Source organism: Plantactinospora sp. A48 (assembly GCF_055793945.1).
This window is the reverse complement of record NZ_JBTIXF010000034.1, coordinates 1-57457: the sequence shown is the minus strand read 5'-3', so window position 1 is coordinate 57457 and position 57457 is coordinate 1. Positions and strand designations below refer to the sequence as shown.

Sequence of the window (57457 nt, the reverse complement as noted above, 5' to 3'; positions counted from 1 at the left end):
GGTGGCCGAGGCCGCCTCGGTGGCCAACCGGAACTGAGCACCTCCCGGGTCGCCTGGCTACCGGGTCAAGTTACTCACGGGTTAACGTTGGTTCATGCCGACCGACCCGTCCCGGACCGCCGTCATCGTCGCCACCGCCCGCTCGCCCATCGGCCGGGCCCACAAGGGCTCGCTGCGCGAACTGCGGCCGGATGATCTCGCCGCCACCATCGTGCGCGCCGCGCTCGACAAGGTGCCGCAGCTGGACCCGACCACGATCGACGATCTCTACCTGGGTTGCGGGCTGCCCGGCGGCGAGCAGGGCTTCAACCAGGCCCGCGTCGTCGCCACGCTGCTCGGGCTGGACGGGGTGCCGGGCGCGACGCTGACCCGCTACTGCGCCTCCTCGTTGCAGACCACCCGGATGGCGTTCCACGCCATCGCCGCCGGTGAGGGTGACGTCTTCGTCTCGGCCGGGGTCGAGATGGTTTCCCGGTACGCGCGCGGCAGCTCCGACGGTCTGCCCGCGGAGGCTCAGGAACTGGTCGGCGGCGGGTGGGAGAACCCGAGGTTCGCCGAGGCCCGCGAACGGTCGGCCAGCCGGGCCGCCGGAGGCGCGCGGACCTGGACGGACCCGCGCGCCGGAGGGAACCTGCCGGACATCTATCTCGCGATGGGACAGACCGCCGAGAACCTGGCCCAGGTCTGCGACGTCAGCCGGGCCGAGATGGACGAGTTCGGCGTACGCAGCCAGAACCTCGCCGAGAAGGCCATCGTCGACGGCTTCTGGGCCCGGGAGATCACCCCGGTCAGCACCCCGTCGGGCGAGGTGGTGAGCGCCGACGACGGCCCCCGTCCCGGCGTCACCCTGGAGGGGGTGGCCGGGCTGAAGCCGGTGTTCCGGCCCGACGGCCGGGTCACCGCCGGCAACTGCTGCCCGCTGAACGACGGTGCCGCGGCCGTGATCGTGATGAGCGAGCAGCGGGCCCGTGACCTGGGCATCACCCCGCTGGCCCGGATCGTCTCCACCGGGGTCACCGCGCTGTCACCCGAGATCATGGGACTGGGCCCGGTCGAGGCGTCCCGGCAGGCCCTCGCCCGAGCCGGCATGACCATCGACGACGTGGACCTGGTCGAGATCAACGAGGCGTTCGCCGCGCAGGTCATCCCGTCGTACCGGCAACTCGGTGTCCCGCTGGAGAAGCTGAACGTGATGGGCGGCGCGATCGCCGTCGGCCACCCGTTCGGGATGACCGGCGCCCGGATCACCGGCACCCTGCTCAACGCCCTGGACTGGCACGATCGGACCATCGGCCTGGAGACCATGTGCGTGGGCGGCGGTCAGGGCATGGCGATGGTGCTGGAGCGGTTGAGCTGACCCGGCAGCCGGCTGGAACCCTCGGTGGCCGGGTTCAGAGCGCGGCGCGGGTGGCCTGTACCTCGGCGGCGGCCTCGGTGAGGACCGCCGCCGAGGGCCCGGCGGCGACCAGGTCGGCCGCGACCACCCGGAGCTGATCGGGCAGCGCCAGGTCGTTGTCCAACCGGGGCACGCTCCGGCGGGGCTCGCCGGCCGCGTCTGCCGCCAGGTTCGCGACCCGCTGCACAAGCCGGTGTACGAGGTCGGACCGGGCCACGTTGCCCCGATCGGTGGTGGCGGCCCAGCGGCGGGCCTCCCAGTGACCGACCTGGCGGACCAGCAGACCCACCGCCCGGTGCAGTACCTCGGCCGCCTCGACCACCTCGGCCAGCGGCCCGGCGATCCCACTCGCCGCCCCGACTCCCAGCCCGGCGGTCCCGTTCGCCGCCTCGTTCCCTGCCCCGATCCCCGGGCCGGTGGGCGGTTCGGCTTCCCGGTCCGGCTGCGCTGCCCTCATTCGCGGCAGCTTAGTCGAGCCGCACGCCCCCGCCGGCAGACCGACCGGGCCAACCGGGCCGGGCACCACGCGCGAGCAGACCGACCGGGCCAACCGGCTCGGGAACGGGCGCCGGCGCGAGGCTTGGGACGGTCTTCGTGCGGGTCAGTCGTCGCCCTGGAAGTAGCTGAGCAGCCGCAGCACCTCAAGGTAGAGCCAGACCAGCCCGACGAGGATGCCGAAGGCGGCGGTCCACGAGTACCGCTCGGGCAGCCCCATCCGGACGCCCTCCTCGATCTCCGCGAAGTTGAGCACGAAGCTCAGCGCGGCGACCACGATGCAGACCAGGCTGAACCCGATCGCCACCGGTCCGCCGCTGCGCAGGCCGGTGTCCACGCCGAACAGGGCCAGCACGAAGTTGATCAGCATCGCCGCGAACAGCCCGGCCATCACCGCGATCAGGGTGCGGGTGAAACGGGGGGTGGCCCGGATGACCCGGGTCTTGTAGAGGATCGCCATGGTGAAGAAGACGGCGAAGGTCGCCACCACCGCCTGGAGCACGATGCCGTCGTAACCGGCGATCGAGGTGAAGAACTTGCTCACCATGCCGACGAAGACGCCCTCGACCACCGCGTACGCGACGACCAGCGCCGGGTTGGCCACCCGGGAGAACGAGATGATCAGGCCGAGCACCAGCCCGACCACCGCCGCCCCGATCCAGGCGGCCCCGAGCAGGGCATCGGGAATGACCATCCAGGCTGCCGCGGCGGACGCGGCAAGCACGCCGAGCAGGATGACGGTCTTGACCACGACGTCGTCGATCGACATCGCCCGGGTGGCGACGGGCGACGGCTGGAAGGCGGCCGGACCCGGATACGTCGGGCCGCCGGGGTAACCGCCCGACGGGTAGCCGGCCGACGGACCGCCGGGCGGCGGATAGGCCGGCCCGTATCCAGGCTGCTGGTAGCCGGGGCCCGGGGCGTACCCGGTGCCTCGCTCCCGGACGGCCGCCTGACCGAGCCGGGCGAGGACCGGGTTGGTGGTCTTCACTTCAAGGCCTCCCTCGGGGGGTCGATGCACGACGACGTGCCCCTCAAGGGTAGTGGGCAGATGCCACCACCGGCGAGAACAGCAGTTCCGCCGAGGTGGGGGGTGCCGTGAGGTGGGGTGCCCGGGGCGGGGATCGAACCCGCACGCCTCGCGGCAGCCGCTTTTAAGGCGGCCGTGTCTGCCATTCCACCACCCGGGCCGGTGCCCGGACCGCACGGGTCCGGTCCTGTCACCGTAGCGGGTCGGGACCCACCCGGCTCACCCCGCCAGCCCTTCGGCACTAGGGTCGAGGCCGTGACCAGCAGAGCCCGCGCGGCGCACAACGTCGGCTCCGGTACGGCCCCACCGGGCACACCCGCCCCCACCGCTCGACACCGTACGCAATGGATCGTGATGATTCGTAAGCACCGCTCCGACCTCGTGATCGGACTGTTCTTCCTGCTGGCGGCCGGCTGGGTGACGCACGGCCTGTGGCCGGATCCGGACGGGCACGTCCTGGCGCTGAACCCGGCCGACCAGACCCTCTACGAATGGTTCCTGGCCAGCGACGCACGCCTGTTGCTCGGCGACTTCAGCCTGCTCAGCGACAAGCTGAACGTGCCGGACGGGGTCAACCTGATGGCCAACACCACGGTCATCGCGCTGGGTGCGTTGTTCGCCCCGGTCACCCTGCTGCTCGGCGCGGCCACCACGTTCGCGCTGATCGCCGCCGGCAACCTCGCGGTCACCGCCATCGCCTGGTACCTGTTGTTCTCCCGCGTCCTCGGGGCGAGCCGGCTGGCCGCCGCGCTCGGGGCGACCCTCTGCGGCTTCGGCCCGGGCCTGGTGTCGCAGAGCAACAGCCACCTGCACATGACCGCCCAGTGGCTGGTCCCGGTGATGGTGTGGTTGGTGGTGCGGATGGTCCGGGCCGCCGACCCGGCGGGCCGGCCTGACACGCCGGGTCGGGACCGGCGGCGCATCGTCACCTCGGCGGTGGGGCTCGCGGCCGCGGTGACCGTACAGGCGTTCATCGGCGAGGAGGTGCTGTTCCTCACGGCGGTCACGCTGACCCTGGTGACCCTCGGGTACGCGCTCGCTTCGCCCCGGCTGGCCTGGCGGGCCCTGCCGGGCTGCGTTGTCGGGCTGGTCCTGGCCGCCGCCCTGGCCGCCATCGCGCTGGCGTATCCGCTGTGGTTCCAGTTCAAGGGGCCGCAGGGCATCCACAACGGGATATTCAGTCCGCACTACTTCTCGGCCGACCTGGCCAGTTTCCCCGCTTTCTCGCCGCTGTCGCTGGCCGGCAACGAGCACACCGCCCGGTTGAGCACCGGAGCCTCCGAGTACAACACCTTCCTCGGCTGGCCGCTGCTGGTGTGCGGGGCGCTGGCCGCCCTCTGGCTGATCCGCCGTCCCATTGTGCTGGCCTGTGCCACCTCCGCGCTGGTGATGGCGGCGTTGTCCCTCGGTCCCGACGTGGTGATCAACGGACAACGCACCAGCACCCAGGGGCCGTTCACGCTGCTGCTGGAGATGCCGCTGGTGGACGGGGCGCTACCCATGCGGTTCGCCCTCGCCCTCGTACCGCTGATCGCCACCATTCTGGTCGTGGCGGTCGACCGGGCCCAGGAACACCGGTGGGAGTGGGTGCAGGTCATGGTGCCCGCGGCGGTGGCCTCCGCGCTGATCCCGATGCTGCCCAGGCCGCTGCCGGCGACCGACCGGCCGCCGGTGCCCCAGTTCTTCTCGGCCGGCCACTGGCGCGACTGTGTCAAGCCGACCGGTGTGCTGGTACCGGTGCCGCTGCCCACCCCGAGTGAGCCCTGGGTGATGCGCTGGGCGGCCTCGCAGAACGCCGGCTTCGCCGTGCCGGAAGGCTTCTTCATCGGCCCGTACGGTGACCAGCACGGCGCCTCGATGGGCACCTACAAGCAGCCCACCTCGGCGCTGCTCGCCGAGGTGGCCAAGACCGGCGGCGTCCCGCCGATCGGTCCGGAACAGCGCGATCAGGCCCGGCGGGACGTGGACTTCTGGAACGCCTCCTGCATGGTGCTGGCCGACGACGCGCCAAATCCGTTGCCACTGCGTACCACGATGGAGGCCCTGTACGGCCCGGGCACCCGGGACCTCGACGTCTGGGTCTGGAAGGTCCGCTGACCGGCCGGTGGCGGACCAGCCACCGGCGGACCGTCGGCCCGTCGGTGCCGGACCTGGCGGTGCCGGACCTGGCGATGCCGGACCTGGCGGTGCCGGACCTGGCGGTGCCGGACCTGGCGGTGCCGGACCTGGCGGTGCCGGACCGTCGGTGGCGGATCTAGCGGCGGCGGACCAGCCAGCCCAGTAGTCCGGCCAGCGCGACGGTGACCGCCATGCCGGCCAGGGTCACGGCCAGGCCGGTACCCGTGCCGCTCCGGCCGGCCACGACCAGCAGCCCCACCCCCAGCACGGCCGAACCGAGCAGCACCACCGCCGCCCGGCCGAGCCAGCGGGCGACCACGGCCGGGTCGACCACCGCGTCGTACGGCAACAGCACCGCGAGCGTGGCCAGGCTGTGCGCCAGATAGAGCGCCCCGGCCAGGCCGAGCAGTCGCCACAGTTCGATCGGCCGGTCGTACGCCGTCGTGGTCGTCAGCCAGGCGCCCACCGCGACCAGCACGCCCGCCGTGGTCCAGAACCGCCCCGGTCCGAGCGCCGGCAGCAGGGCGATGGCCACGAGCGGGCCGAGCGGCCGGCCGACAACGTACCCGGCCGGTACGGCCAGCACGAGCGCCACCAGCATGCTGAGGAAGACGCCGGCCCGGACCAGCAACGGGGTACCGGTGACCCGCCCGGCGGCCCGCTGGACCGACCGCAGCCAGTCCACGACAGCGCCGATCACCGGGCCACCCGGGGCGCGACGGCTAGCCGGGCGACGTCCCGGAGCACCAGATCGAGGCTGCCCGACCCGGCCCAGCTCACCACCGGTACGCCGTGCTCCCGCAACTGCCCGAGGGTGTTCTCCCGCTCCAGCCGCCACAGCCGGTGGGGCACTCCGGCGGCGGCGGCCCGGCGCGGGATGGCCACGGCGGGCAGCGTGTCGACGGCCACCACGAACCGGCCGGCTCGGACGAGCCGGGCGAGCATCTCGGCCGACCGGTCCTTCAACAGCGGGGTGAGCACCACGACGAGCGCGTCGGCGGAGAGCAGGTGCGGCCCGAAGACCTGATCGAACGGTTCGCCCTCGTACTCGTCGGGTTCGACGTCGAGCAGCCACTCCAGCACCGTGAGGTACTGCCGTCGGCCGCTCGCGGGCCGCAGCCGACGACCGTTGGGGCCGTACTCCAGCAGCGAAACCCGGTCGCCCCGGTGCAGGTAGTGCTCGGCGATGGCGGCGGCGGCCCGGACGGTGGTGTCCAGCACCGAGGCCGAGCCGCCGACCCCGCCGGACCTGCCGGCCTCGGCGAGCACATCGAGCAGCAGCACGACCTCGGCGTCCCGGTCGGACAGGGTCGCCGCGACGTGCAGTTGCCGGGCCCGCAGCGACACCCGCCAGTCCACCCGGCGCAGCCGGTCACCCGGCGCGAAGACCCGCACCCCGGCCAGTTCGCCGCCCTCACCGGGCCGTCGGGACCGGTGGCCGCCGACCAGTCCCGCCGCCCGTGGCATCGCCTCGACCGCCTCGAACGGATCCGTGGCCGGGTACACCCGGACCTTCCCCCCGGTCACGAACACGGGACGGCTCACCAGCAGCCCGTCGCAGGCGGCGGCGCGGGCGCCGGCCGGGCCGATCAGGTGCCGGCCCCAGCGGCGGGTCCGGCCGACCAACTCCAGGTCCACGGCGCTGCCCGCCGGCACGGTCGTCACGAAGGGCCGGTCGTCCGGGCCGGTCGGCGGTTCCGCCCCGGCCACGGCGAATCCGATCCGCTCGATGCGCAGCCACGGCGACACCCGGGTGCGTACCACCGCGACGTCGTAACCCACCGGGTCCGGGGCGGACAGCGTGATCGTGCCGGTGACCGGGCCGCCCTCGACCAGGTGACCGTCGGGCGCGGCGGTCGACAGCCGCGGTGCCGTCGCCGGCCGGCGGCCCAACGCGTACGCGGTGCCGACCGCGAACGGGACGGCGAGGACCACCAGGTCGATCCGGCCGAGCAGCACGGCGCCGAGCAGCAGCAGCCCGCTGACGAGTACGGCCCGGCCGAGTGCCCGGGTCGGCGACCAGGCGACCTCCGCCCCGGGCCCCACGGCCGGCTCGGTGGCCGTGGTCAACGCGCGGACCCGCCGGCGTGGCTGGGCAGCGCGCCGCTGGCCGGCGCCGGCGTGGCGTCCAGCACCTCGCCCACCACGAAGGCCGGGTCCACCCGGCGCAGCCACATCTCCGGCCTCAACGTGATCCGGTGCGCCAGCGCGGGAGCCGCGACCTCCTTGACGTCCTCCGGCACCACGAAGTCCCGACCGGCCAGCGCGGCCCGGGCGCGGGACAGCAACAGCAGCGCCAGCGACCCCCGCGGCGAGGCACCCACCAGCACCGACGGATGCTCCCGGGTGGCGGCGGTCAACGCCACCATGTACCGGCCCACCGAATCCTCGACCTCGACGTCCTCCAGGGCGGCCTGCATGGCCCGCAGCGTGGCCGGGTCCACCACGGCCGGCAGCTCGACCTCCTCCTGCCGCCGCGACATGCGACGGCGCAGTACCTCCCACTCCTCGTCCGGCAGCGGGTAGCCGAACGACACCCGGAGCAGGAACCGGTCGAGTTGTGCCTCGGGTAGTGGATAGGTGCCCTCGTACTCGATCGGGTTGGCCGTGGCCAGCACGTGGAACGGCGGGTCCAGCCGGTAGGTCACGCCCTCCACCGAAACCTGCTTCTCCTGCATCGCCTCCAGCAGGGCGGCCTGGGTCTTCGGTGGCGTCCGGTTGATCTCGTCCGCCAGCAGCAGGTTCGTGAACAACGGGCCCGCCCGGAAGCTGAAGTCGCCGCTGCGCTGGTCGTACAGGAATGATCCGGTGACGTCCGCCGGCAGCAGGTCGGGAGTGAACTGGAGGCGACGGAAGTCCAGCCCCAGCGCCTGGGCGAACGATCGCGCGGTGAGCGTCTTGCCCAGCCCCGGCAGGTCTTCCAGCAGCACGTGCCCGCCGGCCAGGATCCCGGCCAGCACCAGTTCCAGGGCGTCCCGCTTGCCGACCACCACCGAGCCGACCGCGTCGAGCACCCCGCGGGCCAGCCGGCTCACGTCCGCGACGCCCACCCGGTCCAGGTCGTTCATATCTTCTCCAGTTCGGCGACGATCGCCGCGAGCTTTCGCGGCGAAGGGGGACGGCGGGCCGGGCCGGTCAGGGCGGCCCAGGCGACCTCGCCGAACAGCTCCCGGGCCCGGTCCGGGTCGGTCTCCCGGGTGATGCCGTGGCGCTGCCGCAGCCGCTCGTCGGCGAGCCCCAGCAGCCTCGGCCGGATCAACTCCTCGTACCGCTCCGGGTCACTGTCGGCCCAAGTCAGCGCGCGGTCCCACCGGCCGACGGCCTGATCGAGCCCGTCCAGCGGCCGGTCCGACCCGGCCGGGCCACCCGGACCCGGGTATCCGGCCGGCGGCGCTTTCGGCGGGGCCGCCCCGGCCGCCACCCGGCGGACCAGCAGCAGCGTGAGCGCGGCGCCAGCCGCCACGTACGGCGAGATCGTCAGGCCCAGTACGCGCAACCCGGCGAGCAGCACCGCGGCGAGGGCACCGGCGGTCAGCGCCGTCCGCACCCACCGGAGGGCGGGACGCCGGCGCCGGGCGGCGGGTGGCTCCTCCTCGTAACCGAGCAGGTCCTCGATGCCGGTGCTCATCGCGGCCCACCGACCGGGGTGGCGACGAGTTCGGCTCGCAGCCGGCCCAGTGCCGCCCGCGCCTGGTCCCGCATCCGCCCGTCGACCACGTGCGCGGCGTACCGGGCCTCGCGGTACACGGCGGCGAACTCGGCCAGTACATCGACGCTGGCCACCGCCGGAATGCCGGCGGTCGGGTCGCCGCGCAGCAGCCGCACCACCAGGTCGGTGGGGGTGTCACCGACCCGCCGCAGCACACCGGCGGCCCCGGCGGCCTCCTCCAGCCGCACCCAGCAGGCGATCACCGCGGTACGCGGGTCGGTGGCCGAGTCGTCCAACTGGACCAGGCCGGCGTCGACGGCGGCCACCACGTCCCGGGTGGTGTCGCCGGTCGGGCGGGCGGTCCGCTCCGCCGGCCGGGTCCGGGTGGCGCGGCGCAGCACGTTGCCGAGCACCGCCCACAGGACCACCCCGACGACCACCAGGACGAGGAGCCCGACCAGCACGGCGAGCAGCGTGCCGACCCAGCCGTGCAGGTGGACCGGCTCGGCCTGCGCGGCACCGGACGGCAGCGGCGCGGGCGGCGACGGGGTGGGTACGCCCGTCGGATAGTCCGGGATGAACGGCACGTCCTCGTCGGGCGGCGGGATCCGGCGCATGCCGAGGGACGAGTGTCCGGCCGCCACGGCGGCGAGGGCGAGCAACGCGGCCACGGCGGCAAGCGGCCACCAGTGGCGCAGCGGGTTGCGGTCCATGCCTACGGCCGCCCTCCGGGTCCGCCTCCCACGCCGGCCGCGCGACGCGAAGCGGGGGTGACCCCCGGTCGGTGACCGGCCCGCCGCTCGCGCACCAGCACCGCCTCCGCCGCGTCAGTCCACTCCGGCCATCCGTCTGACCTCGCCGAGCACCTCGTCCAGCATGGCCGGGGTGAGCCGGCCGGTGAAGGTGTTCTGCTGGCTGACGTGGTAGCAACCCACCAACGTCGGCCCGGTCCCGCCGGACCAGTGTGCCCCATGCCCGAATTTGGGTCGCGGGCTGGGCGGGCGGATGCCGTAGACGGCACGCAGCACCGGCCACCACGCCGCCCAGGCGAACGAGCCGAGCGCCAGCACCACCCGCAGGGTTGGCCTGATCAGCGCCACCTCGCGGTGCAGCCAGGGTGCGCAGGTGTCCCGCTCCTGCGGGGTGGGCTTGTTGTCCGGCGGCGCGCACCGGACGGCGGCGAAGATCCGGGTGTGCCGCAACTCCAGCCCGTCGTCGGCGGCCACGCTGGTCGGCTGGTTGGCCAGCCCGGCCCGGTGCAGCGCGGCGAACAGCACATCACCGGAGCGGTCCCCGGTGAACACCCGCCCGGTCCGGTTGCCACCGTGCGCGGCCGGCGCCAGGCCGAGGATCCCGATCCGGGCGTCCGGCACCCCGAACCCGGGTACCGGCCGGCCCCAGTAACGCTGCTCCCGGAACGCGGCCCGGCGTACCCGGGCCACCTCCTCACGCCAGTCCACCAGGCGCGGGCAGGCGAAGCAGTCCGACACCGCGCGGTCCAGGTCGGTGAGGTCGGCCGCCCGCCCTGCGCGCTCGACGACCTCGACGGAGGTACGAGTCACGCCCCGGCTCCGTTTCGCTCAGCCTGACCGGTGTCGGCCGTGCTCAACTCCGCCACACTTCGGCTCCGTTTCGCTCAGCCTGACCCCCCGAGGCTGGGCTCAACTCCGCCACACCCCGGCTCCGTTTCGCTCAGCCGAGTCTGGCGCGGAAGAATTCGAGGGTGCGGGCCCAGGCGGTGGCGGCGGCCGGCTGGTCGTAGACCTCGGGCCGGTCGTCGTTGAAGAAGGCGTGGGCGGTGCCCGGATAGTCGTACACGGCGCACTCGCCACCCGCGGTCTCGATGGCCCGGCGGGCCGACCGGACGCCCTCGGCGGCCGACGTGCCGTCCTCCTCCGAGCAGTGGATCAGCGCGCTCTTGCCCGCGTAGTCCGACCAGTCGGGGCGCATCCGGGCCCAGGGCAGCACCGGATAGAAGCCCACCGTACCGACGATGCGTTCGGACAGCGTGGCGGACCACAGTGCGAGGCTGCCACCCGCGCAGAAGCCGACCACGCCGACCTTGCCGGTCGCCTCGGGCCGGTCCGCCAGGTAGTCCGCCGCACCGGCGATGTCCCGGGCGGCCTGGTCCATCGCCAACCCCATGATCATCTTCACCGCCTCGTCGGGCTCGCTCGCGGTGGCGCCGTGGTAGAGGTCGGGAGCGAGCGCCACGAACCCGGCCTCGGCGAACCGGTCGGCGACGGCCTTGATGTGCCCGACCAGTCCCCAGTATTCCTGGATGACGACCACCGCGGGCCGGACATCGCCACCCGGGGGTACGGCGAGATAACCCTCGCTGGTCCCTCCGTTGGTGCGATAGCTAACCATCTCACCCATCGGCCCGTCCTCCTGTCGGTCAGTCATCGTTGGCTGGTCGCACAGTCCATCCGGCCAGGGGTGCATCGGCCGGACATCCGAGGCGTACTACTACGTGCCGGTAGCGTGCCATGCCGTGGGCCGCCGGGGAAGGCGCCGAGGACGTGGCGTATCCCTCCCTGTCATCCACTGTTCGTCCGAGGTCTCCTTCCCCGATCCATGCCGGTTGACGAGGCCGTACCGCCCGCCCGGGGCGATTCGTTCGACGGACCTACCTCGCTGCGGCGCGCCCGGCCGCTCCGCGGGCCGCAGCCTTCCGTTCAGCGAACCGCACGACCGGCAGGTCGCTCAGGAGGCCGTCGGCCTCGGGGCGTCGGGCGCGTCGGGCGACCCCGGTCCGGGCGGTGCGCCCGGCGCGGCCGGCGCTCCCGGCGGGGTGGCCGTGGACGCCGGTCCGGTACCGGTGGCCGTCGGCGAGGCCTCGGCCGAGTTGTCGGCCGACGCGGACGGGGCGGCGCCGAGACCACGGAACGGTGCCTGCTGCGGGCAGAACGGATAGACGTACCGGGGTCGGTCGGGCAGCGGGTCGCCGTGCGGCCCCAGTTGGCCCTCGGCCTCCGGGCACCAGTACGGATTGCCCAACTCGACCGGCCGACCGTCCTGGTCGAAGACCCGGACGCCGTTCATCAGACGCCCGTCACCGTCGTAGACATAGAGGTCCTGCACATCGCTGTACGGGTTGTCGTTGTAGGACGGCGTGTAATAGCCGTCCGAGCGGGCCCGTGCGTCGATGCCCAGTACCCCGGCCAACCCGATGAGCACGATGAGCGCGCCGGCCAGGTTCACCACCAGGCGCGGCACCCGGGGCAGCCGGCCGGCCCGCCGGCCCAGCCAGATCGACCCGAGCACGGCGAGGGCCAGCAACGGCAGCGCGGCCAGCGAACTGTCGCCGATCCGGGGTACCACGCCGAGTTGACCGCCGCCGACCATGGCCAGCGCGAGCACCGCGAGATAACCGCGCAGGACCCACCAGGCCGGTTGCAGCAGCCGGAGGAACTCGCTGCCGCGGGCGTACCCCAGCAACGGACCGGTGGCCACATCCAGGGCGCCGAGCCGGTCGCGGACCGCGCGCACCGCGGACGCCGCCCGATCGTCCAGGGTGACCCTGGTGACCGGGCTCGGCAGGCCGGCCGCAGCCCGCAGCTCGGCCGCGTACGCCTCGGGCGGACCCAACCGGTCCGTCAGCGAACCACCGGTCTCGTGCCCCACCTCGGCCAGGTGCTCCGGCAGATCCTCCAGAAGCTCCCGCCGTACGTCGGCCGGCAGGTCCGCCAGCGCGGCCCGGACCCGAGCGACGTACTCGGTGATCTCCTGCCCACTCATGACGGTCATGCCGCACTCTCTTCCGCTCGCGACTGCGGGGCTCGCAGACCCGGCTCACTCCTCGCGCTCACGCCGCACTCTCTTCCGCTCGCGACTGCGGGGCTCGCAGACCCGGCTCACTCCTCGCGCTCACGCCGCAATCCCCCGATCGCCGAGCAGACCGTCCATTGTGTGCGCGAAAGAGCGCCAGATCTTGCCGGACCTCGCGAGCTGATCCCGGCCCGCCTTGTTGAGCGAGTAGTACTTGCGGTGCGGCCCCGACTCGCTCGGTACGACGTACGTTGTCAGCAGGCCCGCGACGAACAGCCGGCGCAGTGTGCCGTACACCGAGGCGTCGCCCACCTCGTCGAGGCCGGCCGCACGCAACCGGCGCATGATGTCGTAGCCGTAGCCGTCCTCCTCCCGGAGCACGGCGAGGACCGCGAGGTCCAGAACGCCCTTGAGCAACTGCGAGGTGTCCACGGCGGGCACACTACTGTGCAATGCGAGATAGCGTCAAGGTGACCAACCACGACGCATCCGATCCACCTAAACTGATCGGCAGGATCGGTCCTGCCGATCGAACCGAGCCCGTGGGGGGACGCGGATGACGGACGCTCTCCCCGGGTCAGACTCCGACCAGGCCGCACGTCCACCCGTGGACCTGCGCACCGACCACCCGCACCCGGCCCGGGTCTACGACTACCTCCTCGGCGGCCAGCACAACTTCGCCGCCGACCGGGCCGCGGCCGAGCAGGGACTGCGGGCCAACGGCAACAGCCGGGTGCCGCCCAGGGAGAACCGCGCCTTCCTGGCCCGAGCCGTGCGCTATCTCGCCGCCGAGGCCGGTATCCGGCAGTTCCTCGACATCGGCACCGGCATCCCGACCGCGCCGAATGTCCATCAGGTGGCCCAGGCGATCGATCCCGCGACCCGGGTGGTGTACGTCGACAACGATCCCATCGTGCTCGCCCAGGCCCGCGCACTGCTCACCGGCGCCAGCGAGGGCCGGACCGAATACCTCGACGCCGATCTGCGAGAGGTGGACGCGATCCTCAGTTCCCCCCGACTGCGTCAGGTGATCGACCTGAACCAGCCGGTCGGGCTGATGCTCATCGCGGTCCTGCACTTCGTCGGCGACGACGACCAGCCGTACGAGATCGTGCGCCGACTGCTCGATGCCCTGCCCTCCGGCAGCTATCTGGCACTGTCACATCTCACCGGCGACTTCGAGCCGGCAGCCTGGGAACGGATCGCGGAGATCTACCGCGTGCAGGGCGTCACCATGCGGGTCCGGAGCCGCGACGACATCGAACGGTTCTTCACCGACCTCGAACTCGTCGAGCCCGGTCTACAGGTGGTCCCGCACTGGCGACCGGACCCGGGTCCCGCCCGGGAGGTCCCGGTCGACGCGGCGGTCTCGGTGTACGGCGCGGTCGCCCGCAAGCCCTGACTCCTGTTGGTCCACAAGTTCGGCGGACTCGGGGGGTCCGGGTCACCGGGACAGCCCTGTTTCGCCGATATTGAGTTGATCAAGCCGGCTCGGGTCAGGTGAGCATCCAGACCGGGACCGATCAAGGGCGCCAGCCTCGGGAGATCAGGGCGTCGCGTACCTCCCGTTGTACCCGGCCAAAGTCATTTCGTAGTCGTTGGCTGGTGACGTGCAGGACGAGCCATCCCGCGCCGACCAGTTGGTTCAGGCGTCGACGGTCGCGGTGCAGCTGGTCGGGGTCGGCGTGCCAGTGTCCGTCGTACTCGACCGCCACCCTGAACTCCGGCCAGGCCAGGTCGGGATGCAGGATAAGCCCGCCGGGAAGCCGCACGGGATGCTGGGCGACCGGTCGAGGCAACCCGGCCAGCACCAACCGGACCCGCAGCTGTGACTCCGGTGGCGACTCGGCACCCGGATCGGTGAGCGCGAACACCCGCCGGGCCCGCAGCCCGCCCCGCCGGTCGGCATCTCGGACGGCCCGCTCCTGGAGCGCCATCCGGGTGGTCACCCCCTGTCGCAGCAACGAGTCGATGATGCCGACGGCGCGAACGGGGTCCAGCCACACCGCCGTCTCCCAGGCGGCCCGGTCCGGACTGCTGCGGGGCAGCCCGGAAGCGCCGCCGAACGCCGCATTGGACCGGTTCGGTGCCCCATCGACATCCTGGCCCGGCTTGACCAGCTCCGAGTCGGCCGGGTTCGGGGCCCCCTGGGCCGTGGTGGTCGGTGTCGTGTCGGGCCCGGTCGAATGCACCCGCATCCCGCGCCGGGATTCGAGCCGTCCCGGTCTGGGCAGCAGCACGTGAACGTCGTCGTCGAAGCTCGCGGCATGGTGAACGCCGTAGAGGTACGCGGCGGACGGACCCGCGATGACAGCGGCGGGCGGCAGCCGCAGGGCGACCGCCCGACAGACCAGCGAATGGTCCCGGTCCAGCCGGGAGTCGGCGTACACGTCGTAGCCCAGTCGGATCCACGCGCGTCCGCGTAGCTGGTCGGCGGTGAGCAGCCCTCGGCGCAGCGCGTCGGAGCCACGGAACACCTGCCAGGCGAGCACGGAGGGACGAGAGGGTACGGGAGGCACCCGGTCAGCCTCCCCGCCCTCGCCCCGGACTCGACACCCCTGTGGAAAACGGTCCGGGCGGAGCCACGAGCACCCTGTGGACAGCGGCCTACCGTCCCACCGGATGTGGTAGACGCCATGGTCAACACAAGGTCGGCGGACTCGGGGGGTCCGGGTCACTTGGACAGCCCTGTTTCGCCAAAAATGAGTTGATCAAGCACAGTCCGGCCGGGCGGCCGGCCGGGCGTGACGAGCGAGGGGCGGGCGGGCGAGGAACGGGTGGAGATCTGACGGTCGGCTACTGCAGGCTCCAGGCGATGCCGTCGAGGATGTCGTGCTCGCTGACCACCACGGCGTCCATTCCGGCCCGTTCCATGATTATCTGGAGGACCAGGGCACCCGCGCCGATCACGTCGGCCCGGCCGGGGTGCATCACCAGGATCGCCCGGCGCTGCTGCGCGCTCATCGCCAACAGATCGGTGGTCACCTTCGCGACCTCGTCGTACCCGATGCGGGCGTGGTGGATCCGGTCCGGGTCGTACTCGCGCAGGCCGAGCGCGACCGCCGCGACGGTCGTGACCGATCCGGCCAGCCCGACGAGGGTGGCGGCATCCCGTCCAGGTACGGCGGTCAGGGCCCGGTCCACCGTCGCGGTGATGTCGGCCCGCGCGGCGGTGATCTCGGCGGCCGTGGGTGGATCGCCGGCCAGGTGTCGTTCGGTCATCCGGACGCAGCCGATGTCCACCGAAATCGCGGCGTCCACGGACCGGCCACCCACCACGAACTCCGTCGAGCCGCCACCGATGTCGACCACCAGGAAGGGTGGGCGGGTGTCGGTGGGCAGCCCACGCACCGCGCCGGTGAACGACAGCCGCGCCTCATCGTCACCCGTCACCACCTCGGGCGCCACCCCGAGGGTGTCGGTCACCATCGCCCGGAACTCGTCCGCGTTGCTGGCGTCCCGGGACGCCGAGGTGGCGACCATGCGTACCCGGTCGGCGCGGGATCTGTCGATATCGGCTGCGTAGTCGGCCAGCGCCACCCGGGTCCGTTCGATGGCCTCCGGCGCCAGCCGGCCGGTCCGGTCCACGTCCTGGCCGAGCCGGACGATCTCCATCCGGCGCAGCACGTCGGTCAGCGGTGCTCCCGGTCCGGCCGCCGGGTCGGGCAGGTCCGCGACCAGCAGCCGGATGGAGTTCGTTCCGCAGTCGATCGCCGCCACCCGGCTCATCGCGGAGCCTCCGTTCCCTCGCTCAACCGCGTCGCCTCATTCGGCCGCGCCGCCTCGGTCGACCCCGTTCCGTCGGCCAGCCGCAACAGCATCCGGGTGTTGCCCAGGGTGTTCGGCTTGACCCGCTCCAGGTCCAGGAATTCCGCCACGCCCTCGTCGTACGAGCGCAGCAGCTGTTCGTAGACCGCCGGCGGCACGGGGGCCCCGTCGATCTCGACGAACCCGAACGAACCGAAGAAGCGGGTCTCGAAGGTGAGGCAGAACACCCGCGTCACGCCCAGCTCCCGGGCCGCCGACAACAGTTCGTCGACGATCCGGTGCCCGATCCGCCGGCCCCGGCAGTCCGGGTGCACGGCAACGGTCCGGATCTCGGCCAGGTCCTCCCACATCACGTGCAGCGCGCCGCAGCCGAGCAGCCGGCCGTCGGCGGGCCGGACCGCCACCCAGAACTCCTGCACGTCCTCGTAGAGGGTGACGGTGGCCTTGCTGAGCAGCCGCCGCTCCGGGCTGTAGGTGTCGATCAGCTCGCGGATGTCGCGTACGTCGGCGGTCCGGGCCCGCCGGACCACCAGGTCTGGCTCGCTCACGGTCAGGCCGGATCCGGCTCGACCGCCACGCACGGCCCGGCGGTCCACCACGGCTCGACCGCGGCCAGCGTCTCGTCCCCGAACGGGTTCACCCCGGGACCCACCGCCAGCGCGTGCCCGAGGTGTACGTGCAGGCACTTCACCCGGCCCGGCATGCCGCCGGCCGAGACGCCGGCGATCTCCGGCACCTGGCCGATCGCCTCGCGCCGGGTCAGGTAGTCCTCGTGCGCGGCGCGATACCGGTCCGCCAGCTCCGGATCGGCGGCCAACCGTTCGGTCATCTCCTTCATCAGCCCGGCCGACTCCAGCCGGCTGCACGCGCCGGTGGCCCGGGGGCAGGTCAGGTAGAACAGCGTCGGGAACGGCGTGCCGTCGGCCAGCCGCGGGGTGGTCTCCACGACGTCGGGCAGCCCGCACGGGCACCGGTGGGCCACCGCCCGGGTGCCGCGCGGCGGGCGGCCGAGCTGCGCGGCCACCACCGCAAGGTCCCGGTCCGTGGCTTCGGCGCGCTCCGGCGGTGGTACGGAGTTCACTGTGGCACCATCCGTTCGCGCTGCGGGGCTCGCGAACCCGGCTCACTCCTCGCACTCACTGCGATCCCGTCCGTTCACTGGTCCTGCTGGCCTTCGTCCCCGTTGGCGGCCCGGATGCTCGACCACAGGGTCTCCGACCAGGGTGCCGCCGGGCCGGCCTTGGCGGCTCCCTGGTCCCGGCCGGCGTCCCGGGCCGCGCCGGTCGGGTCGTCCAACCGGATCAGCGGGGTCTCGCCGGGCTCGACCATGTAGAAGCGCTTCCTGGCCTCGGTCTTGATGTACTCCGGATCCTGCAACAGGGCCGCCCGGTCGCTCAGCTCGCCGATCTTCTTGCGCTGGGCGTCCTGCGCGGCCTCGACCCGGGCGATCTCGGACTGCTGGCTGAGGTAGAGCCGCACCGGGTACGTGTACGCCAGCGCCAGCGCGATCAGCACCCCGAACAGCACCGTGGCCCGCCCGGTGAACCGGCGCGGCTCCGGGGCGCTGGTCCGCTCCGCGGCGCCGCCCGCCGCCGCCCGGCGGGCCGCCGCGGGCCGGCTGGCTGACCGGCCGCCGTCCCGACCCGGTGCGGCACCGCGACCCGAGCCGGCCCGGCCCGGCACCCCGGCCGTCCGGCCGGTGCCGCGCGCCGCTGACCGGGCCGGTTGACCCGGCCGGCGCGCGGGACGCTGCCCGCTGGGGGTACGGCGCTGGTTCATCGCCGACAGGGCTCCTTCCCTTGCGGACTGGCGCACATCGCCCGTGACCGGGACCGCCGGCCCCGGTCACGGCCCGTGCGGATCAGGCGGAACGGTAGCGCGGGAACGCGCCGGCACCGGCGTACCGGGCGGCGTCGGCCAGTTCCTCCTCGATCCGCAGCAGCTGGTTGAACTTGGCCACCCGCTCGGACCGGGCCGGGGCGCCGGTCTTGATCTGACCGCAGCCCATCGCCACGGCGAGGTCGGCGATGGTGGTGTCCTCGGTCTCGCCGGACCGGTGGCTCATCATGGTCTTGAAGCCGGCCCGGTGCGCCAGGTCCACCGCCTCGAACGTCTCGGTCAGCGACCCGATCTGGTTGACCTTGACCAGTACGGCGTTGGCGGCGCTCTCGGCGATACCGCGGGCGATCCGCTGCGGGTTGGTGACGAACAGGTCGTCCCCGACGATCTGGATGCGCTCCCCCACGGAGGCGGTGAGGGACGTCCAGCCGCTCCAGTCGTCCTCCGCCAGCGGGTCCTCGATCGAGACGATCGGGTACGAGTCGAGCAGCTTGTGGTAGTACGCCGCCATGTCGTCGGCGGACTTGCCGGAGCCCTCGAACGTGTAGACCCCGTTGTCGAAGAACTCGGTGGCGGCCACGTCGAGCGCGAAGACGATGTCGCTGCCCACCCGGTAGCCGGCCTTCTCCACCGCCTCGGCGATCAGGTCGAGGGCCGCCGAGTTGGTCGGCAGGTCGGGCGCGAACCCGCCCTCGTCGCCCAGACCGGTGCTCAGGCCACGCTTCTTGAGCACCGACTTGAGCGCGTGGTACACCTCCACGCCGGAGCGCAGCGCCTCGCGGAAGGTCGGCGCGCCGATCGGCGCGATCATGAACTCCTGGATGTCGACGTTCGAGTCGGCGTGCGCGCCACCGTTGAGGATGTTCATCATCGGCACCGGCAGCAGGTGGGCGTTCGGGCCGCCGAGGTAGCGGAACAGGCTCAACTCGGCGCTGCCGGCGGCGGCCTTGGCCACGGCCAGCGAGACGCCCAGGATGGCGTTCGCGCCAAGACCCGACTTGTCGGCCGTACCGTCCAGGTCGAGCATCTTCTGGTCGATCAGGCGCTGCTCGCTGGCCTCGTACCCGATGAGCTGGTCGACCACCTTGTCCTCGATGTTGGTGACGGCCTTCTCGACGCCCTTGCCCTGGTAGCGGTCCTGATCGCCGTCGCGCAGTTCGAGCGCTTCGTACGCGCCGGTGGACGCGCCCGACGGCACGGCCGCCCGCGCCACGGTGCCGTCGTCCAGCCCTACCTCAACCTCGACGGTCGGGTTGCCGCGCGAGTCAAGGATCTCCCGGGCGACGATTCCCTCGATGGTGGCCACTGTGTCGCTCCTTGTTGTCGTGTCATGCGATCGCGGGCCGCGACGGCGCGGCCGAGGCACATCGCAGCGTATCGCCTCCGGTATCGGCCGCCGGCCGGTGCCCGGCAGATCCCGACCACCGGGTGGGCCGCCGGACCCGGCCCCTCGGGCGGCGCGGGAACACGTTTGCGCCGGCTTGACGTGATCGGTAAGGCTGACCGGTATGCCATCGGAGACCGCGGCGCCGGCCCGCGTGCTGGCGGGGGCGGTGGCCACCCTGGTGCTGCTGGCCGGCTGTCAGACCCTGGACGACGCCGGGAGTACCCTGCCCCGTGCCGATCTGGTCAACGACCTGGCGGCGAGGTTGGAGGCGTCCTCCGGGTTGACCTATTCGGCGACGTACGCGCTGCCGGACGGGGCGAACGGGACGATCTCCCAGGCGCAACGGCCGCACCGCACCGCGTACAGCTATCCGGGTGGCCGGACCACGGTCAGCGCCGACGCCCTGGCCCGGTGCGTGACCACCGGCGCCCGGCCGACCTGCACCCTCGATCCGCCGCCGCTGCCGGCGGACCGGCCGGCCATGCCGGCGATGGCCGCCGCCAACCGTGCCGGCCTGGCCACCCCGCCCGTGCTGATCTCACTGCTCACCGCCACCGCTCTGGACCAGGCGGCGGTGGTGGAGCAGCGGGACACCACGGTCGCCGGCCAGCACGCCACCTGCGTCACGGTGAAGCAGGTGGCGAACGCCGCGACGTCGAGCTTCGACGCCTGCGTGACCAGCGACGGGATCCTGGGCAGCTTCACCGGCGTGCTCGACGGCCGGTCGGTGGACACCGCGCTCAGCGAGTACCGGGCCGGGGTGGACGGCACCGCCTTCGACCTGCCGGCCGGCGCGGCCGTCCAGGACCACCGGGCCGGCGCACACTGACGACGACGCTCCCGGCCGGCGCCGCTTCGGGCCATCGCCGGTGTCGTTTCAGGCATGGCCGGCGTCGCTTCGTTGGGGGCGCTGTCACTTCGGGCCGTGGGCACCGTCCGGCCGGTCGTGCCGACCGGTTTCACCGCCGCCCGGCAGCGGCGGGATCAGGCCGCCTCGCCGGGCCGTCCGGGCCGGCCGGGAGCGACCCGGCGGTCGAGCAGTCCGCGGACCGGCAGGTCCGGCGCCGCGATCAGACCCCCGGCGGCGGACCGCAGCGCGCCGGGCAGCCCCGCGCAGCGCCGGATCAGTTCCGCGGTGGCTGCCGGGTCCTCGTCCAGCCGGTCGCTTCCGACGTACGCGGTGAGCAGCGCCCGCGCGGTGGTGGGCGGCAATGGCACCAGCCGCACCCGGCGCACCCCGTCGAGGGCGCCAAACGCCTCCGTCGAGGTCACTATGAGGGCGGACCCGGCCGCGACCGGGATCAGCGGTCGGACCTGCTCCGCGTCGGCGGCGCCGTCCAGGATCAGGAGAACGCTTCGGGTCGCCAGTACGGATCGGTACCGACCGAGCCGTTCCTCCAGGTGCTCCGGTAGCTCGTCGGCGGGCGTGCCGAGCGCCCGCAGGGCCCGGCCGAGCAGGTCGGCCGCGTCGTGCCCGGGACGATGGCCGAGATCCATCAGGATCTGACCCCTCCGGATACGCGGCGGCGAGCACGTGCCCGGCCCGGCTGGCCAACGCGGAGCGGCCGCTACCGGCTGGCCCGTACAACAGGACGGCGGTCTGCCGGGGCGGGCCGGCCGCGACGCCCGGACCGGCCGCACCCGAGTCGCGGTCGCCGGCGCCGGCCGGCCCGGCGGGAGTCAGTACGGACAGCACCGCCGCGAGTTCGGCGGCCCGCCCCACCAGCACCGCCGGATCCGGTGGCAGCTCCCGCGGGATCGTCGGTGGGCGTGGTCCGGGGCGAGCCACGATCGACGCGGCAGGCCCAGCCAGGGACGTTGCCGGCCCGGCCAGGTCGGGCGAGCGGTCCAGCACCGCCCGGTGCAGCGCCCGCAGTTCCGGGCCGGGGTCGACGCCGAGTTGCTCCCGCAGCACCGTGGTCACCTGGCGGTACGCCGTGAGCGCGGCCACGGTGTCGCCGTCCCGGTAGAGCGCCCGGATCAACTGGACCCAGGCCCGCTCCCGCAGTGGCTGGCGGCTCAGATGCTGTCGCAGCTCACCGATGACCAGCATGTCGGGTCCGCCCGTTCCCAGTCGGGCGTCCAGCAGGTCCTCGTACGCGCGCAGCCGGTCCTCGTCGAGACCCGACAGCCAGCCCTCCAGCAGGGTGCCCCGGGGCAGTCCGTCGCCGGCCGATCCGCGCCACAACGTCTGGGCCGCGGTCAGCTCGGCGGTGGCCCGCACCGGATCCGCGGCGAGCAGGGCGGCCCGGCCCGCCTCGGCGTGCCGCCGGAACACGGTCACGTCGAGTTCGTCGGCGGCCAGTTCGAGGCGGTACGTGCCGGCCCGGGACACGATCCGGTCGCCGAGGACGCGTCGTAGCGCCGCCACGTGGCTGCGCAGGTTGGCCACCGCGGACTCGGGCGGCGGCCCCGCCCAGACCATCGCGGCGAGCCGGTGCAGCGGGACCGGTCGGTTCGCCTCCAGCGCCAACCCGGTCAGCACGGCCCGTCGCTTGGCCGGACCCGCGTCGACAGGTCCGCGGGGACCGACAAGTTCCACGGCGCCGAGCAGGCGAATCTGCACGCCCATCGACCCTCACCCCCGTGTCACGGTCAGGGCCAACACTAGGAGCGTCAGATGATCCCCATCAATGGGTAGCCAGCCGATTACACCGTGAGGTATCTCGCCCGGCCGGACGGGGTGGCGGTGTAACGCGAGACGGCGCCAGATCGCTGCATTGCCGTAGCTCATGGCGACGGTCGACAATCCCCGAGCGGGTGACCCGGTCGCCTTGAACCGCGGTCGGGGCCGGGCGGGAGCGGTCCGGTCCCGACCGCACCAAGCGCTGCGACGGCGAATCGGCGTGGGACCGGGTTCGCGTCGCTGGATCACCGGCGGGCCACGCTCGCCGGAGTCTGTGGGGAGGCGACATGACCGAACCGGCCAGGTACGCGGTAGTCGAGTGCGTCGTTCGGGCACACCTTCCGAGCGGTCTGCTGGTCCGGCTGACCTCCGGCGAGGAGGGAGTCGTGGAGCGGACGCCCGTCGAAGACGCCCCGCTGGCCGACCTGCCGGCCGTGGGCAACGTGCTGCCCGCAGTCGTGCTGGGCCGGGCCACGGACGGCCGGTTGCGGCTGATCGGCCGTCCGTCGTACGTGTCGCTCGTGCGGTCGGCCACCGACCCGGAGGCCATGCTCGACGCTTGGAGTCGAGTCCGCGCCGCCGACGAGGCGTACACGGAGGCCACCCAGGAGCTTTTCGACGGGCCGGACGCCGCCGCGGTACTGCGGTGGGCCCTTGACCAACCCAACGGCTCCCCACACATCGGCTTCGCCCTGCGGGCCCTGCGGGAGGCACCGGCCGAACTCAAGTTCACCCTGGTCGAGGAGCTGATCCGGGCCTCCACCGAACAGCGGTACACCGCCGAGGTGCGGCAGGTGCTCGCCTCCATCAACCTCCCTCCGGACGAGCCGGGCTGGCACGCCGTGATCCCGCCCCGAACCATCAGCGGGGACTCGTTCGCTGGCACGGCCGGCAGCACCGGCCCTTGATGCCGACCCTTGCCCGCTTCTTGCCGCCGGGGCCCGGTTGACGCTATTGGTCACGCCGGTTAGGCGCAGTGATCAAAAGATCTGACGGTGAGTCACAGGGACATCACAAACGGTCGACTGACGTCATCAAAATGCATCAGGAAAACATTCCCCTTGGCGGAAACCCCCTGCGGTACGCCGGGTAGCGGAGACTCGTCCGGCAACACCAGGCGAGACTCATCGACCAGTTCGGGCCCCGCGTCGGCCAGGTGGTACAGGCTCACCACATCGAATCCGGAAGGCTTATCCCCCCTCCTCTTCGGCCATTCGTACCGGCCTAGGAGAAGCAGCTCGTCCCCCCGCCTCACGAGCCCCCACGGAGACTGGTTCCCAGTCGGCCAGAACCGAGTATCACCGGGTCCCCCGAGTTCAACGACCGAATTTCGCCAGTCGATCGCGGCGAGCCTGCCGACGGCCGAAACGTTGAGCGAGTAGCAGTGAAAACCCCGCTCATCCTCGTTTGCGTCCTTCGATAGAACCCACGAGAGATGGCCCTCCGGGGACCACCGGCAGATACCGGGAAGGAAGACGCCATCTTCGAGATCTGATCGCCCTGCGGTTGACGGCGGGACCCACCAGCCGGCCTGATCGCGGTAGCCGACCCAGAGGGCACCCTCGCCGTCGACAGCCAGATGAGAAAACTGGCTACCTACTGAAATGCCTCGGACGACCTTGCCCCCCTCGTCAGCCAGCCAGACGTTCTCCGCCAATTTCGGGGGACCCCCGTCGTCTCCAACACCGGCACCAATGGCACGGCTGGCGAAGACGTAGCCCTGTGGCCCGCGGTCGACGATGTCGGCGGCCTGAGGCAGGTCGGGCAGCGGCAACAGCCGCCCATCCAGCCAGACCGCCATGCCACGTCCCACCGCGAGATTGCGTCCCCCTCCCCCAGATTCGGCCACCGCCAGGTTCACGCTGGCCGGAGCCAGCAAGAAGATCTCCTTCCCCCAGAAGTCCAACCCGGCGTGCACTACTTTCCACGTATCGTCAATTGATGGGACCGGAACGTCTCGTAGAACATACATGACAATTCCCAAAGTTGATTGGTCCGATATTATCTACTTCCGGTACGCCATCCAGATCCTTCCGTCCGGCTTCACCACGATCTCGATGACGCTCGTCCGGCGATTACGGGCCCTCCCGATCTCGTTCCCCGGACCGTATTCGTATTGATGAGTGGACCTCCCATCAGGCCACGCCGGCGCCTACCCGGTCCGAACGCCTCCTTCACGACCCCTGATCGCCAAGATGCGTGCGTCCTCACCGGGAACGGTCGGTAACGGCTCTCCGCTGTACGCCGCTGGCGGCCACCATGCCAAGCAGCAGGGCAGACCCGAGCAGATGCAGTATCCGTACCCCCAGCGCGGCCACATCCCCCGCGGCCGGAAGGAACGGCAGCACGCCGAGGCCGACCGCCGTGGTACCGGCCGTGACCGACCAGAACACCGCAGGCTGGGCCGGTCGCCCCGCCAACCCATCTGGACGCCGCACGGTCGCCTGTGCCGCATCGGACTCGATGCGTCCCGCCACCCGCCCGGCCAGCCACAGCGCGACCAGTCCGCCGACGAGCGTGCTGAGCTGATCGGCCACCGTCCACCAGTACACCCCGGTGGCCTTGTGAAAGTCGACGCCAGTAAGCCTGCGCAACCAGCCATCCGTGTGAGTCAGGAAATCCCAGCAGACATGGGTGGCTGAGCCCAGAAGCGCCGAAGCGACCGTGACCCACCAGCGATGCCGACTCCGATCGAGCCCCGCGTATCCCCGCCATGGCCGGGGTAGGTACGCGGCGATCCGGGGCGCGCCGCGTCGAACCAGCCAGGCGTATACCAGTGCAGTCGGTAGGCACCACCAAAACAATCCGGCCGCCGAATGAGTATGCGAGGGCTCGACACCGGTGCCCCGAGCGACATAGCCAACATCCGGAGCGACTGCTCCGGCACACATCGCCACCCCGTCAAACCAGTGCGGGCGCAGCGACTTCAGCGGCAGCACCGCCGCCAGGTGCGACGGAAAGGTCAACGGCACGGCCTATCCTCACCCGGTAAAGGATCAACCACAACCAAGGACGGCAGCCGGCAACGCGCCCACCCCCTGGTTGCCCTCCGCAACATCGCTGTCGGCCTCCACGGCCTGAGTGGGGTGATCTCGTGTGCATCAAACTCTGAGCTGAAACAGCTGAGACCATGAGTGGGACTGGACTAGGCCGACCCCGGTCCGACCATCAGGAGAACCCGTTTGGACGGCACGATAAGTGATGGACCTTCCATCCACGTCTATCGTCCTCTCAAGGGGATTAACACCCGGCCCTGGATTGGGTACCGCCCGTTGATCGATATCCTTCAATGTCGCTGATGATCGACTGCTCGACTTGATCGGGAGTAAGGTTGGTCGTTCGAAGATCGGTGCCGCCGGACTGCGCGCGGTTGAACCCGTGACCGGTCTTCATTTGATAGGTGACTCCATCCGATTCCCACTCTCGGATGAGGTCCTTGTCCCCATCAGGGCGGCCATTCGTCTTCTTGATCTTCGGGCCGCCCCCAACCGGATTTCCGGAATTCGAAGGATTCTCCAAGCGTCCAGCGTCACTCACACCCTTCGAGATTCCATCGGCCATTGCGAAGATGCCCAGCCCAGCCACCAGGACACCACCACCACCAGCAAGGGCGGCGCCCGCCGCACAGCAGTGACGAGCGCACCCACTCCAGTGATGACGAGGGGCAAGGATACGCCGCATGCCGTCGCACCAGCCGCGATCATGCCAGCGCCGACATCTGTCGCAATCGCGCCCAAGGCCACCTCTGCGGCATCCATCGACAGATCCCTCAGGGCGTCCCCGTTGTGATCTACCCAGTTGGCCGCGGTCTCCGCCGCGTCGCATGCGTCCTGCCGAACTCGCCAGGAATCCCGGTACCCGCGGGACCGTCGCGCCAGGTTGGGCGGGCGCCGACCTAACCCGCGGATGTCAGAAGGCACAGGCTCATCTACGGTAATTGCGTGTCTGAGCGATGGTTGGCACTCACGGAAGCCGAAGTGTTGTCGTACGCCGGGGAGCAGTCAGAGATCTTCGGAACGGGGAACGTTACCTACGTAGTCGGCCCGAAGGCGACGCTCGTGATCATCGATGGTAGTGACCGACGCCAGGTCAGCGTGGTCAGGAATTTTGAGCGGATGGTACTTCGCAAGCCAATCCCCGCAGCCGCCGAAGATCGACTAGCCACATCCAAGCTGCCGATTCTTGGGTTCGCCCGAACCGCAGAGGGCCATGTCGCATTGGGGGAACTCCGACGGGGAAGGAGCCGATCGGGGGCAGTCAAGATCGACAGCGGACCAGGCCCACAGAACACCCGGCGAGTACTGACCTCCTACGAGTTGCGCTTCCCGAAGCGGCTGCCGTTCCATCTTCTGGATGAGGTACGACCGACTTTTCAGGAACCGCTACCGGACCTGAATTGGATGCAAAGCCTCCCGCACGCTCCCATTACAGCCTTTCAGCAGTTCGTCACCGGCTGGTACGCCGACGTCCCGCCAGCCACCGACACGGTCGACGAACCCCGCCACCCCCTGCCCGAGCCACTCGAAGCCTTCTATCGTGCCGCCGCCGGACGCCGGGAAGTACTCGGCTTGAACAACAGGATCCGTCTCGCCTCTGAACTGGACGACGAAGTCGATGGGATGGTGCTCTTCGGATCAGAGAATCAGGGCGGCTTTTACATGCTAATCAATCCCGCCGAAGCAGACCCGACCGTTCACTACGACGGACTCGAAGCTGGTCAGGAGCGCGAATCACTCAGCGGGTTCCTCCTCCAGTTCCTCCTCTGCGAAGCTTCATACTCAAGCCCCTTCACCGGCTACGCCGCCGTCACTCCCCACCAGGCACAACACCTTGTCGCACTGCTACAGCCCGTGCCCCTGCAGCCAATGCGTTGGACAGGCGATCCCACCCGCCACTATGTCGCCCCCGGCCTCGTCATTACGACCAGTGCCCTCGACTCCAACACCATCGAGGTCTACGCTGGCACCCGGCAGCGCTGCGCCCTTCACCCATTACGCGAGCCAGGCTTCACGTGGAAGAGCTTCGACGGCTGAGCAGCCGCTGCAATCGCGCGATAAATGCGTCTTATTCTGGTGGTGACATCTAGTTCGATCGAGTGAGAAGGTGGCCAAGGTTGGGCCCGCGAGTACGTACGAGCCCAACCTTGGCCGACTTGTGATGGCCAGACTGGCTATGCTGTCATCCAGTTTGGTGGCACTGGACAGTAGGCACGGAATCCCATCTCACACATCATGTCTGCACCTAAATCAGGATTAGACAACGCGGCAGCTCCCATGGCGATGTGATAGAGGTCGTTCAAAATACTGAAGGCGCCCGCAGCCATTCCCATGCCGCGCCCCACCCCTCCGGGTTCAGCCTCCATCCCTGGGATCGACTCCTGCTGATTACGCATGCTCCGCGGAACCGTCACCCGACAGGCCCAGGTAACCGAAGACCGTGGTCTTCTCCTTCGCCCCACCAGCGTCGGTCGTCTTCGACGCCGTCCGGTCCAGCGGATCGAACGCATACCGGGTAGTCGAGGTCGACCCACCCGAACCGAGCTTCCGGTTCTCCACCACATGGTCGAACCCGTCATACACATTCCGTTCGATGACGGTGCCGGCCGAGGTGACCGTGTCCAGCCGCCCGAACGGGTCGTAGTTGTACGACGCCGTCGCCCCACCGGTCACCGCCGTGAGCAGCCGGTTCCGGTCATAGTTGAAGGACGTGCTGACGTTCTTGACGGTCTGGCTCGTGACGTTGTTGTTCGCGTCGTGCACGTACGTCTCACTGCCGGCGCCGTCACCGGTCTTCGTAACCGCGGCCAGCCGGTCCCGCGGGTCGTACGTGAAGTCGCTGGTGGTGGTCAGATACGCGCCGTGGTTGTCGGCGTTCATCTTCCGGTTTGCCGTTCAGGTCGTAGCTAACGCGTCGTCCGACACCACCGTGGTGCCGTTGGACTTCTTCTCCACCTGGCTCTTCAGCAACCCGTCCAGGTAGTAGCCGTAGGTGACGACGTTGCCGTTGCCCTTGGTCTCGGTGTACCGCTCACCCCGATCCGTGTACGTGAACCGGGTGACCTTGGCTGCCGGATCCGACGCCGTCTTGCCGTTGGTCACCGTGTCGGGCAGGTTCCGCGCCTCGTACGTGTAGCCCGCGTACTGCCGATCATGGGTGGTGGTCTTCGGGGCGCCGTTCGGGTCGTACGTGAACGACGTCGTGTCGACCGTCGAGCCCGACTTCTGCTCCAGCACCTTGTCGACCTGGTTCAACCCCGTGTAGGTGACGGTGTAGGTGTCGATCCGGGTACCCGGTGACGAGTCGGTGATGCTGGTCAGGTTGGCGTTCGCGTCGTACCGGTAGCCGTAGTCGTGCTTCTCGCTGTCGGCCTCGCCGGTGTTGTCTCGGACCAGCTTGACCGCGTCCGCCACCACCGTGCCGGTGGCCTGGTCGGACAGGCTGACCTTCTGGGCGTTGCCCTCGGCGAAGCTGTACGAGCCGAGGCTCACCCAGGTGCCGGTGTTCGCCGTCTGGTTGACCGTCTTCGTCGCGGTGCCGCCGTTGTAGTTGACCGTGTACTTCGCGTCGGTGGCCGCCCCGGTGACCTGCGGGTACCACGCGTACACCTGGTAGGTGCCGGCCTGTGGCACGTTCAACTGCCAGGTGTATACCGACGAGCCGGTGCCCGCCGCGTGGGTGGCGTAGTCCGGGCCGTACCTGCCGGTCGCGGTGGTCGCCGCCGGCCAGGTGCCGGTGGCCGAGGTGTTGTTGAAGTCGGAGTTGTTGACCAGCACCACCTGCTTGCCGACCGGCACCCCGGCAGCTCACCATGCGACGGATCACGGACGGCGGGCCGCGTACCGACCGGCCGCGCCGCTAACCGGTCAGCAGGGTGCGCAGGTGCCGGGGCGGCGGCGAGCCGTGCGCCAGCATGGCGTCGTGCCACCGCCGGAGCGGGACGTCCGCCGGCCGGGCCGCCGCGATCCCGGCCACCTCGGTGTAGCCGACGAAGTACGTCGAGAGCTGGGTGGCGGTGAGCAGTGCGCGGCGCCACTTGCCGGCCGCCTCGCCCTCCTCCTGGAAGCCCCGCCCGGTCATCAGCGCCATCCCGTCCGCCTCGGTCAGCCCGTCACAGTGCACCGACTGGTCGAGGATCGCGTTGATGGTCATCCGGAGCTGCATCTTGAGTTGCTGGAGCCGGATCGCCAGGCCACCGAACCCGTTGTCGACCATCATCTCCTCGGCGTACACGGCCCAGCCCTCCACGAACGGGCCGGAGCGGCCCAGCGCCCGGACCCGGCTGCTGCCCCGGTAGCGGCGCGAGTGGGCGAGTTGGAGGAAGTGTCCGGGCATCGCCTCGTGGACGGTCAGGTTGCGCACCATGTGCTGGTTGTACTCGCGGTAGAACGAGTCGACCCGGTCCGCCGGCCAGTCCGCCGGAGTGGGCGCGATGCAGTAGAACGTCGGCACCCGCGCCGGCTCCAGCGGGCCGGGCGGATCGCAGTAGGCGACGGCCACCCCGCGGGCGAACTCCGGCATCTCCGTCACCACGCACGGGTCGTCCACCAGCGAGACCAGGTCGTGTTCCCGGACGAAGTCGGTGGTCTCGGTCAGGGTCAGCTCGGCCAGCGGCACGATGGACTCGTTGTCCGGGCGCTGTTCCGCGAGCCGGTCCAGGGCCCGGCGTACCGTCTCCGGGGTTGCCGGGCCACCGACCAGCGCGACGGCCGCCTCGGTGATCTCCTCGGTCACCCGGTCCAGGTTCTCCCGGGCGCGGTCCAGCACCTGACCGGCGGACAACTCGGTGTCCAGGGTGTGCCACAGCCGCGCCTCCCAGAGCCGCCGGCCCAGCCGGGGATCCCGACCCGGCCCGGTCTCGGACCGCAACCGCCCGCGCAGCCAGTCGGCGAAGTCGTCCAGCTGCCGGACGGCCGTCTCGGCGACCGGTTCGACCGTGGCCCGCAGGGCCGGCGCCTCGGCCAGCAGTCGGGGCAGCTCCGCGCGAACCAGCGAGGCCGTCCCGGCGAACTGTCCGACCGCGGTCTCCAGGTGGATCCGCGGTACGTCGGTGAGCGTGGCCCGCGCGGTGGCGAGCGCGTCGGGGACCGCGCCGAGCCGGCCGGTCAGGCTGGTCAGCCGGGCCTCCGCCGGGGCGAACGGCCGGTCCAGCAGCGCGTGCAGCAGGACGCCGGGATTGTGCACCAGCGGGTTCCACTGGTACGACCGCACCTGCGTCGACTCGAAGAGGCTGCGGTCCACCAGCGCGGACAGCATGGCGTGGTCCACCCGCTCCGCCGGGTCGAGCGCCTCGGCGTCCACCTCGGACAGCGCGTTGGCGGCGTCCACCAGCATCGCCGCGTCGGCCGCCACGGCCGAGTCGGACAGGTCGGGCAGCCGGTCGTCGAACCGGTGGTCCCCGGCGCCGGCCGCCAACTCCGGCCGGCTCGCCAGCAGCGCGTCCACGATCCGCTCGGCGAGCGGGACGAAGTCCTCCATCAGCCGACCCTACCGGCCGCGCTCCCCCAGTCCACCGCCTACCGCCCGCGCCGCGTCAGGTCCCGCCCGGCCTCAGGTCCCGCCCCGAGCCAGGTCCCGCCCGGCGGGGATCACCGGGACGGGGGGCCGGGCTCGGCGGCGCGCACGGCGTCCGCGTAGGCCAGGGTGACGCCCCGCAGCGCCGACTCGGCGTCCAGCCCGGCGGCGCGGGCCCGCGCGACGACCGCGAGCAGTTCCGCACCGAGCCGCCGGTGCGCCTCGTCGGGCAACACCCCCGGCGTGGGTACGGCCACCGCACCGTCCGGCTCCGGCAGCGGTACGTCGAGCCCGGCCCGCGTTGTCCGTTCGAGGATCTTCGCGGCCAGGGCCAGTGCCGGCTGGCTGGGCGCGATCCCGTCCAGCACGGAGCCACGAGCCTTCTCGGTGCGCTTGATCCGCTCCCAGTTCTCGGTGATCTCCTCGACGGTGCCGACCTCCGCGCCCGCGAAGACATGCGGATTGCGCCGGATCATCTTCGCCACCAGCCCACCGGCGACGTCGTCCACCGTCCAGCGCTCCTCGGCGGGCAGTTCCTCGGCGAGCCGGGCGTGCAGCACGACCTGGAGCAGCACGTCGCCCAGCTCATCACGCAACGCGGCCAGGTCGCCGGTGAGGATCGCCTCGTACGCCTCGTACGCCTCCTCGAGCAGGAACCGCGCCAGCGTCTGGTGCGTCTGCTCCCGCTTCCACGGATCGCCGCCGGGCGAAGCCAACCGGTCCAGCACCGTCACCACATCCAGCAACCGGGCGCCGGGCGGGTCCCACGAGCCGTACAACAGCTCCAACTCCGCGAGCCCGGGCTCCCGGGCCAGCCGCAGCCCCAGCTCACGGGCCAGGGTCTCGTCACCCGCCGGTCCGGCCAGCCACACCGCCGTACCCCGCTCGGCGGCCCCGGCCAGCAGTTCAGCCACGGGATCCGCCCCGACGAGCCGGACCTCGGCGCCCGCCGCGCGCAGCGCCGTGGTCCACTCGCTCTCGGCGTCCGCCAGCACCAGCCCGGCCCGTACGGCGTCCCAGGCCGCGGCCGTCAGCAACCCGGCGGGCAGCCGGGGCGAGGTGACCAGCAGGACGACGCGGGCCCGCCCGGTCACGGCGCGGGCGTGCCGCTCGGCTGCGTCGTCACGGGCAGGTTCGTCACCGCGTCCGAGCCTCCGTCACCCAGCGGCACGCTCACCGCCGGCACGCGGCCGGTGAAGGAGAGCAGTGGGAAGTCCAGCGGCCGGTACCTCGGGTTCACCGTGATCTTCGCGTCCTTGACCGCGTCCGCCAGGGCCCGCTTCTGGGCCAGTGCCCCCCGCAGCTGATCGCCGTCGAGCTGGGCGGACGCCTCCTGGGTCGACACCTCGGCCGGAATCACCCCGGCGGTCTTGCCCGCTGCGACCAGATCGGCCAACTCCTGCTGGCTCGGTTCGACCGGCGGCGGGGTGGGCACCCCGGAAAGGCAGGTGTACAGCTCGGCGAGCTGCTGCGCGTACCGGGAACCGGCCGGCAGGTCGAGCTGCCCGGCCACCTGGTCGGAGCTGACCTGGACCTTCGACTGGTATCCCTTGGCGGCGGAGACCCGCTGGCAGGCATCCCGCAGCACCAGGGCGCTCACCACCTGGATCCGCTCCGGGACCCGTGCCCCCTGAGCCGGTGCCTGCGGATCCTGGCCGGAGGCCGGCGCCGACGGTGGACCGCCGGCACGCTGCTTCAACTCGTCCAATACCTGGTCCACGGCATTTTCGGTGATCCGTTGATCCCCGACGTACGCGGCGACGGCTGGGTCGGTGCGGCAACCGGACAGGGCGGTGACGCCGAGCACGGCGACGGCCGTGATCGACAGGAGACGACGAGCACGCATGGCGGTCACTCTCTCACGACCCGCTGACGCTGGTGACAGCGCCCACCAGCGCCGGCTCGCCGAGCACGTCTTTGAGGAGTTGGGCGCACCAGTCCAGCAGTGCCTGGTCACGCAGCGGCTCGCCGCCCACCCGGCGGGTGCTCGGGCGGGGCACGCTCACCTGGTCGTTGGCCGACTTGTAGACCGCGTCCGGGTGGTAGCGCTTGAGTCGCAGCTGCTTCGAGTCGGGCAGTGGCAGCGGGCTGAACCGCAGGTGCCGGCCCTGCACCGACACGTCGGTCAGGCCGTACCGCCGGGCCAGCAGCCGGAACCGGGCCACCGCCACAAGGTTCTGCACCGGGGCCGGCGGCTCGCCGTACCGGTCGGTCAGCTCGGCCACGACCTCCCGCAACCGGTCGTCGTCCCGGGCCTCGGCCAGTTTCCGGTACATCTCCAGCCGCAGCCGCTCGACCCCGACATAGTCGTGCGGCAGGTGCGCGTCCACGGGAAGATCGATCCGGATCTCGTCCGTCGTGCCGTCGGACTCCGGGCCCTCACCCTTGAACTGCTGGACCGCCTCACCGACCATCCGGACGTACAGGTCGAAACCGACGCCCTCGATGTGCCCGGACTGCTCGCCGCCGAGCAGGTTGCCGGCGCCGCGGATCTCCAGGTCCTTCATCGCCACGTACATCCCGGCGCCCAGCTCGGTGTGCTGGGCGATGGTGGCCAGCCGCTCGTGCGCGTGCTCGGTGAGGGGCTTCTCCGGCGGGTAGAGGAAGTACGCGTACGCCCGCTCCCGGCCCCGACCGACCCGGCCGCGGATCTGGTGCAACTGGGCCAGGCCGAGCAGGTCGGCCCGCTCGACGATCAGGGTGTTGGCGTTGGGGATGTCGATCCCGGACTCGACGATGGTGGTGCAGACCAGGACGTCGAACTCCTTCTCCCAGAAGCCGACCATCACCTTCTCGAGGGCGTCCTCGCCCATCTGGCCGTGCGCCACCGCAACCCGGGCCTCGGGCACCAGCTCGCGGATCCGCCGGGCCGCCCGGTCGATCGACTCCACCCGGTTGTGCAGGTAGAAGACCTGCCCGTCGCGCAGCAGCTCGCGGTGGATCGACGCGGCCACCTGCCGGTCGTCGTACGCGCCGACGAAGGTGAGCACCGGGTGCCGCTCCTCGGGCGGGGTGGCGATGGTGGACATCTCCCGAATTCCGGTGATCGCCATCTCCAGGGTTCGCGGGATCGGGGTGGCCGACATGCTGAGCACGTCGACCGAGGCGCGCAGCGTCTTCAGGTGTTCCTTGTGCTCGACCCCGAACCGCTGCTCCTCGTCCACGACCACCATGCCGAGCCGCTTGAACCGGGTGGCGGCCTGCAACAGCCGGTGCGTACCGATGACGATGTCGGCGGTGCCGTCGGCGGCCATCGCGAGGGTCTGCTCGGCCTCCTTCGGGGTCTGGAACCGGGAGAGCTGGCGGATCGTCACCGGGAACTGGCCCATCCGCTCGGCGAAGGTGTTGTAGTGCTGCTGGGCCAGCAGCGTGGTCGGCACCAGCACCGCCACCTGCTTGCCGTCCTGCACCGCCTTGAACGCCGCCCGTACGGCGATCTCGGTCTTGCCGTATCCGACGTCGCCGCAGATCAGCCGGTCCATCGGGACCGACTGCTCCATGTCCCGCTTGACCTCCTCGATCGCCGCGAGCTGGTCGGGCGTCTCGGTCCACGGGAAGGCGTCCTCCAGCTCCCGCTGCCACGGGGTGTCCGGACCGAACGGGTGCCCCTTGGACGCCTTGCGCGCGGCGTAGAGTTGGATGAGCTGCGCCGCGATCTCCCGGACCGCCTTGCGGGCCCGCGCCTTGGACTTCTGCCAGTCCGAGCCGCCCATCTTGTGCAGCGTCGGCTGCTCGCCGCCGACGTACCGGGAGAGCTGGTCGAGCTGGTCGGTCGGGACGAACAGCCGGTCGCCGGGCTGGCCGCGCTTGCTCGCCGCGTACTCGATGACCAGGTACTCCCGGGAGGCGCCGTTGACGGTGCGCTGCACCAGCTCCTGGTAGCGGCCGATGCCGTGCTGCTCGTGCACCACGTAATCGCCGGCCCGCAGTTCCAGCGGGTCGATGGTGTTGCGCCGCCGGCTCGGCATCCGGCGCATGTCCCGGGTCGACGAACCCCGCCCGCCGGTGATGTCGTTCCCGGTCAGCACCGCCAACCGGGCCGTCTCGTCGAGGAAGCCGTGGTTGAGCGACCCGCAGGCGACCACCAGCTCACCGGCCGCCGGCGGGTCCGGAACCCGCTCGGCGGTGACAGCGCCCAGGCCCGCGTCCCGGAGCACCTCGACGGCCCGCTGGGCGGGCCCGTGCCCCTCGAAGACCAGGGCCACCCGCCAGCCGTCGCCGACCCACCGCTTCAGGTCGTCCACCACCCGCGCCGTCTCACCGTGGTAGAGCGGGGTGGGCTGGCCGCCGAGGGTGAGCGCCACGCCGGAGTCCGGGGTGACCTCGACCGGTTCCTCGTCGTCCAGCCAGGGCGCGCGTTCCACCGCCGGCTCGGTATCGGTCAGGCCGAACGGCGAGACCGACCACCAGGGCTGGCGCAGCACGGCCGCGACCGCCCGCACGTCGGCCAGGCTGCGGAAGGCCGCCGCGCCCAGGTCGATCGGCGCGTCCGCCCCGACCGCCGCCGCGGCCCAACTGGCCTGGAGAAACTCTTCCGAGGTACGCATCAGATCGTGCGCCCGGGTACGAATCCGCTCCGGGTCGCAGAGCAGTATGTGGGTGCCCTCGGGCATGCAGTGCGACAGCAGTTCCAGGCTCTCCGGCCCGAGCAGCGCCGGCGCCAGCGACTCCATCCCCTCCACCGGGATCCCCTCGGCCAGCTTGTCCAGGATCTCGGCCAGCTCCGGATGCGCCGCCGACAGCGCCCGAGCCCGCTCCCGGACCGCCGGGGTGAGCAGCAGTTCCCGGCACGGCGGCGCCCAGAGCTGCCCGACCGGCTCGATGGTGCGCTGGTCGGCCACGGCGAAGGTGCGGATCTCCTCCACCTCGTCGCCCCAGAACTCGACCCGGGACGGGTGCTCGTCGGTGGGCGGGAAGATGTCGAGGATGCCACCCCGGACGGCGAACTCGCCACGCTTGGTCACCAGGTCGACCCGGGCGTACGCCAGGTCGGTCAGGCGTCGGGCCACCGTTTCCAGTTCGGCTTCGACGCCGGTGGCCAGTCGTACCGGATCGAGGTCACCCAGGCCCTTGAGCTGTGGCTGAAGTACCGATCGGATCGGCGCGACCACGACCCGTAGCGGCCCGGACCGGCCGGCCGCCGGACCGCCAGCGGCGCCGGTCGTGCCACCCGGCGCGGTGGCGTCGGGGTGCGCCAGCCGGCGCAGCACCGCGAGCCGGCGGCCCACGGTGTCGGAACGCGGCGAGAGGCGTTCGTGGGGCAGCGTCTCCCAGGACGGGAAGACGGCGATCTGCTCCGGCGGCAGCAGGCTGCCCAGCGCCGTCGCGAGATCGTCCGCCTCCCGGCTGGTGGCGGTGACCGCGAGCACGGGTCGGCCGGCGCCGCCTCGGTCCGGGTCGGCGGCCACCGCCGCCACGACGAACGGCCGCAGCGCCGGCGGAGCGGTCACGTCGAGGCCGTCCGCCGCCGCGAAGTCGCCCCGGGCCAGGTTGCGGGCACGGGTGAGCGCGGGATCGTCGAGGGCCGCCGTCAGCAGACCGGCGAGCGTCGTCATGATCACAACCTTTGCGTCAGAGCACGCCAAATGTCCCTCGTCCGCGAGCGAACGGGGGTTGCCTGACGAGAGTATCTCCCTGTTGGGACAACCAGCCGCACGTCGACCGCGACCGGCACCGGCCGGCTCCCGCCACGTCCCAATGTCCCTTATTGAGAGACCTCCTGGTCGCCCGAGGCCGTTTTCCCTGGTGATCGGGCTCACGCTTGCGGACACGCCGCATGCAATCACCTTCAGTTTCGGATTCGTCACCTAGCGTGCCCGTCATGCCGAGTGCGGAACATGAGTCGGCAGTGGCGCTGGCCAAACTGGATCCGAGCCTGCTGGCCTGGCTGCTGACGAACCTCTTCAACGTCAAAGTCCCCGATTACCATCACGCCCGTACCCACGCCACGGATGTCCGGGTGCTGGTCCCGCGTACGTACCACGCGGACAGCATGGTGCTGTTCTGCGACCCGACCGACCGGCCACTGCTCACCGTGGTCCTGGAGATCCAACGTGGCTGGGACTCTGGCAAGCGACGGACCTGGAAGCTCTACGTGGCCCAGCTCGAAGCCGAGTTGGATGTCGACGCAGCCCTGCTGGTGTACTGCCCCGACCTGCGGATCGCGCGTCGCTATCGCGACCTGTTCGAGTTCGACGGGCTGTGCCTGACCCTACGACCGATGATCTTCACTCCCAGCGACGTCCCGCTGGTGGTGGACGCGGAGCGGGCCCGGGCCAACCCGGGGCTGACCGTGCTGTCGGCCATCTGCCACGGCCATGACACCCAGGTGGAGACGGCCTTTCCGGCCGTGATGGAAGCGCTGCGCTCACTCAATCCGAAGACGGCAATTTTGTACTATGACGTGGTACTGGCCGGGCTGCCGACAGCGGCCCGGACCCGTTGGGAGGCGTTCATGACCACCGATGTCGGCAACGAATACCGCAGCGAACTCCTGCGGGAACTCGCCGCTCAGCACGAACGGGCAGGCGAGACGCGAGGTGAGGCCCGGGGCGAGGCCCGGGGCGAGGCCCGGGGTGAAGCCCGCGCGCTGCTGACCCTGCTCGACGGGCGCGGCGTCAACGTACCCGCCGAGGTCCGCGAGCAGATCCGCGCCTGTACCGATCTGGCCCAGCTCGACACCTGGCTGCTCCGAGCCGCCACCGCCACCACCATCGACGACGTCCTCCGCGACTAGCCCTGGTTGACCCCTCCGCCCGGGGCGGCGGGTATCACCGCCGCCCCAGGGGGGGGGGGTAGTAGTACCCCAATATGTGTAGGTTGACGGCGTCCACCCGGACCGGGCCGCCGTACGGAAGGATCTGCTGCGGGTCGGTGTGCCCGATGTCCAGATCGAAGACCACCACCGCGTCGGGGGCGTACTCGCGCAGTGCCCGGGTCACGGCGGCGCGCTGCGCCTGCGCGTACGCCCGTTTCGCGGGGCTGTCGAGCGGTCGGGTGTGATTCCACGCCTTGGGCCGGCCGACCAGGACGGCCGGAAACCCGGCCAGCAGGCCGCGCTCGCCCATGTTGCGCAGCATCCGGTACACCTCGGTGTCCGAGGGCAGTTCCTCCGAGGTCTCGATGGCCAGCACGCAGCCGGCATAGTCCGCGTTCGGACCGACCCGCCCGGCGGCCAGGAGCCACGAGATGATCTCCAGGTTGCCGCCCCACAGCCGCCCCTCGACCGCTGTGGCCGGCCCGGACCACCCCCAACCCTCCGCCGGGAACATCGTCGGCTCGGTGCCGAGGTATGCCGGGTCCCGCCAGTCGCCGGGCTCGTCGGTCCACTCGGTTGGCGGACTCAGCTCGTACCAGCCGGGGCTGAACAGGGCGGCCCGCAGTGAGTCCATGCTGACCGGGTGCGTCGCGCCGCCCCGGCCGAGGTGGACCAGCACCGACCCGCCGTGGTAGCTCACGATGCCCAGCCCGAAGAGATGGTTGAGCAGGTTCGTGTTGTCGGAGTAGCCGAAGAACGGCTTCGGGTTGGCGCGCAGCACCGCGTCGTCCAGGTGTGGGATGACGGTGATCTGGTCATCGCCACCGATCGTGGTCAGGACCGCTGCGATGGACGGGTCGGCGAACGCGGCCATCAGGTCGCGGGCCCGCTCGACCGGGCTGGCTCCCATGAGCCGGGTGGTGGGGTACTCCACCGGTTCCAGGTGCAGCTCGGCGCACAGTCGGCGCAGGCCCAGCTCGTACACCTCGGGAAAGATCGCCGGCAGCCCGGCGGAGGGCGAGAGAACCGCGACCCGGTCGCCAGGGCACGGTTTTCTGGGACAGATCAGCTCCGGCATGCTTGGAACGCTATCGACCCACCCAAACGGTTAAAACTCCCATAGGCTGACGAAATGAGCACGGAGTCGCCGCGCCGCTGGACCTGGGGCCGGATCACCGAGCCGGCCCGGGACGCGGCGTTCCGCCGGACGCTGCTGCGCGGCGCCGGACTGCTGCTGGGCACCCTGGTGATCTCCGTCGGGTTCATCGCCGCGTACGCGGGAGCCCTACACGACCCGCACCCGAAGGCGCTCCCGGTGGCGGTGGTGGCCGGCGACGCGCCCGCGCAACGCCTGCTGATCGGCCTGCACGGTCAGAGCGACGCCGTTCGGGCCCACACGTACCCCAGTCCGGCCGCCGCCTCGGACGCGCTCGCCGGCCGGGACGTCTACGCCATGCTCGCGAGCGGGACCGGTGGTCTCACCCTGGACACCGCGAGCGCCGCCAGCCCGGCCGCCGCCGAGACGATCACCGGGCTGATCACCATCGCGGCCCGCACCGTGGGCGCGCCGCTCACGGTGCGCGACAGGTACCCGACCTCGGCCGACGACCCGCGCGGGCTGGTCCCGTTCTACCTGGCCGTCGGCCTGGTGCTCGGCGGCTACCTGGGCACCGCCGCGCTCGGCGTCTCCCTCGGTACGGTGCCCCGGACACTCGGCCGGGCGGGTCTCCGGGTCGTCGCGTTCGCGATCTACGCGGGTCTCCTCGGGCTGGCCGGAGCGTTGGTCACCGGGCCAGCCCTGGGCGTCTTCCCCCGGCACCTGGCTGCCGTCACCGGAGCCGGCATAATGATCGCCTTCGCCGCCGCCATGGTGGCCGCCGCCGTGCAGAGCTGGCTCGGCCTGGTCGGTACGGGCCTGGTGATCCTGCTGCTGGTGGTGCTCGGCAACCCGGGCTCGGGCGGGATCTACGCCCCGGAGTTCCTGCCCGGCATCTTCGGCGCCATGCACCGGTGGAACATCCCCGGACTGGCCACCGACCTGGTCAAATCGGCGGCCTACTTCCCGGGCCGCGCGACGCACTGGCCCCTGCTGGAACTCGTCCTGTGGGCAGTGGCCGGAATCGTCGCCCTGGTGCTCGCCACGGCGGCGCTCGGCCCCCGGTCGGCACCGCGACATGAGCGATAGGCCATTTCCACCAGCCTCCCCCACCGCTCCACCCGGTTCGGGCGATACCATCACAGCCAGTCGGACAGCGCTGTCCTTCGTACGCACGTAAGGAGCGCACGATGACCGACCACCATCACCCGGACGGCCCCGACGCGGCGCTCCGGGCAGACATCCGCCGGCTCGGCACCCTGCTCGGCCAGACCCTGGCCCGCCAGGAAGGCCCGCCGCTGCTCGACCTCGTCGAGGAGATCCGCGCGCTGGTACGCACCGACGCCGAGGCCGCCGCCAGCCGGTTGGGCGCCATGGACGTGGTGACCGGCACCAAGCTGGCCCGCGCCTTCTCGACGTACTTCCACCTGGCGAACATCACCGAACAGGTACACCGGGGCCGCGACCTGCGCCGGCAGCGGGCCGTCCACGGTGGCTGGCTGGACCAGGCGGCGAAGCTGATCGCCGAGCGGGGCGTACCGGCCGACGAGATCGCCGAGGCGGTCCGGCGGCTGGCGGTGCGGCCCGTCTTCACCGCGCACCCGACCGAGGCGGCCCGCCGGTCCATCCTGACCAAGCTGCGGGCCATCGCCGACGAGTTGGACGCCGAGACGTCCAACGCGATCCTGTACGGCGCCGCCGACGAGGGTCCGGCCAACCGCCGGCTGGCCGAACTGCTCGATCTGCTGTGGCAGACCGACGAACTGCGGCTGGACCGCCCCGACCCCACCGACGAGGCCCGCAACGCGATCTACTACCTGCGGGACCTGTACGCCGACGCGGCGCCGCAGGTGTTGGACAACTTCGCCGAGACGCTGCGCGCGTTGGGCGTGGAGACCCCGCCCACGGCCCGCCCGCTGACCTTCGGCACCTGGATCGGCGGGGACCGGGACGGCAACCCGTTCGTCACCCCCCAGGTCACCCGCGAGGTGCTGCGCATCCAGTACGAGCACGGGCTCAGCGCCACCGAACAGGCGATGGAAGCGCTGATCAACGAGGTGTCGGTGTCCCGTCGGCTGCGCGGGGTGTCGCTCGACCTGTCGGCCAGTCTGGCCAAGGACCTCGACGCGCTGCCCGAGGTGGCGGACCGGTTCCGCCGGGTCAACGCCGAGGAGCCGTACCGGCTCAAGGCCCGCTGCGTGTTGGCGAAGCTCGCCAACACCCGCCAGCGGCTGCGGCAGGGCACCCCGCACGTATCCGGCCGGGACTACCGCGGTACCCGGGAGCTGGTCGCCGACCTGGAGCTGATGCGCGCGTCGCTGGCCCGCAACTCGGGGCAGCTCACCGCCATGGGCCGGCTGGCCTCGGTGATCCGGACCATCTCGGCCTTCGGCCTGCACCTGGCCACCATGGACATCCGCGAACACGCCGAGGCGCACCACGCGGTCCTCGCGCAGTTCTACGGACACGTGGGCGAGGTCACCGACTACCTGGGGCTGGGTCGCGCCGAGCGCACCAAGCTGTTGTCCGAGGAGCTCACCGGCCGCCGGCCACTGGCCGGGGTCGGCACCCCGCTCACCGAGGTGACCCGGAAGACCTTCGACGTCTTCGCCGCGATCCGCGAGGCCAAGGAGAGGTTCGGCGACGAGGTCATCGAGTCGTACGTCATCTCGATGACCCTGGGCGTGGACGACGTGCTCGCGGCCGTGGTGCTGGCCCGGGAGGCCGGGCTGGTGGACGTGCACGGCGGCCGGGCCCTGATCGGCTTCGTCCCGCTGCTGGAGACGCCGGCCGAGCTGAAGGCCGGCGGTGAACTGCTCGACGAGCTGCTGTCCCTGCCCGCGTACCGGTCCGTGGTGGCGGCCCGGGGAGACGTCCAGGAGGTGATGCTCGGCTACTCCGACTCCAACAAGGAGGCCGGGATCACCACCTCGCAGTGGTCGATCCACCGGGCTCAGCGGGCGCTGCGGGACGTGGCGGCCCGGCACGGTGTGCGGCTACGGCTGTTCCACGGCCGGGGCGGCACCGTCGGTCGGGGCGGTGGACCCACCCACGAGGCGATCCTGGCCCAGCCGTACGGGACGCTGGACGGCGCCATCAAGGTCACCGAGCAGGGCGAGGTGATCTCCGACAAGTACAGCCTCCCCTCGCTGGCCCGGGAGAACCTGGAACTGACCCTGGCCGCGGTGCTGCAGAGCGCGCTGCTGCACACCACCCCGCGCCAGCCGGCCGAGCAGTTGGAGCGCTGGGACTCCGCGATGGACGCCGTCTCCGAAGCGGCCTACCAGTCGTACCGGTCGCTGGTGGAGGACCCCGACCTGCCCGCCTACTTCTGGGCGGCCACCCCGACCGAGCTGCTCGGTGCGTTGAACATCGGCTCCCGGCCGGCCAAGCGACCCAACACCGGAGCCGGGCTGTCCGGGCTGCGGGCCATCCCCTGGGTGTTCGGCTGGACGCAGACCCGGCAGATCGTGCCCGGCTGGTTCGGGGTCGGTTCGGGGCTGGCCGCCGCCCGCGCGGCCGGGCTCGGCGACGTCCTGGCCGAGATGCACCGCAGTTGGCACTTCTTCCGGACCTTCCTGTCCAACGTGGAGATGATGCTGTCCAAGACCGACCTGACCATCGCCCGCCGGTACGTCGAGACGCTGGTCCCCGAGCCGCTGCACCCGATCTTCGACAAGATCTCCGAGGAGTACGAGCTGACCAAGCAGGAGGTGCTGGCCATCACGGCCTCCCCCGCACTGCTGGAGAACTCCCCGGTGTTGCAGCGCACGCTCGCGGTCCGGGACACCTACCTGCGGCCGCTGCACCACCTCCAGGTCGCGCTGCTGCGCCAGTACCGCGAGTTGGGGCTGGCCGGGCGGGCGGTGGCGACCGCGCCGGGCGGCCGGCGCGCCCCGGGCGAGGGTACGGCGCTGGAGCGCGCCCTGCTCACCACGGTCAACGGCATCGCCGCCGGCATGCGCAACACCGGCTGAGGTGTAAGGAAGGGCCCCTTCTTATCGCTTTTCGTATAGGAAGGGGCCCCTGTTACCGTACGGCCGGCTCGGGCCGCTGGTGCCGCCCTCGGCGTCTCCCGGAGTGATCTCGGCCTGCCAGACCGGCAGCGGGAACTCATCGACGCCGGCCGCGCGGGTTCGAGCGGGCCACGCTGGTGCCCGGCCAGAATCGGACGGTCACCTTTCACGATCGACCGGGACGCCGTCGGCTTCTACGCGCCGTCCACCGCGCCGCTCCACCGCACTCCTGTTAAGAAGGGGCCCCTCCTATACCGAAAGCGATAAGAAGGGGCCCTTCCTTACAGCTCAGCTGGTTTCGCCGGCCTGGCTGAAGGAGCGCAGCCGCTCGATGGCCAGCGCCGTGAAGCCGAGCACGATCACAGCGGCCATGCTGAGCGCGACCGGCAGGGAGACGGTGGCGCTCAGCAGCTCGCTCGGAGCGATCCGGTCGGTGATGGTGAGGACGTACTGCTGGATGGAGAGCACGGCGGTCCCGCTCACCAGGTTCGTCAGCAGGCCCTCCCAGATCAGCACGTACACCAGACCGAGCAGCACCGGCCGCCGGGTGAGCAGGCTGAGCGCCAGGAACAGCGCCGAGTACGCGAGCGCGCCCACGACACCGGCCGCGGCGAGGCCCAGGCCGAGGCGTACCGAATGCGCCAGCACGCCCCCGACGTACAGCGGGATTCCCGCGGTCAGCGCCGTGACTCCGGTGGCCACCGCGAGCTTCGGCAGGATGATCTGCCACCGTGGGAGCGGTTTGGTGAGGATGTGGACGATCGTGCCGTCCTCGATCTCGGAACCGAGCACCCCGGTGCCGACGATCAGTGCCACCACCGGCAGCACCACGGCCAGCCCCAGCCCGACCAGGACGGGCTGAGCCCACTGCTGCGGGTCGACGCCGGCCGAACGGGCCACCACGGCGAGTACCACCAGCAGCGCCGGTAGCGGCAGCAGCAGCAGAAATCGTCGGCGGCCGAGCAGTCCCCGGGCGGTGATCCAGGCGATGGTCGCGTTCACTGGGTGATCCTTCCGTTCGCGACTGCGGGGCTTGGTCGCTGCGCTCCCGCACTCCTCGCACTCACCGGTGCGATCCTTCTGTTCGCGACTGCGGGGCCTGGTCGCTGCGCTCCCGCACTCCTCGCACTCACTGTCATGCCTCCACCAGGTAGGAGAAGACGCTCTCCAGGGACTCGTCGGACGGGATCAGCCGGCGGACCCGGATGCCCGAACGGAGCGCGAGTTTCGGCAGCGCCCGGGTGAAGCTGCCGTAGTCGCCGGCCCGTACGGTCAGGCCGGTCCGGTCCAGTTCGACGCCGGTCACCGACGCCTCGGCCATCAGCGCCACGGCCAGCGCCCGGTCGTCGGTGGACTGGATCACGAAGACGTGTGGCCGGTTGGTCATCAGCCGTCGGATGGTCCGGAAGTCCCCGGAGGCGGCCAGCCGGCCGGCCACGATCACCTGCACGGTGCCGGAGAGCTGCTCGACCTCCTCGAGGATGTGCGAGCTGAACAGGATGGTCCGGCCGGCCCCGCCGAGCCGGTGCAGCAGTTCCATCATGTGCAGCCGCTGCCTCGGGTCCATCCCGTTGAACGGCTCGTCGAGCAGCAGCACCTGCGGGTCGTGGACCAGCGCCGCCGCCACCCGGATCCGCTGGCGCATGCCCTTGGAGTACGTCTCGATCCGGCGGTTCTGCGCGTCGGTCATCTCGACCAGTTCCACCGCCCGCCGGGCCGCCTCGTCCGGTTTGGCCAGCCGGTGCAGCCGGGCGCTGGCGAGCACGAACTCGTACCCGGACAGGAACGTGTGGACGGCCTCCCGCTCGCTGACCAGGCCGAGGCGGCGGTAGATGTCCGGGTTGCGCCAGGTCGGTTCGTCCCCGATGGTGACCTGACCCCGGGACGGGGACAGGAACCCGGCCATCATGTGCAGCAGGGTGGTCTTGCCGGCCCCGTTGGGTCCGAGCAGGCCGGTCACGCCGGGGCCGATCGTCATGGTGATGTCGTTGACCGCGACCACGTTGCCGTACCACCGGGACACCCCGGCCAGCTCGACCGAGGTGGTCGGGGCGGCGTCCCGCTCGACCGGTGCGGGCGCGGTGTGCAGGGTGCTCATCGGGCGGCGACCTTCCGGTAGCGGGCCAGCAGCAGCGCGACGCAGCCGGCCACCAGGATCAGGGCGACCGCGCCGTAGAGCGGGCCGAAGTGGCCGATCGGCAGCATGCCGTAGTTGTTCGCGGACAGCACCCGGTGGAACAGCCAGGAACCGACCCCGGTCACCAGGCTGCTCGGCGAGGCGAGCCCGGCGAGCTGGTTGGCGGTCCGCGAGGGCAGCACCGACAGCACGCCGACGACCGGCGTGGTCATCAGGAACACCGCCACCACCGCGCCGGCCGCGATGGCGCGCTTACCGCTCAGCGCGGCGATCAGCAGCGCGACGGACGCGAAGACCAGTGCCCAGATGCCGGCGAAGAGCAGCCCCGGCACCAGATCGGTGAACTCGTGCCAGGCCCCGCTCAGCCCCTTGCCGGTGGAGAACGCCGCGCCGATGAACATCAGCAGCTGGGGGCCGCCCAGCAGCAGCCAGACGGCGGTGGCCAGGGCGGCGAACTTGGCCAGGGCGTAGTCGGACCGGTTCAGCGGCCGGGAGAAGTACAGCGGCAGGACGCCACTGCGCAGGTCCCGGGAGACCAGTTCGGGCGCGACGATCGCGACGAAGAAGATGACCAACCAGCTCATCTGGCTGGCGAACTGGGCGTAGGTGAACACCACCTGGCCGAACTTGGCGCGTACCGCGATGAGCACGGCGGCGACCACCGTCACGATGGCGACGATCAGCCAGGGGAAGATCTTGGCCTTGGCGCTGCGGCCCAACCCGAACGCGGTACGCAGAGCGTGTACGTAGAGCGCGCCGACGATGTGCCGGCGGCCCAGCCGGGGACCCGTGTAGCGCCGGTAGCCGATGTCATGGATCACCCCGTCCGGCGCGGCGGCGGGGCGTACGTCAGCCGTTGACACTTGCGGCCTCCTTGGTGGCGAACAGCTCGGCGACGCGGTGCCGGCGCTGGTCGAGGCGATGCAGCGGCAGGTCCAGGTCGGCCACCGCGGTCATGATCAGGTCGTAGGTCCGCTCCTCGGCGAGGGGTACGAGCAGCAGCCGGCCGTCCTGGCGCACCGACAGGCTGAGCTCGGCCAACCGGGCGGCGAGAACCTCCGTACCCTCGCTGACCTCGATGGACAGCACGTCGGTGGCCGTGGTCATGGCGGCCATGTTCGCCGAGCGCAGCAGCCGGCCGCCCTCGATCGCGACCAGCGCGTCGCAGATCCGTTCCACCTCGCCGAGCAGGTGGGAACAGACGACCACGGAGATGCCGAACTCGGTGCCGATCCGGTGGATGAGGGTGAGCATGGCATCCCGGCCGGCCGGGTCCAGCCCGTTGGTCGGCTCGTCCAGCAGCAGCAGGTCGGGATCATGCACCAGCGCCTGGGCCAGCTTGACCCGCTGCTTCATGCCGGTGGAGTAGCCGCCCACCTGCCGGTAGCGCTCCTCGTACAGCCCGACGTGCCGCAGCGCCTCGGAGGCCCGCTCCCGGGCGGCGGTCCTGGGCAGGCCGCCGATCCGACCCATGTGGGTGACGAACTCGGAGGCGGTCAGGTCGGGCGGCAGGCAGTCGTGTTCGGGCATGTACCCGACCCGGGTCCGCACGGCCGCCGGGTCGGTGACCGGGTCGATGCCGAGCACCCGCGCCTGGCCACTGGTCGGCGGCAGCAGACCGAGCATGATCTTGATGAAGGTGGACTTGCCCGCCCCGTTGGCGCCGACCAGCCCGACGATGCCCGGCTCGACCGTGACGGTGAGGTCGGCCAGCGCGGTCACCCGTCCGCCGTACGTCTTGGTGAGCGACTGGGTCGTGATGATTGTCACCGACCCAGCCTAGAACCCCAGGTATCCGCCGGGAGCCCGCCCGACCCTGGTCGTTCCCTGATCCTCGGTACGGGTGTCTCGGGGTATAGCCGTAGGCCACGAGGCCGACGGCGACCGGCGAGGTCGCCGGATACGGTCGGGTCCGACGGGTGCGGCGGTGTCCGACGGGCCGCCCGGAGGCGCCGGCGGGTGATTGACCCGCGTCATCGACCGGGATACGGGAGTGGCGCTCTCGACCGATCGCCGGTCGACTGAGAAACTGTAAAGCCGGTCGGGATGTTGGGGGTTCGATGAGCAACGGGTGGGCGCTACCCGACGAGGTGCTGCGCGATGCGCCGGCGTACACGCCGCGGCCCCATGAACTGGCCGATCTGGAACTGCTGCTCGACGGGGCGTACGCGCCGCTGACCGGCTTCATGAGCCGGGCCGATCTCACCTCGGTGGCCCGTCGGGGGCGGCTGGCCGACGACACGACGTGGTCGGTCCCGGTCACCCTCCAGGTCCCGGCGGACCTGGCCGGTGACCTCGAACTCGGTGATCCGTTGCACCGCGCCCTGGTGCTCACCGACGCCGAGGGCGCGCCGATCGCGCTCATGGAGATCACCGACATCTGGACGGCCCGGGACGGGATGGCCGGCCTCGGCGGACCGGTTCGCCGGCTCGGTGACGGCGGACACGGGCCGTTCCAGCGGCTGCGCCGCACCCCCGACGAGGTACGCGGCCTGCTCCCGCCGGGCCGGGTGCTCGGGGTCATCGCCGACCGACCGCTGCACCGCCCGCAGCTCGCGCAGATCGCGCAGGCCGCCCGGACCCTCGCGGCGCACCTGCTCATCCTGATCCCGACCAGCGGATCCACCCCGGACGGTCTGCCACCCGAGGTGCTGGTCCGGAGCGTGTTCGCCGCCCGGGACCGGATGCCACCGGCCACGTTGATCACGGTGCCGCTGGCCCGACGCGGTGACGAGATCTCCGACGCGCTGCTGCGCGCCCGGGTGGCCGCCGCGTACGGCGTCACCCACCTGCTCTCGACCGGCGAGATGCTCTCCGGCGGCGGCCTCCGGGTGCTCGTCCCGCGCGAACTGGCCTACGACAACCGGGACGGGCAGTGGCGGTGGCGGGACGACATTCCGCCCCGCAACCGCCGTCTGCCGTTGCGCCCCGACGAGATCGAGGACCTGCTCGACCGCGGGTTCCCGCTGCCCGAGTGGCACACCCCGCCCGCCGTGGCCAAGGAGCTGATCCGGGCCCGGCCGCCGCGCCGGCACCGCGGTCTGGTGGTCTTCTTCACCGGGCTGTCCGGGTCGGGCAAGTCCACCATCGCCCGCAACCTGGCTGACGCGCTGCGGGAGAGCGGTGACCGGACGGTGACCCTGTTGGACGGCGACGTGGTCCGCCGGGAGCTGTCCGCCGGGCTCGGCTTCAGCAAGTCCGACCGGGATCTGAACGTCCGGCGGATCGGCTGGGTCGCCGCCGAGATCGCCCGGCACCGGGGCATGGCGCTGTGCTGCCCGATCGCACCGTACGCGCAGGCCCGCCGGACCGCCCGGGAGATGGCCCAGACCGCCGGTGCCGGCTTCGTGCTGGTCCATGTCGCCACCCCGCTCGAGGTGTGTGAGCGGCGGGACCGGAAGGGGCTGTACGCCCGTGCGCGGGCGGGCCAGCTGACCGGGATGACCGGCATCGACGACCCGTACGAGGAGCCCACAGACGCCGATCTGGTGCTGGACACCAGCGCGTTCACCGTGGCGGAGGCCGTGCAGGCCGTCTGGGAGCACCTGACCGACAACGGCTGGATCGAACCGCGCATCCAGCCGACCTGACCGCCCCCGGGTCCCCGGACCCTCCCGCTTACGCCCCACCTCGCCGTACCCGGCCACCGCTGGCCGCCTCGCCGTGCCCGACCGTGCCCGACCGTGCTTCGCCGTGTCTGCCGTGTCTGGCCGTACTGACGGATGTTTGGATTTGTTGGATTCCGTGCGATAACGTAAGGTCGCCTCATGATGCGGGTTGAGGATCGGTAGTGCTGGCCCAGCAGCGGCAGGCGGCGATCCTCGACCGGGTCCGGGCCACCGGCGGGGTGCGGGTCAGTGATCTCGCGACCGAGTTCGGCGTCTCGGACATGACCATCCGCCGGGACCTGGACACGCTCGCCGAGCTCGGACTGCTGGCCAAGGTCCACGGCGGCGCCACCCGGGCCCAGTCCGGATCCACCGACGAGCCCGGGTTCGCGGCCAAGTCCGACCGCCAACGCGCCGAGAAGAGCGCCATCGCCCGCCGGGCGGCCACGCTGGTCCAGCCCGGGACGGCGATCGCGCTCTCCGCCGGTACGACCACCGCCGAGTTGGCCCGCCGGCTCGTCGAGGTGCCCCGGCTGACCGTGGTGACCAACTCGATCCCGGTCGCCGAGGTCTTCCACCGGGGCGGCCGACCGGACCAGACGGTGGTGCTCACCGGCGGGGTGCGTACCCCGTCGGACGCCCTCGTCGGCCCGGTGGCGGTGACCGCGATCCGGTCGCTGCACCTGGACCTGCTCTTCCTCGGCGTACACGGGATGAGCGAACGGGCCGGATACACCACGCCCAACCTGATGGAGGCGGACACCGACCGGGCCCTGGTCGCCGCCGCCGACCGGCTGGTGGTGCTGGCCGACGGCACGAAGTGGGGAACCGTGGGTATCTCCTCCATCGCCGGCCTGTCCGCGGCGCACACCGTGATCTCCGACGCCGGACTGCCGCTGGCCGCCCGGAACAGCCTGACCGAACAGGGAGTCGAATTGTTGATCGTGGAGGATGGGACGGGATGAAACGCACCCCGGTGCGACTCGCCGACGGGCGGGAGCTGATCTACTTCGACGAGCGGGACGACGCCGACCGGAGCATGCCGGACCGGCGGGACCTGCCACCGCCGCCGCCTTCCTCGCAACTGCGGTACGACCCGCTGGTGGACGAGTGGGTGGCGGTGGCGGCACACCGGCAGACCCGCACGTTCCTGCCGCCCGCCGACCAGTGCCCACTCGACCCCTCCACCCCGGACCGGTCCACCGAGATCCCGGCGTACGACTACGACGTGGCGGTCTTCGAGAACCGGTTCCCCTCGCTCAGCGACCGGGTGGCCGACCTGCCGCCCGAGCTGACCCCGTACACGCCGGTCCGACCGGGAATCGGCCGCTGCGAGGTGGTCTGCTTCACCGCCGACCACAACGCCTCGTTCGCCACGCTGCCCCCGGAGCGGGTCCGCACCGTCGTCGAGGCGTGGGCCGACCGCACCGCCCACCTGTCCGAACTGCCGGGCGTGGAGCAGGTCTTCTGCTTCGAGAACCGGGGGGTGGAGATCGGCGTCACGCTGCACCATCCGCACGGGCAGATCTACGCGTACCCATTCGTGACGCCGCGTGGCCGGGCGATGCTGGCCGCCGCCCGCCGGCACGCCGAGGCCACCGGCGGTCGCAACCTGTACGCCGACGTGCTGGCCGCCGAGCGGGCCGCGGGCGACCGGGTGGTGGCCGGCAACGAGCACTGGACCGCGTACGTCCCGGCGGCCGCGCGGTGGCCGTTCGAGGTACACGTGGCGCCGCACCGGATGGTGCCGGACATCCCGGCGCTCGACGACGCGGAGCGGGACGCGTTCGGGCCGCTGTACCTGGACGTGCTGCGCCGGTTCGACGCCCTGTTCGACAAGCCGATGCCGTACATCGCGGCCTGGCACCAGGCCCCGGTCCGGATCGACCGGGAACTGGCCCACCTGCACCTGCAGCTGTTCAGCGTCCGCCGGGCCGCCGACAAGCTCAAGTACCTCGCCGGTTCGGAGTCGGCGATGGGCGTCTTCATCAACGACATCACCCCCGAGCAGGCCGCCCAACGCCTCCGCGACGCCGCCTGAGGGTGAAAGGAAGGGCCCCTTGTTATCGCTTTTTGTATAGCAAGGGCCCCTTGTTAACGCCGCCGCCGACGGTATGTCGCGGGGCAGGTTGGAGGCCGAAGGTCGCGGCGCTGCCGAAGCGCCGGACCGGCGGGCGTCAGCGAATCCGACGGCCAGAGGTTGAGGACCCGCCCGGTACCGGGCCAGCCGGTGTCAGCGACCCCGAATGCCAGCGGTTGAGGACTTGCCAGGTGCCCAGCGGGGAGCGGGGGCCCGGGACAGGGCCCCCGCTCTGGGAAGGGACGGCTGGCTGTGCGGGGACAGCCGGGGAGGCACCGGACCACACCCTGACGGGTGCCGCCGGTCGGGCGATCTCCCGGACGCGACTGGCATCACGTCCACTCAGTACAACGATGGGGGTCGCTGTCCGGTGACGGCTGGGTCCAGCGGATCAGCCGGACGCGGGCGTTAAGAAGGGCCCCCTGTTATACGAAAAGCGATAACAAGGGGCCCTTCCTTCCACCTCAGGCGGTGAGCTTGCGGGCCAGGTTCGCGTCGAGCGTGGCCATGAACTCGTCGGTGGTCTGCCACGGGGCGTCCCGGGAGATCAGCAGCGAGAGGTCCTTGGTCATCTGACCGCCCTCGACGGTCTCCACGATGACCTGCTCCAGGGTGTTGGCGAACTCGGTGACCGCCGGGGTGTTGTCCAGCTTGCCCCGGTGGGCCAGGCCGCGGGTCCAGGCGTAGATCGAGGCGATCGGGTTGGTCGAGGTCTTCTCGCCCTTCTGCCACTGCCGGTAGTGCCGGGTGACGGTGCCGTGCGCGGCCTCGGCCTCGACGGTCCGGCCGTCCGGCGTCATCAGCACCGAGGTCATCAGGCCGAGCGAGCCGAAGCCCTGCGCGACGGTGTCGGACTGCACGTCACCGTCGTAGTTCTTGCAGGCCCAGACGAAGCCACCCTCCCACTTGAGCGCGGCGGCGACCATGTCGTCGATCAGCCGGTGCTCGTAGGTGATGCCCGCGGCGTCGAACTCGGCCTTGAACTCGGTCTCGAACACCTCGGCGAAGATGTCCTTGAACCGGCCGTCGTACGCCTTGAGGATCGTGTTCTTGGTGGACAGGTAGACCGGGTAGCCGCGGTCGAGGCCGTACCGCAGCGAGGCGCGGGCGAAGTCCCGGATGCTCTCGTCGAAGTTGTACATGCCCATCGTGACGCCGCCGCCGGGGAACTTGGCGACCTCCATCTCGACGGGTGCGCCACCGTCGGCCGGCGTGTACGTGATGGTCACCGTGCCGGGTCCGGGGACAACGAAGTCGGTGGCCTTGTACTGGTCGCCGTGCGCGTGCCGGCCGATGATGATCGGCTTGGTCCAGCCGGGGACCAGCCGCGGCACGTTGGACATGATGATCGGCTCGCGGAAGACGACGCCGCCGAGGATGTTCCGGATCGTCCCGTTCGGCGACCGCCACATCTTCTTCAGGCCGAACTCCTCGACCCGAGCCTCGTCCGGGGTGATGGTGGCGCACTTGACTCCCACGCCGTGCTGCTTGATGGCGTTGGCTGCGTCGATGGTCACCTGGTCGTCGGTCTCGTCCCGGTGCTGGATCGACAGGTCGTAGTAGTGCAGGTCGACGTCGAGGTAGGGCAGGATCAGCTGCTCACGGATCTGCTTCCAGATGATCCGGGTCATCTCGTCGCCGTCGAGCTCCACGACCGGGTTGGTTACCTTGATCTTCGCCATTCGGCCGGCGCTCCTCTCGGGGGACATGCTCAAGCAGTACGAGCGTACTGCATGCGATCAGGCCATCGCGCCGGGCTGGTGAATCCACTGCACGAGTTGCAGGATCACCCCGTTCGGATCGGTCACCTGGAAGTAGCGCTCGCCCCAGGGTTCGGTCTCGATCGGAGTGGTGATCTCCACCCCCTCGGACCGGATCCGGTCGTACTCGGCGTCGATGTCGGTCACCACGAACGCCACGATCAGGCCGGCCGCCCGCCGGTCGCGCAGGTCCGCCGGCTTGATGTTCCGCTTGCCGGTACGCAGGAAGATCAGGTTGAACCCGGCGTCGGGCCGGGCCAGCGAGACGAAGCCGTCGTCCGCCATCTCCTCGACGAAGCCGAAGTGCCGGACGGCGAAGTCGGCCGAGGCGCGGACATCATCGACGTTGAGCGAGATAGCGGAGGCGGTGATCTGCATGGGGTCCCCCGAGGGTCAGTACGGCAAATTAACTTCGTACATTGTACAGAGTTTGACGATGACAGGATGATCCGGTGACCAGCCACCGCAGCGGAGCCGGCGATCCGAGTCGTACCCTCGAACTGCTCTGGCGGCAGACCACCGACAACCCGGCCGCCGATCCACTGGCCGCCGGTGGCCCGGACGCCGGTGGTCCCGGTGCCGGTGACCGAGGCGCCGGTGGCGACAGCCCGGGTGCTGGTGGGCGGCGGCGCGGGCCGCGCCAGGGCCGGTCGGTGGACGAGGTGGTGGCCGCCGCCATCGCGGTCGCCGACGCCGAGGGACCGGACGCGGTGACCATGCGGCGGGTGGCGCAGGAGGTCCGGATCGCCCCGATGAGCGTCTACACGTACGTCCCGGGCAAGGCCGAACTGCTCGACCTGATGCTCGACGAGGTGTACGCCCGGATGCCCCGCCCCGACCGCACCGGGCAGCCCTGGCGGACCCGGCTGGCGGCGGTGGCCGCCGACAACCGGGCGCTGTTCGCGGCGCATCCGTGGGCCGCGGCCGTCGCGACCGGTCGCCCGCCGCTCGGCCCGGGGCTGATGGCGAAGTACGACTACGAATTGCGAGCGCTCGATGACACCGGCCTGGACGACGTGACCCGGGACGCCGCACTGACCTACCTGCTCGACTTCGTCCGGGCGGCGGCCCGGTCCGCCGAGGAGGTCCGGACCGCCCGCCGAGAGAGCGCCCAGACCGACCAGCAGTGGTGGGCGGCCAACGGCCCACTGCTGGCCCGGGTACTGGACGAACGGGCGTATCCGGTCGCCACCCGGGTCGGGACGGCGGCTGGCACCGCACACGACAGCGCGTACGACCCGGACCACGCGTACGAATTCGGCCTGGAGCGTGTGCTGGACGGCCTGGCCGCCCTGATCGACAGCCCCCGCAGGTAAGGAAGGGCACCTTGTTATCGCTTTTTGTATAGCAAGGGCCCCCTGTTAACGCACTGCCCGACCAACAACGGCCGGCGACGCTACATGTCCGAGATGTCGCCCTGCTTGGCCCGGACCGCCTCGGCCGCCTCCTTGAGACTGGCCAGCTCGTCGACGTCCAGATCCGTCTCGACCACCCGGCGTACGCCCTCGGCACCGATCTCGGCCTCGACGCCCAGGTAGACGCCCGAGATGCCGTACTCGCCGTCGACCCACGCGCAGACCGGCATGACCTTGCCGGAGTCCTCGGCGACCGCCCTGGCCATCCGGGCCGCCGCCGCGGACGGGGCGAAGTAGGCCGAACCGGTCTTCAGTAGCGCCACCACCTCGGCACCACCGTTGCGGGTCCGGACCACCAGTTCCTCGATCTGCTCGGCTGGCATGGCCTCGCGCAGCGGCCGGCCGTGCACCTTGCTCTGGGACGGCACCGGCACCATGGTGTCGCCGTGCGAGCCAAGGGTCAGCGTCCGCACCGAGGACACCAGTACGGAAAGCGCCTCGGCGACGAAGTTGCTGAACCGGGCGGTGTCCAGCATGCCGGCCTGGCCGAGTACCCGGTTGGGCGGGAACCCGGTGGCGAGTTGGGCCAGCGCGGTCATCTCGTCCAGCGGGTTGGACACCACGATCACGACGGCGTTCGGGGCGTGCCGCGCGACCTGTTCGGCCACCTGTCGGACGATCTTGGCGTTCGTGGCCAGCAGGTCCATCCGGCTCATGCCCGGTTTGCGCGGCAGGCCCGCGGTGATCACCACGACGTCCGAGCCCTCGATGATCTCGTACCCCTCGCCGTCCCTGCCGGTGGTCTGGCCGACGACCCTGGTCTCGAAGCCCTCGATCGGCCGGGACTGGTTCAGGTCCAGGGCCAGGCCCTCGGGCTTGCCCTCGACGATGTCGGTGATCACCACGGTGTCGAAGACGTCGTACTCGGCAAGGCGCTGCGCGGTCGTCGACCCGTAGAAACCGGCGCCGACGACAGTGACCTTTTTGCCCATGGTCGTCCCATTCTTTGATCCCAGACGGGTTTTCCGGCCGCACCAGCCATGGTGTCACCCCACCCGGCAGGGACGGCGCCGGTTCAGCGGATCACCCGTCCGCCGCCGCAGGATCCCACGCCCCCGGCAGCCGCCCCGGATCGGCGAGCCGCGCCGAAGCGTTAACAAGGGGCCCTTGCTATACAAAAAGCGATAACAAGGTGCCCTTCCTTACCCCTCAGCCGCGTTCGGCGCGTTCGACGACGTTGGTCAGCAGCATGGCGCGGGTCATCGGGCCGACCCCGCCGGGCATCGGGACGACCGCGCCGGCGACCTCGGTCACCTCCGGGGCGACGTCGCCGGTGTACCGGCCCTTGCCGTCCGCGCCGATCACCCGGGTGATCCCGACGTCCACGACGACCGCGCCGGGCCGGACCATGTCGGCGGTGAGCAGCCCCGGTACGCCGGCCGCCACGATGACGATGTCCGCCGCCCGGGTGTGCGCGGCCAGATCGAGGGTGCCGGTGTGGCAGAGGGTCACCGTGGCGTTCTCGGTACGCCGGGTCAGCAGCAGGCCCAGCGGACGGCCCACGGTGTTGCCCCGGCCGACCACGGCGACCTCGGCACCGCGCAGCGCCACGTCGTGCCGGCGGAGCAGGTCGACGATGCCCCGGGGGGTACACGGCAGCGGGCCCGGATAGCCGAGCACGAGCCGGCCCAGATTGACCGGGTGCAGCCCGTCGGCGTCCTTGTCGGGGTCGATCAGCTCAAGGATCCGCTGTGTGTCGATCTGGGGTGGCAGCGGCAGTTGCACGATGTAGCCGTGGCAGGCCGGATCGGCGTTCAGTTCGGCCACCACGGCCTCGACCTGTTCCTGGCTGGCGTCGGCCGGTAGTTCCCGCCGGATGGACGCGATGCCCACCTCGGCGCAGTCCCGGTGCTTGCCGTTGACGTAGGCCTGCGAGCCCGGATCCTCGCCCACCAGCACGGTGCCGAGCCCCGGCTGGACACCACGCTCGGCGAGCGCCTTCACCCGGGTGCGCAGTTCATCCTTGATCTCGGCCGCGGTCGCCTTGCCATCCAGAACGGTCGCCGTCACTCCTCGATCGTCTCACGCGGTGGCGCAGGCCGATCGGCGCACCCGGGACAGTTCGGTGCCACCACCGAGAGTAATCGTGTGCTTGCTCACTCTGGGTGGTCGAAAACCGGGCACCCGACGCACTCGGCCCAGACCTGCTGGGCGGGCATTTGTCGGCTAAGCCCGAACGACCTACCTTTGCCCAGCGTTGCGCAGCGTAACCATGGCCGGTTCCTGTGTGACATCAGCAGATGAGGAGGACCCCCCATGCAGGTTCGCAGGCTCGTCGCCTGGGCCGCGCTACCGCTCGCCGCCACGCTGGGCCTGGCGGCCTGCGGCACCGGCGACGGTGGCTCCGGCTCCGGCAAGGCCAGCGGCGCGGTGAGCATCGAGATCGCCGAGCCGCAGCACCTGGTGCCGACCAACACCAGCGAGACGTCCGGCGCCCAGGTGCTGGCCGCGCTGTTCAGCCCGCTCGTCGACTACGACGCCCAGAACAAGCCGTACGAGGTGGCCGCCCAGTCGGTGACCAGCACGGACAACAAGGTCTGGACGATCAAGCTCAAGCCCGGCTACACCTTCCACAACGGCGAGAAGGTCACGTCGGACAACTATCTCAACGCCTGGAACTACGGGGCGTACGGCCCCAACGGTCAGGGCAACAGCTACTTCTTCGAGAAGATCGCCGGCTACGACGACCTGCAGTCGACGGACTCGAAGGGCAACGCGGTCACCCCGAAGGCGAAGACGCTGTCCGGGTTGAAGAAGGTCGACGACCTCACCTTCACGGTCACCCTGGCTGAGCCGTACATCGACTTCAAGACCATGCTCGGCTACACGGCCTTCTACCCGCTGCCGCAGGCGGCGTTCTCGGCTCCGGGCGAGTTGAAGGCGGACTACGAGAACGCCCCGATCGGTCAGGGCCCGTTCCAGATCAAGGGCAACTGGCAGCACGACTCGAAGATCGAGGTGGCGAAGTACGACGCCTTCCCGGGTGAGAAGCCCAAGGTGAACGACGTCGAGTTCCGGATCTACCAGCAGCTCACGGCGGCGTACGCGGATGTCCTCGCGGACAACCTGGACGTCCTGCCCACGGTGCCCACGGAGAACCTGAGCACCGCGCCGACCGACCTGGGCGACCGCTTCCAGAGCAGCCCGATGTCGTCGTTCCAGTTCCTGGCGTTCCCGACCTTCCAGAAGGAGTTCAGCAACCCGGACGTCCGGCGCGCGATCTCCATGGCGATCGACCGGGACGCCATCACTCAGTCGATCTTCAAGGGTTCGCAGGAGTCGGCCCGGTCGTTCGTCTCCCCCGTGGTCCCGGGCTACCGTCCGGACACCGCCGGTGACGCCGCGAAGTTCGACGTCGCGAAGGCCAAGCAGCTCTACACCGCCGCCGGCGGCCCGTCGAAGATCACCATCTCCTACAACGGCGACGGTGGGCACAAGGACTGGGTCGACGCGACCTGCAACCAGCTCAAGGCCAACCTCGGGGTCGACTGCGTGGGCGCGGCCGAGCCGAAGTTCGCCGACCTGCTGACCAAGGTCGAGAAGAAGCAGCCGGTGGGTCTGTTCCGGATGGCGTGGGTCATGGACTACCCGTCCATGGAGGACTACCTCGGCCCGCTGTACAGCACCAACGGCTCGTCGAACTACTACGGCTACAGCAACAAGCAGTTCGACAAGCTGGTCAAGGAGGGCGCCGCGGCGCCCACCCAGGACGAGGCGATCAAGAAGTACCAGCAGGCCGAGGACATCCTGGCCAAGGACCTGCCGGTGATCCCGCTGCGCTTCGGCCAGAACGTCTACGGGTTCTCCAGCAAGGTCAAGAACGTCGAGATGGACCTGTTCCAGCGGGTCAACCTGCTGAAGATCGAGTCCGCCTGACCTGAGGCGTCGCCCCGCCGCCCGGCCCCGGCCGGTTGGCGGGGCACACCCAGGGGTGGGGGGGTGTTGGGAGCAAACACTCAACGTGCCCCCCCCACAAGGTTGTTTTCCCCCCCCCCTTC

At 71.1% G+C, this 57457-nt stretch carries 50 protein-coding genes, 1 tRNA gene and 2 pseudogenes (1 of these 53 cut by a window edge); 15 read left to right on the top strand and 38 right to left on the bottom strand.

Features of this window, described 5'->3' with window-relative positions; genetic code table 11:
• Positions 1-37, top strand: the 3' end of a protein-coding gene (locus tag ACXN5W_RS18485; RefSeq protein WP_473159558.1) for an SGNH/GDSL hydrolase family protein. 779 nt of this gene lie to the left of the window's left edge; only the last 37 of its 816 coding nucleotides appear in the window; its start codon lies beyond the left edge, outside the window; it ends in the stop codon at positions 35-37.
• 57 nt (positions 38-94) lie between these two features.
• Positions 95-1357 (top strand): acetyl-CoA C-acetyltransferase, encoded by a 1263-nt coding sequence (locus ACXN5W_RS18480; protein ID WP_473159557.1) that lies wholly within the window; start codon positions 95-97, stop codon positions 1355-1357.
• A 34-nt stretch (positions 1358-1391) separates the two neighbouring features.
• Here the strand turns inward: ACXN5W_RS18480 and ACXN5W_RS18475 are convergent, their stop codons facing one another.
• The 3 genes from ACXN5W_RS18475 to ACXN5W_RS18465 all read right to left on the bottom strand — a co-directional run bounded on the left by ACXN5W_RS18475 (position 1392) and on the right by ACXN5W_RS18465 (position 3081).
• On the bottom strand, positions 1392-1718 hold the full coding sequence (locus ACXN5W_RS18475; protein ID WP_473159572.1) for a hypothetical protein: 327 nt from the start codon (positions 1716-1718) through the stop codon (positions 1392-1394).
• A gap of 279 nt (positions 1719-1997) precedes the next feature.
• On the bottom strand, positions 1998-2882 hold the full coding sequence (locus tag ACXN5W_RS18470) for a Bax inhibitor-1/YccA family protein (RefSeq protein WP_473159556.1): 885 nt from the start codon (positions 2880-2882) through the stop codon (positions 1998-2000).
• Positions 2883-3000: 118 nt separating this feature from the next.
• A tRNA-Leu gene (locus ACXN5W_RS18465) sits at positions 3001-3081 on the bottom strand.
• A 95-nt stretch (positions 3082-3176) separates the two neighbouring features.
• On the opposite strand from ACXN5W_RS18465, the gene ACXN5W_RS18460 reads away from it, so the two are divergent.
• Positions 3177-5018, top strand: a complete 1842-nt coding sequence (locus ACXN5W_RS18460) for a hypothetical protein (protein WP_473159555.1) — start codon at positions 3177-3179, stop codon at positions 5016-5018.
• Positions 5019-5175: 157 nt separating this feature from the next.
• Here the strand turns inward: ACXN5W_RS18460 and ACXN5W_RS18455 are convergent, their stop codons facing one another.
• The 9 genes from ACXN5W_RS18455 to ACXN5W_RS18415 all read right to left on the bottom strand — a co-directional run bounded on the left by ACXN5W_RS18455 (position 5176) and on the right by ACXN5W_RS18415 (position 12891).
• A complete protein-coding gene (locus tag ACXN5W_RS18455) occupies positions 5176-5736 on the bottom strand; it encodes a hypothetical protein (protein ID WP_473159571.1) in 561 nt (186 codons plus the stop codon).
• Positions 5736-7109, bottom strand: a complete 1374-nt coding sequence (locus ACXN5W_RS18450; RefSeq protein WP_473159554.1) for a DUF58 domain-containing protein — start codon at positions 7107-7109, stop codon at positions 5736-5738. Before ACXN5W_RS18450 ends, ACXN5W_RS18455 begins: the two co-directional genes overlap by 1 nt.
• Positions 7106-8107, bottom strand: coding sequence for an AAA family ATPase (locus tag ACXN5W_RS18445; protein ID WP_473159553.1), 1002 nt, complete (start codon positions 8105-8107; stop codon positions 7106-7108). The genes ACXN5W_RS18450 and ACXN5W_RS18445 overlap by 4 nt, the downstream gene beginning before the upstream one ends.
• Positions 8104-8667, bottom strand: coding sequence for a hypothetical protein (locus ACXN5W_RS18440; RefSeq protein ID WP_473159552.1), 564 nt, complete (start codon positions 8665-8667; stop codon positions 8104-8106). The genes ACXN5W_RS18445 and ACXN5W_RS18440 overlap by 4 nt, the downstream gene beginning before the upstream one ends.
• Positions 8664-9401: a DUF4129 domain-containing protein gene (locus tag ACXN5W_RS18435; protein ID WP_473159551.1), complete on the bottom strand. Its 738-nt coding sequence runs from the start codon at positions 9399-9401 to the stop codon at positions 8664-8666. The genes ACXN5W_RS18440 and ACXN5W_RS18435 overlap by 4 nt, the downstream gene beginning before the upstream one ends.
• Positions 9402-9515: 114 nt before the next feature.
• Positions 9516-10250 (bottom strand): uracil-DNA glycosylase, encoded by a 735-nt coding sequence (locus ACXN5W_RS18430; protein WP_473159550.1) that lies wholly within the window; start codon positions 10248-10250, stop codon positions 9516-9518.
• Between the two features lie 130 nt (positions 10251-10380).
• A complete protein-coding gene (locus ACXN5W_RS18425) occupies positions 10381-11067 on the bottom strand; it encodes a dienelactone hydrolase family protein (protein ID WP_473159570.1) in 687 nt (228 codons plus the stop codon).
• A gap of 327 nt (positions 11068-11394) precedes the next feature.
• Positions 11395-12438: an HAAS signaling domain-containing protein gene (locus ACXN5W_RS18420; protein WP_473159549.1), complete on the bottom strand. Its 1044-nt coding sequence runs from the start codon at positions 12436-12438 to the stop codon at positions 11395-11397.
• Between the two features lie 120 nt (positions 12439-12558).
• Positions 12559-12891 (bottom strand): PadR family transcriptional regulator, encoded by a 333-nt coding sequence (locus ACXN5W_RS18415; RefSeq protein WP_473159548.1) that lies wholly within the window; start codon positions 12889-12891, stop codon positions 12559-12561.
• 124 nt (positions 12892-13015) lie between these two features.
• On the opposite strand from ACXN5W_RS18415, the gene ACXN5W_RS18410 reads away from it, so the two are divergent.
• Positions 13016-13861, top strand: coding sequence for an SAM-dependent methyltransferase (locus ACXN5W_RS18410; protein WP_473159547.1), 846 nt, complete (start codon positions 13016-13018; stop codon positions 13859-13861).
• 121 nt (positions 13862-13982) lie between these two features.
• Here ACXN5W_RS18410 and ACXN5W_RS18405 read toward each other — a convergent pair whose 3' ends face one another.
• The 6 genes and pseudogenes from ACXN5W_RS18405 to eno all read right to left on the bottom strand — a co-directional run bounded on the left by ACXN5W_RS18405 (position 13983) and on the right by eno (position 19372).
• Entirely contained in the window at positions 13983-14978 is a 996-nt protein-coding gene (locus ACXN5W_RS18405) for an endonuclease domain-containing protein (protein ID WP_473159546.1), read from the bottom strand.
• 277 nt (positions 14979-15255) lie between these two features.
• Positions 15256-16179: a Ppx/GppA phosphatase family protein gene (locus ACXN5W_RS18400; protein ID WP_473159569.1), complete on the bottom strand. Its 924-nt coding sequence runs from the start codon at positions 16177-16179 to the stop codon at positions 15256-15258.
• Positions 16180-16265: 86 nt separating this feature from the next.
• Positions 16266-16775, bottom strand: a pseudogene (locus ACXN5W_RS18395) (amino-acid N-acetyltransferase); the annotation flags it as partial.
• A gap of 2 nt (positions 16776-16777) precedes the next feature.
• On the bottom strand, positions 16778-17308 hold the full coding sequence (locus tag ACXN5W_RS18390; RefSeq protein ID WP_473159545.1) for a DUF501 domain-containing protein: 531 nt from the start codon (positions 17306-17308) through the stop codon (positions 16778-16780).
• A gap of 74 nt (positions 17309-17382) precedes the next feature.
• Positions 17383-18006 (bottom strand): FtsB family cell division protein, encoded by a 624-nt coding sequence (locus tag ACXN5W_RS18385; protein WP_473159544.1) that lies wholly within the window; start codon positions 18004-18006, stop codon positions 17383-17385.
• An 82-nt stretch (positions 18007-18088) separates the two neighbouring features.
• The gene (gene eno / locus ACXN5W_RS18380; RefSeq protein WP_473159543.1) at positions 18089-19372 is read right to left on the bottom strand and encodes a phosphopyruvate hydratase; all 1284 of its coding nucleotides are present in this window, start codon (positions 19370-19372) and stop codon (positions 18089-18091) included.
• A gap of 202 nt (positions 19373-19574) precedes the next feature.
• Here eno and ACXN5W_RS18375 point away from each other — a divergent pair, with 202 nt between their 5' ends.
• Complete coding sequence (locus ACXN5W_RS18375) at positions 19575-20282, top strand: hypothetical protein (protein ID WP_473159542.1); 708 nt, start codon at positions 19575-19577, stop codon at positions 20280-20282.
• 155 nt (positions 20283-20437) lie between these two features.
• Here the strand turns inward: ACXN5W_RS18375 and ACXN5W_RS18370 are convergent, their stop codons facing one another.
• Positions 20438-20950: a hypothetical protein gene (locus ACXN5W_RS18370; protein ID WP_473159574.1), complete on the bottom strand. Its 513-nt coding sequence runs from the start codon at positions 20948-20950 to the stop codon at positions 20438-20440.
• A 412-nt stretch (positions 20951-21362) separates the two neighbouring features.
• A pseudogene (locus ACXN5W_RS18365) lies at positions 21363-21878 on the bottom strand (AfsR/SARP family transcriptional regulator); the annotation flags it as partial.
• Positions 21879-22366: 488 nt separating this feature from the next.
• Between ACXN5W_RS18365 and ACXN5W_RS18360 the strand changes: the two are divergent.
• Entirely contained in the window at positions 22367-22987 is a 621-nt protein-coding gene (locus tag ACXN5W_RS18360; protein ID WP_473159541.1) for a hypothetical protein, read from the top strand.
• Between the two features lie 92 nt (positions 22988-23079).
• Here the strand turns inward: ACXN5W_RS18360 and ACXN5W_RS18355 are convergent, their stop codons facing one another.
• The 3 genes from ACXN5W_RS18355 to ACXN5W_RS18345 all read right to left on the bottom strand — a co-directional run bounded on the left by ACXN5W_RS18355 (position 23080) and on the right by ACXN5W_RS18345 (position 25664).
• Positions 23080-24051: a hypothetical protein gene (locus tag ACXN5W_RS18355; RefSeq protein ID WP_473159540.1), complete on the bottom strand. Its 972-nt coding sequence runs from the start codon at positions 24049-24051 to the stop codon at positions 23080-23082.
• A gap of 235 nt (positions 24052-24286) precedes the next feature.
• Positions 24287-25051 (bottom strand): DUF4184 family protein, encoded by a 765-nt coding sequence (locus tag ACXN5W_RS18350; protein ID WP_473159539.1) that lies wholly within the window; start codon positions 25049-25051, stop codon positions 24287-24289.
• Between the two features lie 268 nt (positions 25052-25319).
• Positions 25320-25664 carry a hypothetical protein gene (locus ACXN5W_RS18345; protein ID WP_473159538.1) on the bottom strand — a complete coding sequence of 115 codons (345 nt, stop codon included), beginning with the start codon at positions 25662-25664 and terminating at the stop codon, positions 25320-25322.
• A gap of 356 nt (positions 25665-26020) precedes the next feature.
• Between ACXN5W_RS18345 and ACXN5W_RS18340 the strand changes: the two genes are divergently transcribed.
• Positions 26021-27112: a hypothetical protein gene (locus ACXN5W_RS18340; RefSeq protein ID WP_473159537.1), complete on the top strand. Its 1092-nt coding sequence runs from the start codon at positions 26021-26023 to the stop codon at positions 27110-27112.
• A gap of 351 nt (positions 27113-27463) precedes the next feature.
• Here ACXN5W_RS18340 and ACXN5W_RS18335 read toward each other — a convergent pair whose 3' ends face one another.
• The 6 genes from ACXN5W_RS18335 to mfd all read right to left on the bottom strand — a co-directional run bounded on the left by ACXN5W_RS18335 (position 27464) and on the right by mfd (position 36145).
• A complete protein-coding gene (locus ACXN5W_RS18335; RefSeq protein ID WP_473159536.1) occupies positions 27464-27955 on the bottom strand; it encodes a hypothetical protein in 492 nt (163 codons plus the stop codon).
• Between the two features lie 15 nt (positions 27956-27970).
• Positions 27971-28873: a golvesin C-terminal-like domain-containing protein gene (locus tag ACXN5W_RS18330; RefSeq protein ID WP_473159535.1), complete on the bottom strand. Its 903-nt coding sequence runs from the start codon at positions 28871-28873 to the stop codon at positions 27971-27973.
• A gap of 61 nt (positions 28874-28934) precedes the next feature.
• Positions 28935-30554: a DUF885 domain-containing protein gene (locus ACXN5W_RS18325; protein WP_473159534.1), complete on the bottom strand. Its 1620-nt coding sequence runs from the start codon at positions 30552-30554 to the stop codon at positions 28935-28937.
• Positions 30555-30664: 110 nt separating this feature from the next.
• Positions 30665-31684 carry a nucleoside triphosphate pyrophosphohydrolase gene (locus ACXN5W_RS18320; RefSeq protein WP_473159533.1) on the bottom strand — a complete coding sequence of 340 codons (1020 nt, stop codon included), beginning with the start codon at positions 31682-31684 and terminating at the stop codon, positions 30665-30667.
• The gene (locus ACXN5W_RS18315; RefSeq protein WP_473159532.1) at positions 31681-32436 is read right to left on the bottom strand and encodes a hypothetical protein; all 756 of its coding nucleotides are present in this window, start codon (positions 32434-32436) and stop codon (positions 31681-31683) included. Before ACXN5W_RS18315 ends, ACXN5W_RS18320 begins: the two co-directional genes overlap by 4 nt.
• A gap of 13 nt (positions 32437-32449) precedes the next feature.
• On the bottom strand, positions 32450-36145 hold the full coding sequence (mfd, locus tag ACXN5W_RS18310; protein WP_473159531.1) for a transcription-repair coupling factor: 3696 nt from the start codon (positions 36143-36145) through the stop codon (positions 32450-32452).
• Between the two features lie 266 nt (positions 36146-36411).
• Between mfd and ACXN5W_RS18305 the strand changes: the two genes are divergently transcribed.
• Positions 36412-37326, top strand: a complete 915-nt coding sequence (locus tag ACXN5W_RS18305; protein ID WP_473159530.1) for a hypothetical protein — start codon at positions 36412-36414, stop codon at positions 37324-37326.
• Positions 37327-37360: 34 nt separating this feature from the next.
• Here ACXN5W_RS18305 and ACXN5W_RS18300 read toward each other — a convergent pair whose 3' ends face one another.
• Positions 37361-38425 carry a S66 family peptidase gene (locus ACXN5W_RS18300; protein ID WP_473159529.1) on the bottom strand — a complete coding sequence of 355 codons (1065 nt, stop codon included), beginning with the start codon at positions 38423-38425 and terminating at the stop codon, positions 37361-37363.
• Between the two features lie 54 nt (positions 38426-38479).
• Here ACXN5W_RS18300 and ACXN5W_RS18295 point away from each other — a divergent pair, with 54 nt between their 5' ends.
• Positions 38480-39532 carry a hypothetical protein gene (locus tag ACXN5W_RS18295; protein ID WP_473159528.1) on the top strand — a complete coding sequence of 351 codons (1053 nt, stop codon included), beginning with the start codon at positions 38480-38482 and terminating at the stop codon, positions 39530-39532.
• A gap of 101 nt (positions 39533-39633) precedes the next feature.
• The gene (ppc, locus tag ACXN5W_RS18290) at positions 39634-42420 is read left to right on the top strand and encodes a phosphoenolpyruvate carboxylase (RefSeq protein ID WP_473159527.1); all 2787 of its coding nucleotides are present in this window, start codon (positions 39634-39636) and stop codon (positions 42418-42420) included.
• 327 nt (positions 42421-42747) lie between these two features.
• On the opposite strand, the gene ACXN5W_RS18285 is transcribed toward ppc, so the two are convergent.
• The 4 genes from ACXN5W_RS18285 to ACXN5W_RS18270 form a co-directional block, all read right to left on the bottom strand.
• The gene (locus ACXN5W_RS18285) at positions 42748-43461 is read right to left on the bottom strand and encodes an ABC transporter permease (RefSeq protein ID WP_473159526.1); all 714 of its coding nucleotides are present in this window, start codon (positions 43459-43461) and stop codon (positions 42748-42750) included.
• Between the two features lie 133 nt (positions 43462-43594).
• The gene (locus ACXN5W_RS18280) at positions 43595-44557 is read right to left on the bottom strand and encodes an ABC transporter ATP-binding protein (protein WP_473159525.1); all 963 of its coding nucleotides are present in this window, start codon (positions 44555-44557) and stop codon (positions 43595-43597) included.
• On the bottom strand, positions 44554-45459 hold the full coding sequence (locus ACXN5W_RS18275; RefSeq protein ID WP_473159524.1) for an ABC transporter permease: 906 nt from the start codon (positions 45457-45459) through the stop codon (positions 44554-44556). Before ACXN5W_RS18275 ends, ACXN5W_RS18280 begins: the two co-directional genes overlap by 4 nt.
• On the bottom strand, positions 45446-46366 hold the full coding sequence (locus ACXN5W_RS18270; RefSeq protein WP_473159523.1) for an ABC transporter ATP-binding protein: 921 nt from the start codon (positions 46364-46366) through the stop codon (positions 45446-45448). Before ACXN5W_RS18270 ends, ACXN5W_RS18275 begins: the two co-directional genes overlap by 14 nt.
• Positions 46367-46656: 290 nt before the next feature.
• Between ACXN5W_RS18270 and cysC the strand changes: the two genes are divergently transcribed.
• The 3 genes from cysC to galT all read left to right on the top strand — a co-directional run bounded on the left by cysC (position 46657) and on the right by galT (position 50245).
• Entirely contained in the window at positions 46657-48186 is a 1530-nt protein-coding gene (cysC, locus tag ACXN5W_RS18265; RefSeq protein WP_473159522.1) for an adenylyl-sulfate kinase, read from the top strand.
• Between the two features lie 200 nt (positions 48187-48386).
• Positions 48387-49169: a DeoR/GlpR family DNA-binding transcription regulator gene (locus ACXN5W_RS18260; protein ID WP_473159521.1), complete on the top strand. Its 783-nt coding sequence runs from the start codon at positions 48387-48389 to the stop codon at positions 49167-49169.
• The gene (galT, locus tag ACXN5W_RS18255) at positions 49166-50245 is read left to right on the top strand and encodes a galactose-1-phosphate uridylyltransferase (protein ID WP_473159520.1); all 1080 of its coding nucleotides are present in this window, start codon (positions 49166-49168) and stop codon (positions 50243-50245) included. Before ACXN5W_RS18260 ends, galT begins: the two co-directional genes overlap by 4 nt.
• Before the next feature lie 503 nt (positions 50246-50748).
• Here galT and ACXN5W_RS18250 read toward each other — a convergent pair.
• Positions 50749-51966 (bottom strand): NADP-dependent isocitrate dehydrogenase, encoded by a 1218-nt coding sequence (locus ACXN5W_RS18250; protein ID WP_473159519.1) that lies wholly within the window; start codon positions 51964-51966, stop codon positions 50749-50751.
• A gap of 57 nt (positions 51967-52023) precedes the next feature.
• Complete coding sequence (locus ACXN5W_RS18245; protein WP_473159518.1) at positions 52024-52422, bottom strand: VOC family protein; 399 nt, start codon at positions 52420-52422, stop codon at positions 52024-52026.
• Between the two features lie 74 nt (positions 52423-52496).
• On the opposite strand from ACXN5W_RS18245, the gene ACXN5W_RS18240 reads away from it, so the two are divergent.
• The gene (locus tag ACXN5W_RS18240; RefSeq protein WP_473159517.1) at positions 52497-53360 is read left to right on the top strand and encodes a TetR/AcrR family transcriptional regulator C-terminal domain-containing protein; all 864 of its coding nucleotides are present in this window, start codon (positions 52497-52499) and stop codon (positions 53358-53360) included.
• A gap of 80 nt (positions 53361-53440) precedes the next feature.
• On the opposite strand, the gene ACXN5W_RS18235 is transcribed toward ACXN5W_RS18240, so the two are convergent.
• The gene (locus ACXN5W_RS18235; protein ID WP_473159516.1) at positions 53441-54391 is read right to left on the bottom strand and encodes a malate dehydrogenase; all 951 of its coding nucleotides are present in this window, start codon (positions 54389-54391) and stop codon (positions 53441-53443) included.
• Positions 54392-54608: 217 nt separating this feature from the next.
• Positions 54609-55469 (bottom strand): bifunctional methylenetetrahydrofolate dehydrogenase/methenyltetrahydrofolate cyclohydrolase, encoded by an 861-nt coding sequence (locus ACXN5W_RS18230; RefSeq protein WP_473159515.1) that lies wholly within the window; start codon positions 55467-55469, stop codon positions 54609-54611.
• A 246-nt stretch (positions 55470-55715) separates the two neighbouring features.
• Here ACXN5W_RS18230 and ACXN5W_RS18225 point away from each other — a divergent pair, with 246 nt between their 5' ends.
• Positions 55716-57335 carry a peptide ABC transporter substrate-binding protein gene (locus ACXN5W_RS18225; RefSeq protein ID WP_473159514.1) on the top strand — a complete coding sequence of 540 codons (1620 nt, stop codon included), beginning with the start codon at positions 55716-55718 and terminating at the stop codon, positions 57333-57335.
• Positions 57336-57457 lie beyond the last annotated feature (122 nt).

Coding starts and splice junctions, on each gene's coding strand:
- ACXN5W_RS18325 (WP_473159534.1), bottom strand. CDS start 30,554: ATGGAGGACTTCGTCCCGCTCGCCGAGCGGATCGTGGACGCGCTGCTG.
- ACXN5W_RS18445 (WP_473159553.1), bottom strand. CDS start 8,107: ATGAACGACCTGGACCGGGTGGGCGTCGCGGACGTGAGCCGGCTGGCC.
- ACXN5W_RS18435 (WP_473159551.1), bottom strand. CDS start 9,401: ATGGACCGCAACCCGCTGCGCCACTGGTGGCCGCTTGCCGCCGTGGCC.
- ACXN5W_RS18375 (WP_473159542.1), top strand. CDS start 19,575: ATGCCATCGGAGACCGCGGCGCCGGCCCGCGTGCTGGCGGGGGCGGTG.
- ACXN5W_RS18440 (WP_473159552.1), bottom strand. CDS start 8,667: ATGAGCACCGGCATCGAGGACCTGCTCGGTTACGAGGAGGAGCCACCC.
- ACXN5W_RS18335 (WP_473159536.1), bottom strand. CDS start 27,955: ATGAACGCCGACAACCACGGCGCGTATCTGACCACCACCAGCGACTTC.
- ACXN5W_RS18245 (WP_473159518.1), bottom strand. CDS start 52,422: ATGCAGATCACCGCCTCCGCTATCTCGCTCAACGTCGATGATGTCCGC.
- ACXN5W_RS18305 (WP_473159530.1), top strand. CDS start 36,412: ATGCCGAGTGCGGAACATGAGTCGGCAGTGGCGCTGGCCAAACTGGAT.
- ACXN5W_RS18280 (WP_473159525.1), bottom strand. CDS start 44,557: ATGAGCACCCTGCACACCGCGCCCGCACCGGTCGAGCGGGACGCCGCC.
- ACXN5W_RS18370 (WP_473159574.1), bottom strand. CDS start 20,950: ATGGATCTCGGCCATCGTCCCGGGCACGACGCGGCCGACCTGCTCGGC.
- cysC (WP_473159522.1), top strand. CDS start 46,657: ATGAGCAACGGGTGGGCGCTACCCGACGAGGTGCTGCGCGATGCGCCG.
- ACXN5W_RS18235 (WP_473159516.1), bottom strand. CDS start 54,391: ATGGGCAAAAAGGTCACTGTCGTCGGCGCCGGTTTCTACGGGTCGACG.
- mfd (WP_473159531.1), bottom strand. CDS start 36,145: ATGACGACGCTCGCCGGTCTGCTGACGGCGGCCCTCGACGATCCCGCG.
- ACXN5W_RS18420 (WP_473159549.1), bottom strand. CDS start 12,438: ATGACCGTCATGAGTGGGCAGGAGATCACCGAGTACGTCGCTCGGGTC.
- ACXN5W_RS18425 (WP_473159570.1), bottom strand. CDS start 11,067: ATGGGTGAGATGGTTAGCTATCGCACCAACGGAGGGACCAGCGAGGGT.
- ACXN5W_RS18355 (WP_473159540.1), bottom strand. CDS start 24,051: ATGTATGTTCTACGAGACGTTCCGGTCCCATCAATTGACGATACGTGG.
- galT (WP_473159520.1), top strand. CDS start 49,166: ATGAAACGCACCCCGGTGCGACTCGCCGACGGGCGGGAGCTGATCTAC.
- ACXN5W_RS18295 (WP_473159528.1), top strand. CDS start 38,480: ATGAGCACGGAGTCGCCGCGCCGCTGGACCTGGGGCCGGATCACCGAG.
- ACXN5W_RS18385 (WP_473159544.1), bottom strand. CDS start 18,006: ATGAACCAGCGCCGTACCCCCAGCGGGCAGCGTCCCGCGCGCCGGCCG.
- ACXN5W_RS18410 (WP_473159547.1), top strand. CDS start 13,016: ATGACGGACGCTCTCCCCGGGTCAGACTCCGACCAGGCCGCACGTCCA.
- ACXN5W_RS18250 (WP_473159519.1), bottom strand. CDS start 51,966: ATGGCGAAGATCAAGGTAACCAACCCGGTCGTGGAGCTCGACGGCGAC.
- ACXN5W_RS18480 (WP_473159557.1), top strand. CDS start 95: ATGCCGACCGACCCGTCCCGGACCGCCGTCATCGTCGCCACCGCCCGC.
- ACXN5W_RS18315 (WP_473159532.1), bottom strand. CDS start 32,436: ATGCGTGCTCGTCGTCTCCTGTCGATCACGGCCGTCGCCGTGCTCGGC.
- ACXN5W_RS18300 (WP_473159529.1), bottom strand. CDS start 38,425: ATGCCGGAGCTGATCTGTCCCAGAAAACCGTGCCCTGGCGACCGGGTC.
- ppc (WP_473159527.1), top strand. CDS start 39,634: ATGACCGACCACCATCACCCGGACGGCCCCGACGCGGCGCTCCGGGCA.
- ACXN5W_RS18360 (WP_473159541.1), top strand. CDS start 22,367: ATGACCGAACCGGCCAGGTACGCGGTAGTCGAGTGCGTCGTTCGGGCA.
- ACXN5W_RS18225 (WP_473159514.1), top strand. CDS start 55,716: ATGCAGGTTCGCAGGCTCGTCGCCTGGGCCGCGCTACCGCTCGCCGCC.